This is a genomic window from Spiroplasma phoeniceum P40, from assembly GCF_003339775.1.
Classification (GTDB): domain Bacteria; phylum Bacillota_I; class Bacilli_A; order Mycoplasmatales; family Mycoplasmataceae; genus Spiroplasma; species Spiroplasma phoeniceum.
On record NZ_CP031088.1, the window covers coordinates 1,730,142 to 1,787,812 of the forward strand.

At 24.7% G+C, this 57,671-nt stretch carries 65 protein-coding genes, 12 pseudogenes, 1 riboswitch and 1 other annotated feature (1 of these 79 only partly in view); of the genes and pseudogenes, 24 read left to right on the forward strand and 53 right to left on the reverse strand.

The window, feature by feature from the left end:
• From SDAV_RS10545 to SDAV_RS10580, 13 genes and pseudogenes are all read right to left on the reverse strand, one after another.
• Positions 1 to 874 carry the 5' portion of a hypothetical protein gene (locus SDAV_RS10545; protein WP_245938414.1) on the reverse strand. The gene continues 155 nt to the left of window position 1, outside the view, so only the first 874 of its 1,029 coding nucleotides appear in the window; it begins with the start codon at positions 872 to 874; the stop codon falls past the left edge of the window.
• 1,107 nt (positions 875 to 1,981) lie between these two features.
• Positions 1,982 to 2,326 carry a hypothetical protein gene (locus SDAV_RS13695; RefSeq protein WP_245938415.1) on the reverse strand — a complete coding sequence of 115 codons (345 nt, stop codon included), beginning with the start codon at positions 2,324 to 2,326 and terminating at the stop codon, positions 1,982 to 1,984.
• Positions 2,327 to 2,408: 82 nt separating this feature from the next.
• A complete protein-coding gene (rplL, locus tag SDAV_RS10555; protein ID WP_114565522.1) occupies positions 2,409 to 2,774 on the reverse strand; it encodes a 50S ribosomal protein L7/L12 in 366 nt (121 codons plus the stop codon).
• 55 nt (positions 2,775 to 2,829) lie between these two features.
• Positions 2,830 to 3,321, reverse strand: coding sequence for a 50S ribosomal protein L10 (rplJ, locus tag SDAV_RS10560; RefSeq protein WP_114565523.1), 492 nt, complete (start codon positions 3,319 to 3,321; stop codon positions 2,830 to 2,832).
• A gap of 19 nt (positions 3,322 to 3,340) precedes the next feature.
• Positions 3,341 to 3,501, reverse strand: a sequence feature (ribosomal protein L10 leader region).
• A gap of 83 nt (positions 3,502 to 3,584) precedes the next feature.
• Positions 3,585 to 3,995, reverse strand: coding sequence for a hypothetical protein (locus tag SDAV_RS13700; RefSeq protein ID WP_245938416.1), 411 nt, complete (start codon positions 3,993 to 3,995; stop codon positions 3,585 to 3,587).
• 465 nt (positions 3,996 to 4,460) lie between these two features.
• On the reverse strand, positions 4,461 to 4,712 hold the full coding sequence (locus SDAV_RS13705; RefSeq protein ID WP_245938417.1) for a hypothetical protein: 252 nt from the start codon (positions 4,710 to 4,712) through the stop codon (positions 4,461 to 4,463).
• A gap of 175 nt (positions 4,713 to 4,887) precedes the next feature.
• Complete coding sequence (locus SDAV_RS13710) at positions 4,888 to 6,024, reverse strand: FtsX-like permease family protein (RefSeq protein ID WP_245938418.1); 1,137 nt, start codon at positions 6,022 to 6,024, stop codon at positions 4,888 to 4,890.
• Entirely contained in the window at positions 6,009 to 6,386 is a 378-nt protein-coding gene (locus SDAV_RS13715) for a hypothetical protein (protein WP_245938419.1), read from the reverse strand. Before SDAV_RS13715 ends, SDAV_RS13710 begins: the two co-directional genes overlap by 16 nt.
• 256 nt (positions 6,387 to 6,642) lie before the next feature.
• Complete coding sequence (locus SDAV_RS13720) at positions 6,643 to 7,164, reverse strand: FtsX-like permease family protein (RefSeq protein ID WP_245938420.1); 522 nt, start codon at positions 7,162 to 7,164, stop codon at positions 6,643 to 6,645.
• Between the two features lie 18 nt (positions 7,165 to 7,182).
• On the reverse strand, positions 7,183 to 7,359 hold the full coding sequence (locus tag SDAV_RS13725) for a hypothetical protein (RefSeq protein ID WP_245938421.1): 177 nt from the start codon (positions 7,357 to 7,359) through the stop codon (positions 7,183 to 7,185).
• A 738-nt stretch (positions 7,360 to 8,097) separates the two neighbouring features.
• On the reverse strand, positions 8,098 to 8,313 hold the full coding sequence (locus tag SDAV_RS13730; RefSeq protein ID WP_245938422.1) for a hypothetical protein: 216 nt from the start codon (positions 8,311 to 8,313) through the stop codon (positions 8,098 to 8,100).
• Positions 8,314 to 8,498: 185 nt separating this feature from the next.
• The gene (locus SDAV_RS10575; RefSeq protein ID WP_114565524.1) at positions 8,499 to 11,159 is read right to left on the reverse strand and encodes a cation-translocating P-type ATPase; all 2,661 of its coding nucleotides are present in this window, start codon (positions 11,157 to 11,159) and stop codon (positions 8,499 to 8,501) included.
• 308 nt (positions 11,160 to 11,467) lie between these two features.
• Positions 11,468 to 12,438 (reverse strand): annotated as a pseudogene (locus SDAV_RS10580) (IS30 family transposase).
• A 300-nt stretch (positions 12,439 to 12,738) separates the two neighbouring features.
• Here SDAV_RS10580 and SDAV_RS10585 point away from each other — a divergent pair.
• Complete coding sequence (locus SDAV_RS10585) at positions 12,739 to 12,996, forward strand: DUF3688 family protein (RefSeq protein WP_114565525.1); 258 nt, start codon at positions 12,739 to 12,741, stop codon at positions 12,994 to 12,996.
• Between the two features lie 14 nt (positions 12,997 to 13,010).
• Here the strand turns inward: SDAV_RS10585 and SDAV_RS14680 are convergent.
• The 7 genes and pseudogenes from SDAV_RS14680 to SDAV_RS10610 all read right to left on the reverse strand — a co-directional run bounded on the left by SDAV_RS14680 (position 13,011) and on the right by SDAV_RS10610 (position 17,360).
• Positions 13,011 to 15,230, reverse strand: a pseudogene (locus SDAV_RS14680) (spiroplasma phage ORF1-like family protein).
• Positions 15,231 to 15,241: 11 nt separating this feature from the next.
• Complete coding sequence (locus SDAV_RS10595) at positions 15,242 to 15,439, reverse strand: hypothetical protein (protein WP_245938423.1); 198 nt, start codon at positions 15,437 to 15,439, stop codon at positions 15,242 to 15,244.
• Complete coding sequence (locus SDAV_RS14720) at positions 15,408 to 15,479, reverse strand: hypothetical protein (RefSeq protein ID WP_456300525.1); 72 nt, start codon at positions 15,477 to 15,479, stop codon at positions 15,408 to 15,410. Before SDAV_RS14720 ends, SDAV_RS10595 begins: the two co-directional genes overlap by 32 nt.
• Positions 15,479 to 15,874: a hypothetical protein gene (locus SDAV_RS10600; RefSeq protein ID WP_114565526.1), complete on the reverse strand. Its 396-nt coding sequence runs from the start codon at positions 15,872 to 15,874 to the stop codon at positions 15,479 to 15,481. The genes SDAV_RS14720 and SDAV_RS10600 overlap by 1 nt, the downstream gene beginning before the upstream one ends.
• Positions 15,867 to 16,630: pseudogene (locus tag SDAV_RS14535) on the reverse strand (hypothetical protein); the annotation flags it as partial. The pseudogene SDAV_RS14535 and the gene SDAV_RS10600, both read right to left, overlap by 8 nt.
• Positions 16,607 to 16,753: pseudogene (locus tag SDAV_RS14685) on the reverse strand (DUF2649 family protein); the annotation flags it as partial. The pseudogenes SDAV_RS14535 and SDAV_RS14685, both read right to left, overlap by 24 nt.
• 152 nt (positions 16,754 to 16,905) lie before the next feature.
• A pseudogene (locus SDAV_RS10610) lies at positions 16,906 to 17,360 on the reverse strand (DUF3627 domain-containing protein).
• 380 nt (positions 17,361 to 17,740) lie between these two features.
• Here SDAV_RS10610 and SDAV_RS10615 point away from each other — a divergent pair.
• The 13 genes and pseudogenes from SDAV_RS10615 (at position 17,741) to SDAV_RS10670 (ending at position 23,295) form a co-directional block, all read left to right on the forward strand.
• Positions 17,741 to 18,043, forward strand: coding sequence for a hypothetical protein (locus SDAV_RS10615; protein WP_114565527.1), 303 nt, complete (start codon positions 17,741 to 17,743; stop codon positions 18,041 to 18,043).
• 14 nt (positions 18,044 to 18,057) lie between these two features.
• Complete coding sequence (locus tag SDAV_RS12405) at positions 18,058 to 18,210, forward strand: hypothetical protein (RefSeq protein ID WP_186823397.1); 153 nt, start codon at positions 18,058 to 18,060, stop codon at positions 18,208 to 18,210.
• Positions 18,211 to 18,522: 312 nt separating this feature from the next.
• A complete protein-coding gene (locus SDAV_RS10620) occupies positions 18,523 to 18,735 on the forward strand; it encodes a hypothetical protein (RefSeq protein ID WP_114565528.1) in 213 nt (70 codons plus the stop codon).
• Complete coding sequence (locus tag SDAV_RS10625; protein ID WP_114565529.1) at positions 18,713 to 18,976, forward strand: hypothetical protein; 264 nt, start codon at positions 18,713 to 18,715, stop codon at positions 18,974 to 18,976. The genes SDAV_RS10620 and SDAV_RS10625 overlap by 23 nt, the downstream gene beginning before the upstream one ends.
• Positions 18,967 to 19,305: a hypothetical protein gene (locus SDAV_RS10630; protein ID WP_114565530.1), complete on the forward strand. Its 339-nt coding sequence runs from the start codon at positions 18,967 to 18,969 to the stop codon at positions 19,303 to 19,305. Before SDAV_RS10625 ends, SDAV_RS10630 begins: the two co-directional genes overlap by 10 nt.
• Positions 19,306 to 19,572: 267 nt before the next feature.
• Positions 19,573 to 20,040: a hypothetical protein gene (locus SDAV_RS10635; protein ID WP_114565531.1), complete on the forward strand. Its 468-nt coding sequence runs from the start codon at positions 19,573 to 19,575 to the stop codon at positions 20,038 to 20,040.
• A complete protein-coding gene (locus SDAV_RS10640; protein ID WP_114565532.1) occupies positions 20,024 to 20,557 on the forward strand; it encodes a hypothetical protein in 534 nt (177 codons plus the stop codon). Before SDAV_RS10635 ends, SDAV_RS10640 begins: the two co-directional genes overlap by 17 nt.
• Before the next feature lie 92 nt (positions 20,558 to 20,649).
• Positions 20,650 to 20,853, forward strand: coding sequence for a hypothetical protein (locus tag SDAV_RS10645; protein WP_114565533.1), 204 nt, complete (start codon positions 20,650 to 20,652; stop codon positions 20,851 to 20,853).
• 28 nt (positions 20,854 to 20,881) lie between these two features.
• Entirely contained in the window at positions 20,882 to 21,031 is a 150-nt protein-coding gene (locus SDAV_RS12410; protein WP_186823398.1) for a hypothetical protein, read from the forward strand.
• On the forward strand, positions 21,024 to 21,137 hold the full coding sequence (locus SDAV_RS10650) for a DNA cytosine methyltransferase (RefSeq protein ID WP_114565534.1): 114 nt from the start codon (positions 21,024 to 21,026) through the stop codon (positions 21,135 to 21,137). The genes SDAV_RS12410 and SDAV_RS10650 overlap by 8 nt, the downstream gene beginning before the upstream one ends.
• A gap of 15 nt (positions 21,138 to 21,152) precedes the next feature.
• Positions 21,153 to 22,280 (forward strand): annotated as a pseudogene (locus SDAV_RS10660) (DNA cytosine methyltransferase).
• A gap of 322 nt (positions 22,281 to 22,602) precedes the next feature.
• Positions 22,603 to 22,893 carry an Mbov_0395 family pilin-like conjugal transfer protein gene (locus SDAV_RS10665; protein WP_114565537.1) on the forward strand — a complete coding sequence of 97 codons (291 nt, stop codon included), beginning with the start codon at positions 22,603 to 22,605 and terminating at the stop codon, positions 22,891 to 22,893.
• A 30-nt stretch (positions 22,894 to 22,923) separates the two neighbouring features.
• Positions 22,924 to 23,295, forward strand: coding sequence for an Mbov_0396 family ICE element transmembrane protein (locus SDAV_RS10670; protein WP_114565538.1), 372 nt, complete (start codon positions 22,924 to 22,926; stop codon positions 23,293 to 23,295).
• A 271-nt stretch (positions 23,296 to 23,566) separates the two neighbouring features.
• Here the strand turns inward: SDAV_RS10670 and SDAV_RS14690 are convergent, their stop codons facing one another.
• From SDAV_RS14690 to rnmV, 7 genes are all read right to left on the reverse strand, one after another.
• Positions 23,567 to 23,662: an acetolactate decarboxylase gene (locus SDAV_RS14690; RefSeq protein WP_408641558.1), complete on the reverse strand. Its 96-nt coding sequence runs from the start codon at positions 23,660 to 23,662 to the stop codon at positions 23,567 to 23,569.
• 211 nt (positions 23,663 to 23,873) lie between these two features.
• Positions 23,874 to 24,764, reverse strand: a complete 891-nt coding sequence (gene fba, locus SDAV_RS10680; RefSeq protein WP_114565539.1) for a class II fructose-1,6-bisphosphate aldolase — start codon at positions 24,762 to 24,764, stop codon at positions 23,874 to 23,876.
• 338 nt (positions 24,765 to 25,102) lie between these two features.
• Positions 25,103 to 25,936, reverse strand: a complete 834-nt coding sequence (gene mutM / locus SDAV_RS10685; protein WP_114565540.1) for a DNA-formamidopyrimidine glycosylase — start codon at positions 25,934 to 25,936, stop codon at positions 25,103 to 25,105.
• Positions 25,937 to 26,041: 105 nt separating this feature from the next.
• On the reverse strand, positions 26,042 to 28,651 hold the full coding sequence (gene polA, locus SDAV_RS10690) for a DNA polymerase I (protein WP_114565541.1): 2,610 nt from the start codon (positions 28,649 to 28,651) through the stop codon (positions 26,042 to 26,044).
• A gap of 67 nt (positions 28,652 to 28,718) precedes the next feature.
• The gene (locus SDAV_RS10695; RefSeq protein WP_114565542.1) at positions 28,719 to 29,465 is read right to left on the reverse strand and encodes a GHMP family kinase ATP-binding protein; all 747 of its coding nucleotides are present in this window, start codon (positions 29,463 to 29,465) and stop codon (positions 28,719 to 28,721) included.
• A gap of 2 nt (positions 29,466 to 29,467) precedes the next feature.
• The gene (gene rsmA, locus SDAV_RS10700; protein WP_114565543.1) at positions 29,468 to 30,316 is read right to left on the reverse strand and encodes a 16S rRNA (adenine(1518)-N(6)/adenine(1519)-N(6))-dimethyltransferase RsmA; all 849 of its coding nucleotides are present in this window, start codon (positions 30,314 to 30,316) and stop codon (positions 29,468 to 29,470) included.
• A complete protein-coding gene (rnmV, locus tag SDAV_RS10705; RefSeq protein ID WP_114565603.1) occupies positions 30,316 to 30,834 on the reverse strand; it encodes a ribonuclease M5 in 519 nt (172 codons plus the stop codon). The genes rsmA and rnmV overlap by 1 nt, the downstream gene beginning before the upstream one ends.
• A 128-nt stretch (positions 30,835 to 30,962) precedes the next feature.
• Between rnmV and mreB (SDAV_RS10710) the strand changes: the two genes are divergently transcribed.
• The 5 genes from mreB (SDAV_RS10710) (at position 30,963) to mreB (SDAV_RS10730) (ending at position 36,481) form a co-directional block, all read left to right on the forward strand.
• Entirely contained in the window at positions 30,963 to 32,012 is a 1,050-nt protein-coding gene (mreB, locus tag SDAV_RS10710; RefSeq protein ID WP_114565544.1) for a rod shape-determining protein, read from the forward strand.
• A gap of 271 nt (positions 32,013 to 32,283) precedes the next feature.
• The gene (locus SDAV_RS10715; RefSeq protein WP_114565545.1) at positions 32,284 to 33,342 is read left to right on the forward strand and encodes a rod shape-determining protein; all 1,059 of its coding nucleotides are present in this window, start codon (positions 32,284 to 32,286) and stop codon (positions 33,340 to 33,342) included.
• Between the two features lie 77 nt (positions 33,343 to 33,419).
• Complete coding sequence (locus tag SDAV_RS10720) at positions 33,420 to 34,154, forward strand: hypothetical protein (protein WP_114565546.1); 735 nt, start codon at positions 33,420 to 33,422, stop codon at positions 34,152 to 34,154.
• Between the two features lie 171 nt (positions 34,155 to 34,325).
• Positions 34,326 to 35,369 carry a rod shape-determining protein gene (mreB, locus tag SDAV_RS10725; protein ID WP_114565547.1) on the forward strand — a complete coding sequence of 348 codons (1,044 nt, stop codon included), beginning with the start codon at positions 34,326 to 34,328 and terminating at the stop codon, positions 35,367 to 35,369.
• A gap of 53 nt (positions 35,370 to 35,422) precedes the next feature.
• Positions 35,423 to 36,481 (forward strand): rod shape-determining protein, encoded by a 1,059-nt coding sequence (gene mreB, locus SDAV_RS10730; RefSeq protein WP_114565548.1) that lies wholly within the window; start codon positions 35,423 to 35,425, stop codon positions 36,479 to 36,481.
• A gap of 69 nt (positions 36,482 to 36,550) precedes the next feature.
• Here mreB (SDAV_RS10730) and SDAV_RS10735 read toward each other — a convergent pair whose 3' ends face one another.
• From SDAV_RS10735 to SDAV_RS10745, 3 genes are all read right to left on the reverse strand, one after another.
• Positions 36,551 to 37,321 carry a TatD family hydrolase gene (locus SDAV_RS10735; protein WP_114565549.1) on the reverse strand — a complete coding sequence of 257 codons (771 nt, stop codon included), beginning with the start codon at positions 37,319 to 37,321 and terminating at the stop codon, positions 36,551 to 36,553.
• Positions 37,322 to 37,330: 9 nt separating this feature from the next.
• Positions 37,331 to 38,680, reverse strand: coding sequence for a tRNA uridine-5-carboxymethylaminomethyl(34) synthesis GTPase MnmE (gene mnmE, locus SDAV_RS10740; protein WP_114565550.1), 1,350 nt, complete (start codon positions 38,678 to 38,680; stop codon positions 37,331 to 37,333).
• Positions 38,681 to 38,797: 117 nt separating this feature from the next.
• Entirely contained in the window at positions 38,798 to 39,559 is a 762-nt protein-coding gene (locus SDAV_RS10745; protein ID WP_114565551.1) for a hypothetical protein, read from the reverse strand.
• Positions 39,560 to 40,015: 456 nt separating this feature from the next.
• Here SDAV_RS10745 and SDAV_RS13745 point away from each other — a divergent pair, with 456 nt between their 5' ends.
• The 3 genes and pseudogenes from SDAV_RS13745 (at position 40,016) to SDAV_RS10760 (ending at position 40,743) form a co-directional block, all read left to right on the forward strand.
• A complete protein-coding gene (locus tag SDAV_RS13745; RefSeq protein WP_245938599.1) occupies positions 40,016 to 40,129 on the forward strand; it encodes a hypothetical protein in 114 nt (37 codons plus the stop codon).
• On the forward strand, positions 40,098 to 40,301 hold the full coding sequence (locus SDAV_RS10755; RefSeq protein WP_114565552.1) for a hypothetical protein: 204 nt from the start codon (positions 40,098 to 40,100) through the stop codon (positions 40,299 to 40,301). Before SDAV_RS13745 ends, SDAV_RS10755 begins: the two co-directional genes overlap by 32 nt.
• A pseudogene (locus SDAV_RS10760) lies at positions 40,268 to 40,743 on the forward strand (DUF3627 domain-containing protein). The gene SDAV_RS10755 and the pseudogene SDAV_RS10760 overlap by 34 nt, the downstream one beginning before the upstream one ends.
• Here SDAV_RS10760 and SDAV_RS10765 read toward each other — a convergent pair.
• Positions 40,681 to 41,046 (reverse strand): hypothetical protein, encoded by a 366-nt coding sequence (locus tag SDAV_RS10765; protein WP_114565553.1) that lies wholly within the window; start codon positions 41,044 to 41,046, stop codon positions 40,681 to 40,683. The pseudogene SDAV_RS10760 and the gene SDAV_RS10765 sit on opposite strands and share 63 nt — an antisense overlap.
• A 252-nt stretch (positions 41,047 to 41,298) precedes the next feature.
• Entirely contained in the window at positions 41,299 to 41,466 is a 168-nt protein-coding gene (locus SDAV_RS12415) for a hypothetical protein (protein ID WP_186823399.1), read from the reverse strand.
• A 14-nt stretch (positions 41,467 to 41,480) separates the two neighbouring features.
• On the opposite strand from SDAV_RS12415, the pseudogene SDAV_RS10770 reads away from it, so the two are divergent.
• Positions 41,481 to 41,741 (forward strand): annotated as a pseudogene (locus tag SDAV_RS10770) (transposase); the annotation flags it as partial.
• Positions 41,742 to 41,944: 203 nt separating this feature from the next.
• Here SDAV_RS10770 and SDAV_RS14695 read toward each other — a convergent pair.
• Together SDAV_RS14695 and SDAV_RS10775 are read right to left on the reverse strand one after the other, a co-directional pair.
• A pseudogene (locus tag SDAV_RS14695) lies at positions 41,945 to 42,142 on the reverse strand (hypothetical protein); the annotation flags it as partial.
• A 643-nt stretch (positions 42,143 to 42,785) separates the two neighbouring features.
• Positions 42,786 to 43,676 (reverse strand): UPF0236 family transposase-like protein, encoded by an 891-nt coding sequence (locus tag SDAV_RS10775; RefSeq protein WP_114565554.1) that lies wholly within the window; start codon positions 43,674 to 43,676, stop codon positions 42,786 to 42,788.
• A gap of 115 nt (positions 43,677 to 43,791) precedes the next feature.
• On the opposite strand from SDAV_RS10775, the gene SDAV_RS10780 reads away from it, so the two are divergent.
• A complete protein-coding gene (locus SDAV_RS10780) occupies positions 43,792 to 44,643 on the forward strand; it encodes a hypothetical protein (RefSeq protein WP_114565555.1) in 852 nt (283 codons plus the stop codon).
• Here the strand turns inward: SDAV_RS10780 and SDAV_RS10785 are convergent.
• The 19 genes and pseudogenes from SDAV_RS10785 to SDAV_RS10865 all read right to left on the reverse strand — a co-directional run.
• Positions 44,561 to 44,860, reverse strand: a pseudogene (locus SDAV_RS10785) (DUF3627 domain-containing protein); the annotation flags it as partial. The gene SDAV_RS10780 and the pseudogene SDAV_RS10785 sit on opposite strands and share 83 nt — an antisense overlap.
• A gap of 385 nt (positions 44,861 to 45,245) precedes the next feature.
• Complete coding sequence (locus SDAV_RS10790; RefSeq protein ID WP_071937632.1) at positions 45,246 to 45,497, reverse strand: hypothetical protein; 252 nt, start codon at positions 45,495 to 45,497, stop codon at positions 45,246 to 45,248.
• Positions 45,497 to 45,653, reverse strand: a pseudogene (locus tag SDAV_RS14545) (hypothetical protein). Before SDAV_RS14545 ends, SDAV_RS10790 begins: the two are co-directional and overlap by 1 nt.
• Positions 45,654 to 46,196: 543 nt before the next feature.
• A pseudogene (locus SDAV_RS14700) lies at positions 46,197 to 46,613 on the reverse strand (Mbov_0399 family ICE element protein); the annotation flags it as partial.
• A 171-nt stretch (positions 46,614 to 46,784) separates the two neighbouring features.
• On the reverse strand, positions 46,785 to 47,369 hold the full coding sequence (locus SDAV_RS10805) for a R3H domain-containing nucleic acid-binding protein (protein WP_114565556.1): 585 nt from the start codon (positions 47,367 to 47,369) through the stop codon (positions 46,785 to 46,787).
• Complete coding sequence (yidC, locus tag SDAV_RS10810; RefSeq protein ID WP_114565557.1) at positions 47,369 to 48,646, reverse strand: membrane protein insertase YidC; 1,278 nt, start codon at positions 48,644 to 48,646, stop codon at positions 47,369 to 47,371. The genes SDAV_RS10805 and yidC overlap by 1 nt, the downstream gene beginning before the upstream one ends.
• 15 nt (positions 48,647 to 48,661) lie before the next feature.
• Positions 48,662 to 48,979 (reverse strand): ribonuclease P protein component, encoded by a 318-nt coding sequence (gene rnpA, locus SDAV_RS10815; protein WP_114565605.1) that lies wholly within the window; start codon positions 48,977 to 48,979, stop codon positions 48,662 to 48,664.
• 42 nt (positions 48,980 to 49,021) lie between these two features.
• A complete protein-coding gene (rpmH, locus tag SDAV_RS10820) occupies positions 49,022 to 49,156 on the reverse strand; it encodes a 50S ribosomal protein L34 (RefSeq protein WP_004028019.1) in 135 nt (44 codons plus the stop codon).
• 154 nt (positions 49,157 to 49,310) lie between these two features.
• Positions 49,311 to 50,756 (reverse strand): IMP dehydrogenase, encoded by a 1,446-nt coding sequence (gene guaB / locus SDAV_RS10825; RefSeq protein WP_114565558.1) that lies wholly within the window; start codon positions 50,754 to 50,756, stop codon positions 49,311 to 49,313.
• Positions 50,757 to 50,859: 103 nt separating this feature from the next.
• Positions 50,860 to 50,920, reverse strand: a riboswitch (purine riboswitch).
• Between the two features lie 321 nt (positions 50,921 to 51,241).
• Complete coding sequence (locus SDAV_RS10830) at positions 51,242 to 52,060, reverse strand: hypothetical protein (RefSeq protein ID WP_114565559.1); 819 nt, start codon at positions 52,058 to 52,060, stop codon at positions 51,242 to 51,244.
• 818 nt (positions 52,061 to 52,878) lie between these two features.
• On the reverse strand, positions 52,879 to 53,568 hold the full coding sequence (locus SDAV_RS10835) for a hypothetical protein (RefSeq protein WP_114565560.1): 690 nt from the start codon (positions 53,566 to 53,568) through the stop codon (positions 52,879 to 52,881).
• A 57-nt stretch (positions 53,569 to 53,625) separates the two neighbouring features.
• Positions 53,626 to 53,748, reverse strand: a complete 123-nt coding sequence (locus SDAV_RS14200) for a hypothetical protein (RefSeq protein ID WP_281268805.1) — start codon at positions 53,746 to 53,748, stop codon at positions 53,626 to 53,628.
• Positions 53,749 to 54,249: 501 nt separating this feature from the next.
• Positions 54,250 to 54,846, reverse strand: a complete 597-nt coding sequence (locus tag SDAV_RS12735; protein ID WP_222611553.1) for a spiroplasma phage ORF1-like family protein — start codon at positions 54,844 to 54,846, stop codon at positions 54,250 to 54,252.
• Positions 54,847 to 55,217: 371 nt separating this feature from the next.
• Positions 55,218 to 55,661: a hypothetical protein gene (locus SDAV_RS12740; protein ID WP_114565561.1), complete on the reverse strand. Its 444-nt coding sequence runs from the start codon at positions 55,659 to 55,661 to the stop codon at positions 55,218 to 55,220.
• Positions 55,662 to 55,676: 15 nt separating this feature from the next.
• Complete coding sequence (locus SDAV_RS10850) at positions 55,677 to 55,913, reverse strand: hypothetical protein (RefSeq protein WP_114565562.1); 237 nt, start codon at positions 55,911 to 55,913, stop codon at positions 55,677 to 55,679.
• Positions 55,913 to 56,278: a hypothetical protein gene (locus SDAV_RS10855; RefSeq protein ID WP_245938426.1), complete on the reverse strand. Its 366-nt coding sequence runs from the start codon at positions 56,276 to 56,278 to the stop codon at positions 55,913 to 55,915. The genes SDAV_RS10850 and SDAV_RS10855 overlap by 1 nt, the downstream gene beginning before the upstream one ends.
• Positions 56,271 to 56,447, reverse strand: a complete 177-nt coding sequence (locus SDAV_RS13765) for a hypothetical protein (protein WP_245938427.1) — start codon at positions 56,445 to 56,447, stop codon at positions 56,271 to 56,273. Before SDAV_RS13765 ends, SDAV_RS10855 begins: the two co-directional genes overlap by 8 nt.
• Positions 56,448 to 56,635: 188 nt before the next feature.
• Complete coding sequence (locus tag SDAV_RS13770) at positions 56,636 to 57,079, reverse strand: hypothetical protein (RefSeq protein WP_245938428.1); 444 nt, start codon at positions 57,077 to 57,079, stop codon at positions 56,636 to 56,638.
• A 204-nt stretch (positions 57,080 to 57,283) separates the two neighbouring features.
• Positions 57,284 to 57,493 carry a DUF2649 family protein gene (locus SDAV_RS10865; RefSeq protein WP_114565563.1) on the reverse strand — a complete coding sequence of 70 codons (210 nt, stop codon included), beginning with the start codon at positions 57,491 to 57,493 and terminating at the stop codon, positions 57,284 to 57,286.
• Positions 57,494 to 57,671: the final 178 nt, after the last annotated feature.

A 57,671-nucleotide genomic window follows, 5' to 3' on the forward strand; every position in this document is an offset into this window, starting at 1 on the left:
ACCACAAATCTAAGTCATTCGGCTGTTCACCTTTTTTCAAAACAACATTTACATCATTTGCTTGCATAAAATGTGAATTATGAACATGTGCTGATCACTTAATTAAATAATCAGTTACATCATTAACAACTTCCGCAATAGTTGTTGTTCCAGCATATGTTTTGTTAACAATAGGTTTCCAATCAATATTTCTTCAGTCTTTAGCATTAAAATCATTACTGTCAATAGAAACACTTCAAACTGATAAAAACTCTGGTTTTTTATAAAAACTAAATCCTTTACTTTCTAGGATTACCTTATAATTACTTTCAACAACTGTGGAATTAAATATTAACATTGCTCTTGATGCATCAAATTTAACAAAGTTACTACTATCTTTTTTGACTTTAATTTCCAAGTTAAAGAATCCAAATGGTAACGGATTATTGTCATTTCACATTTTTTTGTTTTTATAATAATATGCTACAATCTCCTCGTATCCTTCTTCCGTTTGAAAAATATTATTAATATTTTGTACAAATCCTGCTATTAATTTAGCATTATCAAATGGAACTGGATTATCAGAATAAAATAAGACACTATTTTTTAAAATATTTAATTCAGTTAAATCAACATTAGTATTAATTGTAATTCATTTTTCATTTTGGTAATGACCATAATTATTTAGTGTAATATGAATTGAAAAATAAGTAATTGGTAATAAGTTTCGTACAGCACTAAAGTCAATTAAATAATTTGAATTAGGTGTCGTATGATATCCATAATAAATATCAACATTAATTTTAAAAAGATCAATTTCTTCAAAATTAATTTGAATAATTTTAAGAATAGTACTCAGCAAAGTTTGAAACTCGCCAAGTTCACTACCTAACATTTGATCAACTGTTCATGAATAATTTTGAAATACTGTTTCATTAATTTGTGCTAAATCAAAATTAAGATTCTCTTATTGTGTATTTTTGCAAGCAATAAGCGGACTAATATTTCCAAATAAGATAGTTCCTACTAAATAATGACTCTAATAACTTCTTCATAATACTACTTTATAATGAATTAACATACATAAATAATTCATAAACTTGTTATCCTATTGTTTTTCCATAATGCATATTGTAATAGCAATTAGGATTTTCCAAGCACTTATTAATAGAATAATAACACTATTTTAAAATAATGCAACGGTTTGAAATTGTTTTTTTAATTTGACTTCATTTTAGAATAATTAGGCAAACTAAAAAGGAATTTATTACTAAATTTTAAAATTTTTATTTTATATATTTGAAAAATAATTCATGAGGTGTTTTTCAATTTAAACAACGCCTTATTTTTAAATTAATAGTATGTATAATCCAATTAATCTTATTTTGATTAAAAAGATAACCTTTATGATCATATAATTGTCAAATTACAGAAGTTTGAAAAGCTTCATTATTAACGTTGAAACAATATAAACCATTATTTTAAAAAATTGGTGCACTTTTATTAAGATCAGTAAAAATAATATTACTTACTTTATTTGCTTTATAATCAAAAGTAAATTTTATTTCAACATTCTAATATAGAAAGTATTTTTTTCATTTCCTTCACTCCTTTTATATTTATTAAATTTTTATAAAAATCATTAATTTAAAAGTCAGCAGATAACATTAAATTATCATTACCTGCTTATAACCATTAATAAAAATTGTTGTATATTTAATTGGCTTATCCATACTCAAACAATTATTTTTAATTGCTAAAACAAAATATTTTAAATCATCATTGTTTTTTATGATTTTGTGTTTTAGCATTATTTTTATTTATTAAAACAACATTTCAAAAATAAATTCAAAGTAAAATAATTATAAAAATATTTTTAAAAATTGTTGATAATTTAATATCATTTATATTTTCAATAAAATATAAATTTAAAATTAAACACAATAATAACAAAATAAAACCAAACGATAATCTCCGAAAAATTTGTTTTACTTCCATTACGCTAATTATTAATTACAATTGTGCTAAGAAAGATAGCAAATAATAAAAAAATAAAATTTAATAAATTAATTGTTGTTCTTTCTATTCATCCAAAAGAAAATTGAATAAAAATATTAAGAACAAGCAAAATTGATAAATTGCTAATAAAAGTAAAAATAAAACTAATAATTGCAAATTTAGTAAAGGTGTTATTAATATTTTTAATAGATTTTGTTTTTAAAAAACTAATGCGGATTAAAATACTAATAATTAAAAAATAAAAATTCAAAAAAATTGATGAAAAGATATTATTTATAAAGTTAATAAATCTATTAAAAGTAATATTAGATAAAAAATTTATTAACATTTTTTTCCACTCCTATATTTTTACATAGTAATATTTTACAAAAAAAGCAAAGTGCTAATTTTGCTTTTTTAAGAAAATTAAATTATTTAAGGTCAACTGAAGCTCCAGCAGTTACTAATTGTCCTTTAATTTCTTCTGCTTCTTCTATCTTTACTTTTTCTTTAATTACTGCTGGTAATTTATCAACAATTGCTTTTGCTGCCATTAATTCTTTTCCAGTAATTTCTTTAACTAATTTAATAATTGCAACTTTACTTGGTCCTGTGTCTGTTAACACAATATTAACCTCTGAAGGACCAGCTGCTGCTCCTGCTTCTGCGGGAACAGCAGCAACTGCTGCTGCAGCTACAACACCAAAATGATCTTCAATTAATTTTACTAATTCATTTAATTCCGATAATTTCATTTCTTCTAATGCTTTAATAATATCATCTTTTGATAATGACATAATATTTTCCTCCTCATTAAGATTTTTCTATAAAATCTTTGAATAACATAACTAATTATTCAGTTTTTGTTTTAGCAATTTCTTTAACTGCTATTGCAAACATACGTAATGGGTATAGTAAACTTGCTCCAAACATTGATAATAATTCATCTTTTGTTGGTAATGCTGCAATTTCAACAATTGCTTTTGTATCTAAAACTTTACCCTCATAAATTCCAGCTTTTAATTTTATTGCTGGATGTATTTTTGAAAATTTTGCTAAAGTTTTTGCGGCAGCCATCTGTTCACCTGTACCAAACACAAAAGCATTAGGACCTGTTAAAAATTGGTCTAATTCAGCAAATCCCGCCTCTTTAGCAGCCAAACTTACTAAGTTATTTTTATATACTTTAATGTTTACATCTTGTTTTGTAAGCATTCTTCTTAGTTCTGTAAATTCAGCAACCGTTAATTTTTGATATTCAACAATAACTGCTGAATTAGCATTTTTAAAGTTATTAACAATTTCATTAACAACTGCTGTTTTAATTTTAATTGCTGGCTTCATTCTTCGCCTCCCTATAATAATTTTAAAAGCAAAAGCAATTAACCAAGTGGATTAATTGCCTAAAACATTATTTAAATAATATAAAAACATGTCATTTTTCTATATCTCAATAATGCCTCGGCAACATAATTAAGATTTAATAAAATCCGTTGCTGTCTATGGTATTTTGATGACTATGTTACAATACCAATTAACATACTATTATAATTTTTGTTAAAAGTCAAATAAAAAAAGTTATTTTAAAAAATTTTATTAATCTTGTTTTACTTTCGACTTATTTTCTTATACCGATATTTATTCCACAGTCATGTACCCAAACAAGATAGCACAACTGCCCCAGAAGAACTTAAAAAAACATATCCTAAAATTTCAACAACCAAAGTTTCTTTTTGCTTTACTGCAGGGGGAACAACAAGTTCTTCGTAAACTTGAAAAATAAAAGGGCCTTCATTATTATTAATAAAAATATTATCATTTTGGTCAATAGTAATTGTATGGACAGAAGTTCCAAAAATATTAGTTTTTCCAACATGTTTTGTTTTATTTTTAAAAAAATACACCCCAGCAAGTACTGTTGAATAATAAACATTATTATTTTTGTCAACAGTAATAGATAACGCTGTTTTATCCAATAAACCAATCTCTCTTAATTCTTTTTCAATACTTGAATACACATAATTACCAAAATAAATGTTATTTTCTTTATCAACAGCAAACGCATAAATTAATTCATTAAGTTTATGTTCGTCAGCTAAACTATACTCATTATTTAATTTTTGAATTGAAAAAAATTATCTTCATCAGTAGTAAAATATAAATTATCGTTGTGGTAAATCACTAAAGCAAAAACTTTTCTATCAACTTTATTATCACTATTGTTATCATAAATAAATTTTTAAACTCTAGTTGACCCTGATAATAAATAATAAATTCCAGCAAAAGTACCTAAATACAAAGTATCATTACTGTCTAATGCAAGAACAATAATATTATTATCAACTAATTCATCATTTAAACCCTCAATTTTAACAATTGTTCCATTATTACCATCATAAATATATACTTGATGATCTTCGTTTACATAATAAATATTATTTTTTTGATCAACTGTTAAAGCAATAACATTATCATCAATTCCATTATTTTTTTTGCTTTTGTTGTATCATTAAGAAAAAATAAATTCCCCGTGAAGTTCCAAAATAAACTATATTATTAGAAATTTTAATTGCATTACAAGAAATATTGTCAATTCCTTCAATTCTTGTTTGAATATATTGTTTTTCATTAAAACCAAATGGAGTATTACGACTATGATTAGGAACTTTATTAAAGGTTAGATTTTGAACAAAAATAGAACTTGCAATAATGCAGAAAGTATATATTTTTTTCATTGTTAATTTTTACCACTTCCCTAGCAATTAATTTTATTTATCATAAATTAGGCTAACACAATATCTATATATTTAGTTTAACAAAAAAATTAATAAGAAATTAATAAATTTAAAAAATGTTATTTAATTAAATAACATTTTTTATTCCATTGTAATATTTATTAATTTATTCTTTTTAATTTTTCAAATCCCTACTCCAATTACTGAAATTAAAATAAAACCAATTGCTAATGTTGCTATTGAAACAACATAAGATGAAAAAAGGAATTAATAACATTTCGGTACTTTTAAAAACAATATGAGCAATGACATTCCATAATAATTGGGCAATAACATAACTTAAAAAATAACCTAAAACAATTGCAATAATTTTTCATGTTGGATATCCAAGGACTTTTAAAGTTAAGATTGTACGGCGATTTTCATCAAGCACCATAGCAATTAAGACTGATAAAATTAAAGCAACAATGACAATTGTTAATCCTTCTAAAACATTAAGAACATCCCGGACAGTTCGAATTCCTTGTGAATAATTTTCTCGTAAAGTATCAAATAGTCATATTTTGTTAAGACCATTTAATAATTTTAAATTTGTTCTTAAGTCTAATGCATTTTTAAGATCCGGTTTTTTATTATTATCAAACATTGTAAAATCATAATTATCGTTTAATGAAAATGACGAAATAATACGATAAGACTGCAAGGTTACTCTCAATGGACTAGCTCGTGATGCAACAACATTATAATAAGAATTTGGTAAAAATTGTTCTCCTTTTTTAGTTAAATTAACTCATTGGTTCATAACCGTAACTAATGAATCTTGATTCATATAAATATTCCCCGAACTAATATCGGCATCATTTGAACCAATCACTTTAAAAGCAACTGGAACATACCCAATAGCATTTGTAATTCGAACATTTAATTTAAAAATATCCCCCGAAACTAAATTCATCGATTGATAAACCCGTTTTGCTAAAAGAACTGGTATTGGTTCATTAATTGAAACATTTGGGTCATTCCCAGTAGGGTCTGAACTAATTTTATAGCCAAAGACTTCTTTTTGGGCAATATCACTTGGTGTCGTCTTAGAACGATAATTCAATAATTGATTACGGTCTGTTTCATCACTTGTTAACCCAACAACATTTAATTGTGAAACTGGATTTTTTGAATTTTTAGTATCATCTGGACTTCAACCTGCTAATAAGAAAACATACGGGAAATCATAATTTTTATCATAAACAATATATGGTCCTAAATAAATATCTGGGTATTGACCATTAGTTGTTGTACTTAAACTATTAACCAAATTAATTCCACTAATAATTTAATTGTTTGAATATCAGCTTCATTTATTCCTTTTTCAATTAAAAATGGTTTCATAAGATTAATAATTTTTACTAAATTATCTCATCCATTAATTCATTCACCAGACTCATTATCCTTAACTTTATAATTAGCAACTGCCTCAACTGTTGTTGCACTTATATATGGATATGTTTTTGTTTCTTCATCATAATTAATCTTACTTATAACAAGAGTTGCACCACTTGGATCACCAATAATATTTAATAAATCACCACAATTTTTTCATATTTTTTGAATCTGAAAAAGATAGACTTGTAAAGCACATCAATGGATTTGGAAAGTTAAATGTTTTATTATCATCAATAATTTTTGCCTCATGGTAATAATTCATACTCTTATCAGCCGTCATTCACTGATAAGGTTTACTATTGCTGGCTTCTTGTGCAATATCTTGTTGATAATAACTAGCAATTAAATATGATTTAATATCATTCTTAAAATAACTTAAAGAATCTTTAACAATTCCTTGTGCCATTACTCCTGCATCTAACTGGAAAAATTAACAAAAAGGACGAAAAAACTAAAACAATTAATACCATAATTCATTTTCCTAAAGATTTTAGTGCAAAGGTAAATGATAAATGAACATTAAATGTTCATCCAAAATGAGCATATTTACGACCTTTTTTCCTTTTTTAGGACGAAAACTTAAATTAGAACCTTTTAAATCATAAATTAAATCCAAAGCTGTCCGATTTAGAAAAATAAATGAGATTAAGAAAGACATCCCAATAAAAATAAGTGGAATAAAAATTGTCGCTGAAACAAAAATTAGTGGATTAAAATAAAATGATGATAATGGTAATACTATTGAATATAAATTTGAAATAGTGAAATACATTTGCAGAGGAATACTTAAAGCTCATCCTAATAAACAACCAATTAAAGTTTTAAAAAAAATGTTAAAAGTAAAAATAAATGATAATTCAAAGCGATGATATCCTAATGATTTTAAGACTCTAATTTGTCGTTTTGCATTAGTAATATCTTTTTTAATGAAAAAATCAATAATAAATAAAATAATAATTGAACAAGCAACAGCAATTGAAGTATTAATAATAAAACCAGTATTTGTTAACATCACAACTTGTCCCGGTAATTATGCTTCAAAAGCGACAATTGCATTATCATGCGCTACAAAATAATTGCTTAAAAATTTTCTTAATAAAGTTATTTTTTGTGGTTCAGTTAAATTACCATTAACATTAATAAAACTAGTAATTTTTTCAGTTCCATTTGAAAAATTTTGCTTGATAGCATTAAAAATTAATATCATTCATAAATAATACTGAACCATTTTTTAAATCAATAATTTTATGACCAGTAGCAAGAGTTGATAGACTTACTAAATCAGGATAAATATTACTTACCTTTGCCCCATATCCAATAATATTAAATTGTAAATTTTGAATATTTCCTAAATTAAAGTGTCCACCAAGTTTTAAATGATTATAATCAGCATATTGTTTATTTAAAATAATTTTATTTTCTGTTAAATCACTAATATGTTCTCATTTTGTTACTTCAAAAAGACGATTAAACGGAGTATAAAAAATATTATTACCTCGTCAACCATCACCGTTATATAATAAATTTTTATTTTTGTTAACAGCAGTAGCATTAAATATTGCTTATCTTTTGCTAAATTATTTGCAGTAAATTGATAACCAACATTAAAACTAAGTTCTAAGCCAGCTTTGTCAACATTAATTAAATCATTTAAACGACTTTCATCTGGATTATGAATAATATAACTTAAAAAAGCAGCAGTAAGATTCTTATTAAAATTTTTAACTAATGCAGCAAAAGAAGCTGTCCTCTTTTCTGGGTTTAAGTATGATGGTTCTTTTGTTCATTTACAAATTTCAGAATTAGTTAAATCACAATTTAACCCTAAAACATCAGCACGAATATTATTAAATGTTAAATGCTCAGCATCAATTTTTGACTCATCATAAAACTGAGATAAAAAAGTGCGATTATTTTCATTTATTTTTCAAGCAGGATTTCTTTTTTACACATTATTATCAATATTTAAACTATCTACTCGAATTTCATATTGATAAGGAAGACTATTTTTCTTAATATCATTTAAGCCATTTTTAACTTGAAAAACAGTTGAAAAAAGAGCTGTAAAGGTTAAAACTGCACCAATAATAAACAAAATTAACCCAATAAATTGATTTATTTTTTTGTAAACCCTCGCGTAGCCTCTTTTGCAAGATTTCACATATTATCCACCCATCCCAAGAATCACTAAGTTAATTATATAAGAAAAATAACTAATTTTAAAAAAATATTGAAAAACTTTAATTGCTTAATAAATTAAAAATTTTTTGCTTTCCTTTAGTAGTTGGACTGACAACATTTTATAATATAATAAGACTTAATAAAACAATTTTTAATGTTATTCTTTTATCGTTTGATTAATTTACGAAATGCATCATATCCCAACAACATTAATAATGGAAGCACCATCATTCCTAATGATACTACAGTCATTTGTCAAGATAACAGTGGTGAGGTGTCAAATTTATGTTCTTTGGTTGTTGTTAAAAAAAATAAGTTTAAACCCGGTGTATAAACCATCAAAAAATTTAATACCAAGGCAATTACTGAAGCACCTAATAAATAATAATTAGTCTGAGGAACATTATATTGTGTTTTAATTCTATAATTTGGTAATTTAATTGCAAAAGCAAAAATTACTGGTGAACAAGCCATTACTAAGATTGTCGCAATTTTAGCATCTTCAATATTATGAAAAATATCTTTACCAATGAAAAATGTACCAATAACAGTAGCAGATGTTACAAAAGCTAAATATAAAATTGTAACTAAACTATTGGTAAAAAAAGTTTCTTTCTTACTTCGTGGTTTTTCTAGCATTAAGCCATCATCATTATTTCCTAAACCAATTGGAATTGACATTAATGTTTCAATGACTAAGTTAAATCATAAAATGTTAACAGAATCAAATGGTTTAATTTTAGTTGTAACTGAAATAATAATAAAAGCTAACACATTTGCTAATTGTGCAATACAAACAAAAGCAATAACCCGTTTAATTTTATGATACACATTCCGCCCTTCTTCAACACCACGAATAATTGTTGAAAAATTATCATCTTGTAAAATAATATTTGCAGCTTCTTTTGAAACATCTGTCCCTGTTATTCCCATTGCAACACCAATATCGGCTTTGCTTAAACTTGGAGCATCATTAACGCCATCACCTGTCATTGAAACAACATAGTTCATTGATTGCAAACACTCAACAATCCTTGTTTTATGATCAGGATTAACTCTTGCAAAAACTGATACATCACGTAGTTTTTCTTGTAACTTATGATTATTCATATTATCAATTTGATGGCCAGATAAAACATTCGCTTCTGAAACTGCTAGACGTAATTCTTTAGCAATAGCTAAAGCAGTTGCTTTATGATCTCCAGTAATCATAATTACTCTAATTCCTGCTTCATGTGCCTTTCTAACTGCTTCAACCGCTTCTGGACGTGGTGGGTCAATCATTCCAACAGCACCTAAAAAAATTAAATTAGTCTCAATGTCTTGTTGATCTTTTTGCTTAAAAGCAAAAGCTAAAACCCGTAATTCTTGACTTGATAAATCTAATGCTTCCTCTTGGATTTCTTCCTTCATTTCTTCAGTTAATGGAACAATTTCATTATTTAAATAAATTCGATTACATTGCAGTAATAATTGGTCAAGAGCACCTTTTGTATAAACAAATTCCTGTTTATTAACATGATTAACAGTTGACATTAATTTTCGATCAGAATCAAAGGGAACTTCTAAAACACGAAGATGTTTTTCACGATATTCTACTTCACTAATTGTAAATATTCTTGTAAAATCAATTAAAGCAATTTCAGTTGGATCACCAATTTGTTCATTTTTTTGGTTAATAGCATTATTACATAAAGTTAGACAATTAATAAAATGAAAAGTTGCCTTATTATTTTGGTTATAATTAAAATCATTTTCTTTAAGAATCTCATTATTGAAAATAATCTCTTTAACTGTCATTTTATTTTGAGTTAAAGTCCCTGTTTTATCTGAACAAATAACATTAACTGAACCTAATGTTTCAACCGCATCTAATTTTTTAACAATAACATTAACTTTTGTCATTCGTTTTACTGATAATGATAAAATAACTGACACAATAACAATTAAGGATTCTGGAATAACAGCAATTGCAATTGTAACTGCTGTCATTAAATTAATTGGTCAACTATTTTCATCAGTTAATAAAAAGAAAACAAAAACAAAGATTGCTAATAAAACCGCAAAAATACTAACAACTTTTGTTAATTTTGTTAAGCGTAACTGTAATGGTGTCTTTTCTTGTTTTGTTTTAACAACCGCAGCAGCAATTTTTCCAATCTCACTATCAACAGCATTTGCAACAACAATCCCAGCTGCTCGACCATTTGTAATAAAAGTTGACATAAAAGCCATATTAGTCTGTTCTGCTAACAATAATTTTTCTTTTAAAATTATTTCACCATTTTTTTCAACAGGAACTGATTCACCAGTTAATGCAGCTTCGTCAATTAACAAATTATTTGCTTCTAAAATGCGAATATCAGCTGGAATATATTTCCCTGCTTCTAAAATAACAATATCACCTACAACTAATTCATCAACCAAAATTTCAAAAATTGCACCATCTCGTTTAACAATCGTTACTGGAATTGTCATTTTTTTTAAAGAATCAAGGGATTTTCTTGCTCTAATTTGTTCAATTGTTTGAATGAAGGCATTTAATAAAACGATACATAAAATTACAATAAAATCTATCACATAAATTCGATTATTAACAACTTTTTCAATAATAACCGAAGTAACTCCTGCAATAATTAAAATAAGAGATAATGGATTTAATAATGAAACTAAAAAAATTAAAATTCAATTTTTGTTTTTAGGTTTTGGTAATTCATTTTTCCCATTTTTAACTAATCTTTCTTTGGCTTGTTTTGAAGATAATCCAACATTAAAATTGCTTTTAAATTCCTGTTCTAATTCTTTATCTGATTTACTAAATCACATTTTTTTATAATGCCCTCGCTTTCTAAAATTTATTATTTATTATTTAAAAATTTAATTTCATAGTTTTTACTTTACATATGAATTATGTAAAATTAAGTGCAACAAATCTTTATTAATTAAATAATATAATAAAAATTACAAAAATCAACCATAAATTTAAAAAAAATAAAAATATTTTAATTTTTATTTTATTTTGTCCATATTTAAACACACTAAAAATAATTTATTAATTTTAATTAATAAATACATATTTTATTATTTTAATAACATATTTTATAATTTAATATACATTTTTAAATATTTATTGTTTATATATTCTGCAAAAACATTTTTTAGCACTTATTCAATTTAAACACGGTCGGAGTTTATCATTTATAACATTAACTACTCAATTTATTCTTTTCTGACTAACATTATTAAAATCAGTTCCCTTAGGAAATCAATATCTTAATTCACTATTCATATATTCAATTAAAGGTTTTTGTTGTGGTGAACCAGCATCACAAAAATACACTTATATTTCAGCAAATATTTCCATTTCTCGTCATTTGCTAAATTCTTTCCCTCTATCTGTTATTATTCCTTTAATTTTTCCAATTAAATTATTATTTATAACAATTTATTTAAACTTTTTAAAAACTTCATTAGCAGTATGATTTTCTAATTTTATTGCAAAATATTTTTTACTTGATTGTTCTACTAAAACTAAACAACTAGATTGATGGTTTTTTCCAACAACAGTATCCATTTCAAATCATCCAACATTAGAAACTTTATTTTCAATATCTCAAATTGACCTAAAATCAGTTAATTTACCACGATTATCAGATTTTCCTTTTGTTTTATATTTTTTACCACGATGTCGCAAATTCTGTTTTAAAAAACCATAAAAACCTAAACGAATTCATTTATACAATGTTTTAACACAAACAGGAAATTTAACACCAAATTTTAAAAAATAACGATAAATAAATTCTCTCGGAGCATCACAATATTTATTAAGTCTAATTTTCATAAAATTAATCTGTTTTTCCGTAAATTTACATCTTTTATTATTCTTTTTTCTTTTCTTATTTTAATACATTTCATCTGACTTATAAGCACTATATTCTTTAATAGTTTTAAATCTCTTAATTTCTCGTAAAATAGTACTACGATGTCTATTCAAAAATTTAGCTATTGCAGAAATATTCTGTTTACCATTCTTTTTTAAAAACATTTTTGATAATAATAATTGTTCTAATTTAACTTTATCCATAAAACTTAAATGACTATACATAACACTTATATACCTTTCATTAAAAAAATAATTTATATATAATTTATATATGATAGTATCAATTATATATAAAACAATAAAAAGGAGCAATTGGATTAACCGCAACAAGCACAACAACATTAATCAGTTGTAATAAAGAAAATAATAATAAAAAAAGAAGAAGATAATAAACCATCACCAAAACCATCATATAATCCACAACAACCACCAGAAGGTAGTAATTGAAAATTAATAAATTATTTAGATAAACCATTTAATGAAGTTGATAATAAATATTATTTTGTTATTTGAAGAGAAACTATGGATAATAATTGAGGTGTTGATAAATTTAAAAATGATAAAGAAGAATTTAATATTAATACAATTGGTCTATTAAGAAAAGAAAAAGATGTTAATAATAGAATTCAATTATGTTTTGGAAGACGTTATTGAAATGAACACACCGATAATTATATTAAAGGAGTTTATCGTTGAGATGGTATTGGTGAACCACAAACACCTACCATTGAAAAAAATACCGGTAAAATTACTGATTGAAAAGAACAAAAAGGAACTTAATAACAGTTCCTTTTTTATATTAATCGCACAAATTTCATAAAAATAATTAATAAAAAGATATTTGTTATTGTACTATACAATGCTGGATTAAATTTTCATACCTCAAATATTTGACTAAAAAAACTATATACTGTTTCAAAAACCTTACCAACACCACTCGCTAATTCATTAACTTGTTTAACTCCCGGAATAGTATTAACAATTCAAATCACAGCATTTTTAATATGAGCACCAAAATCTCATCAACCCTCTGGCGTTACATATTGCACTTGTCATCATTGTTTATCGGGGAACAACCCACCATTATTAATTTCTTGTCAATTATAAATCCCAAAATTAAAATCATAATATCGCTACATATCATTCTGTTTTTGTGCTTGCAATTCAAAAACATTATAACCGATTTTTTGTTCTTCAATTTTTTTATACTTTAAAGCATATTTATTTTGTAAATTACCGCCAAAAACATAACCCGAATTTAACTTAATATCATAATTATTAGCAACCGAAAAATCATAATTAAAAACACTACCATAATTATTAATCGCATAAAACCTATTTTTAAATTCTGAATATAATTTAATATCTAATTGCTTATATTTATCCGAAAAATAAAAATATCGTGGGTAAATTTTAAAACCATTATTTACTAATAAACCATATTTTTTATTATAACCTTGAACATAAGTGTTATTCTCTAAATCAAAAATCGTACGTAAATAATTAGTATAAAATTTCTGTGAAATCTTAAACATACTATTTAATAATTTATCAAATTGTAATTTATCGTTAATATTTTCACTTAATAAAATATTATTAAAATTTTGTAATTTCAACGCAAAAAAGTTAACTAAAACAGTATCATACTGTAAATTATCAATATATCCATTTTTAATAAACGAACTACGATTTTGAAACACTGGCACCAAAGCACTTGCAAAAAACGACTGTAAAAACTTAGATAAATCAAACTGACCGCTAAACTGTTGATAATACTTTAAATCTTCACTATTTAATGATGAATAAATTGAACCATTAAAATTAAAAACTTCACTAGTTCCCGTTCGCATAAAACTAAAATTAAAACTTAAATCATCATTATTAATATTATTTAATTCCAAACTACCGGAAATAATTAAATTTGCTTCATCAACAGTCAAAATCATCCGATAAATTGCTTTTTTAATATTTTTAACATCTAACTTGTCAACCGTTTCAAAATCAAAAATTATCCGCTTTGTTCCAACCTTATTCGGATTTTCATAATCCGCACTACCACCTTGTTGAACTCTAATATTTTCCCGCAAAACAGAATATAAAGATAAACTAATAAATTCTTTTACACGATTTTGTTGATAACTATTTCAATCAGTAATTTTACCGGTATTTTTGTCAATGGTAGGTGTTTGTGGTTCACCAATACCATCTCAACGATAAACTCCTTTAATATAATTATCGGTGTGTTCATTTCAATAACGTCTTCCAAAACATAATTGAATTCTATTATTAACATCTTTTTCTTTTCTTAATAGACCAATTGTATTAATATTAAATTCTTCTTTATCATTTTTAAATTTATCAACACCTTAATTATTATCCATAGTTTCTCTTCAAATAACAAAATAATATTTATTATCAACTTCATTAAATGGTTTATCTAAATAATTTATTAATTTTCAATTATCTTGGTTTAACCCAACTCTTGGATAACGATTTTCTTTATAACGTTCAACATTTTCCACAATTTTTTTTAGATACATCAAACAACTTATATTTAACGGCAAAAGAATAAATAAAATCAGTTAAATCATCCAAAAAATTCTCCTTTTTAACATCATAAAATTTATCAATCATATACTGATTTTTTAAACTATGTCATTGTTGATAATAATTTAAAAATGTTCAACCAGGTTTATCATAAACAACTCCCGTGGAATAACTATCTTGTAAAAAATCCAAATACCATTTATCATTAAACTATAATTTTTTTGATGTTTTTAAAGTTGTATTAATAAAATAATTTGTTTCCGACCAATTTTCAAAAAAACTACTGCGTAAAAACATTGTATTAATAAAATCAGTTTCATTAATACCTTTATCAGTACTACTCTTTCTTGTTTAAGCGTATATTGTTCCTCATTTAACGGTCTAAACGCCGTTAAAGTAATAAATGGAATAACCAAACCTAAAAAAATTAAAATAAATACGGCAAATAAAGATAACGATTTTTTCATAAACTCAACTCCTAACTATAAAATGTTTTTGAAACAATAAACCCAACAATATATGAACTCGATATTGTTAACATTAACGGATGACTAAACAAAACTGCCATTCTGCCAAATAATCAAATCAACCAAGTATCAGAATTATATAAATCCATAATAATATTTTTTGCTGATGTAAATTGATTAATAATAACAGTAATAAAAACCAGTTCCAAATATCGCGATTGCCGCAACCAATAAAACTAATTTAATCATTACTTTTTATCTCCTTTAAATTTAGTACTTCTAATATTTTTTGCTTGTTGTCTAATATTTTGTCGTTTAAGTTCTTTTTTAACTTGTTGCTTATTACTATTCTGATAAACATTTTTACCAATATTAATACCTTTTCGTACAGTTGACGAATATACTTGCGAAACACCATTATTAACTATTGAACCTAAATTGTTATATTGTGTTGATGTCCCGTGAATTGCATAAATCGATAACTTAATAACCATAAAAAAGACTAAAAAATAAGCAATCGATGTATTTGTAATCGGTAATTTTGTATTTCAAATTACATCAAAAATAAACAAAAATATATCAAAAACAAAACTAAAAATTTTGTCTCAATTACTATTATTATTTTCAACTAATAAATTAATCATCTTTACCATTTCCTTTCTCTTTTTTAGGTTTTAAATTCTTTTTCAAAATATCAATATCAAATAATTCCAATCGCTCTTTAACACTTAATTTTGTAATTTCCGACCAATAATATTCTTTTTTATCAATAATTTCATCATTCTTTAAATCACTCACAAATTTTAACCATTGACTATCATATTTATTGGCAAATTCAAGCGGAATAATTATTTTAAAAAACCGAATTCCTAACCCAACATCCGACTTATGTTTTGCTCTTTTACCTTCTGCTGTTCGTTCTACTGATTTTGTTTTTCAAATTTCATAATCCGTTATATCTTGAAAAATACCAATTCGCATAATAAAGAAACGATTAAAAAATTAAACCCTTTCTTAATAACTGGTTTTTTCAATGAAATTGGAATAATAATTCCACTTGCTAACTGGCAAATATTATTTCAAATAATACCCTCACGCTGAGCAGTAAACAACGCACGATTACCAAAATGTCTCGCTAAAACAATTCACGGTATTTTACCACTATGAACTTTTTTCTCATCGTGAGGACTAGTTCCATCAATATACAAATAACTTTCATCAAATAAAATAACACTATCATCGGGTGGGACTAGTTTTGTTCGATCGGTAAAATCTAAATTTTTAAATGTTAAAACTTTAACTTTATCATCTTCTAACGGATAATTACTATAAATTTCATCTGTCAATAATTTCATAGTTTGCGATAAATAAGTTAAAAGCAATGTTTTACCGGTCCCTACCATTAAAGTTAAATATTCATTTTGAGTTAAATTTCAAGTTGTAATAGTTTCAACATTTGTTTTATCTATAAACAAAAAGACATGAATAAAAAACTCTTTTAATTTAATTCAATCATTTTGCATATTTAAAAACTCCACATTTTTTGAATAAGTTTAAAAAACATCCCAAAAAACAAAACGATAAATAACAAAAACGATATAAAATATAAAAACTAAGGGGCATTTGCACCAATAATATAAATAACAAATTGAACTCAATAATCATATAAACTCATTTAATTTAAATCTTTCAAATCATTAATTAATTCTTGTTCTTTTTCAAAACTTAAATTTATTAAATATTATTATTATTATTATTATTTGTTTTTACTTTTTGAGGTTCACTTGAAAATAATGCTTTTTTCATTTTGGTAAAATAATTTTGTTTATATTGATTATATAAATTGATTAAGGCTGTTCCAGTTAAATATTTTCAAATATTTCGCTTTAAATTTTCATCATACTTTATAATAGGATAAGAATTATCATAAATCAAACCGATTGCTACTTGATCCGAATGTTTTTCACTCGGATAAATAAACTTATTATTCAATCAAAAACCAATATGGCGATTATGATTGGGTAAATTAATAAAACTTGCTTTATCTGTTGTAAAAGGGATAAATTCCTTACTAATAAAATAATTTTCTACATTCTGATTTTTCTTAACAAAATTACTCAATTTTATCATCTCCTAACTAAATATTTATGACCGCGTAAAATATTCGGTTGGTATAAAATTTCCAAAAACTAAGAAAAAGATAGATATAAAATTCTATCTTTTTTAATTAGGTTAAAATTGTCGTTAACCTTGCTTAGTTTTAAAAAATAACAGCAAAACCAACCAAATAAAACTCTCCTATTTGGAAAGTCGTAAAACCAAGCAAGCGAGGATAAACAATATAGGGGTGGCCGTACCGCTACGACATAATGGAGGCAATTCTTTTAGGCAATATAAAAGAGTTATTGTGGTTTGGGGATAAATCTTTAACCTGCAATCGTTCGTTAAAGGCTAAGTGTTCCACAATAAAAAAATTTAGAAATCTTACTATTTATAAGGAGGATTTGAAAGTGTCTTTAAAAGAACTCTGTTGAAAAGAGTTAAAAATTAAATTAGCAAATAAGACAGTATTAATTAATAAATGTCAGTGTTATATCAATGAGTACTTTACAAAATTAACCAAAAACAAAAAAGGTGGCTGATATTGTAAAAAGTATGCTCGGCATTGTTTAGCAAGATTAGAATTTATTAACAAACAAAAAATAAGTTATAATCTTTATTTTTTGACTTTACAATGCAAAAATAATCACCAAATTATTAAAAAATTAATTTTTAAGAAAAATAAATGATGAATTATTAATATCAAAAATTAGAAAGGAGAAATTATATGTTTGAAAATAATATCAAAAATATAATTAGCGAGTTAATTAACGAGATTAAAACAACAACAGAAAACAATTTAAGCAATTTAGAACAAATTATGGAAGCTTTAATTGATAAAGTTAATAATATTGAAAATATTTTAAATCAAATACGATAAAAAAAATAAACCAACTATTTATTAAAATTAGTTGGTTTTTTATTTTTGATAAATAAAAAAGAAAGGAGATAAAAATAATGAGGAAAAGTTGTCCTAAATGTAGATCAAGAATAGATGGTGATAATAAACATTTATGATGCACAAATGTTTATTGTATTTTTGCAAAAAACCCATATATTTTTAAAAAGAAAAAATAGATAAATATGTTTGTTTGTGACTCTTATTTTATTTTGTTTTTTATTTAAGTTTTTAGATGATCGCTTAGTTATTTAAAATGTTGTGAAATATTAGAAAATTTGGAGAAAATTTAATATGTTTGATAAAAAGCAATATAAAGAATGAAACATATTATCAAAATATTTAAGTTGATATGAAATATTTAGATATTTTAAAAGAGTTTATGATTATAAAAATGAAGAACAATTAAATCAAAAACTTAATAATTATTTAAACAATTTACCAATTAAGGATATTGAAGAATATGAAAGAGAGATTTTAAATAATGACAATAACAGAATGAATTAAATATGAAAAGTTAGAAAAAGAAAATCAAGTACTTAAAAACCAAATTGCTGAAAAAGATAAGGAAATTGAAAAACTAAAACAAGTACAATTATATAAAGAAGACTTTGTAATTTATAGTTTTGGATGTGAAGAGTGTAATTTAACTTACAGCTGTAAAAATAAATGTAAATTATTTTGAACTTTAAAAGACAATTTAAAATATGACAAATTACCTAGTAAGGAGGATAAAACATGTATTTAGTTATAAAAGATTCAGATAATATAAAAGATCATTATAAAATAACGGATTTAATTTCAAAAAATACTGATCATGAAGAAAAAGAAAACTTTTGATATAAATTTGGTTTAGAACAATATTGAACAGAATATTGTTGTTCAAGTGGAACAATAGATAATATAAAAGATATTGATGAATATTTAGCCAAAAAGTTTAAAGAATTACAAGAAAAACCATGAAATGAAATTATAGAAAATTATGTTGAAGATAAATTTGGTTATACAGTGATAAATAATTTATTTGATATTAATTGACAAAAAGAGTCAGACAAAAATATAGAACCGGTTCGTTAAGAATTGGTTTTTTGGTTTAATTAATTATTTATTTTTAACCTGCTATTAGATAGTAATTTTAGGAAAAATAAAATTAAAAGCAAAAAAAGTGAGGTGATTATCATAAAAAAAGATTATTCAAAACCTAAAGCGAGATTAAATGGAAATATAATTATTGATTGTATTAGATGTGAACAAGAGTTCACCATTTCAAATTTAGAATGATTGACACTTAATAAATTTTATAAATGCCAAAAATGTAAAAAAAATAAAGTGAGGTAATTAAATATGATAAAAAGAATTTATCTAAATCAAAATTTAATTTCGCAAGAAATAAATAATAAAACACATATTTTAATAAACAAACAAAAAGATTGCGTTGTTTGAGATAAAAATGGTTTAGGTTTATCAAGTTATCAAAATTATTTTTGTTTAGAAATTGATGAAAATAAAAAATATGTAGTCCATAGTAGCGTTAATAATAAAAATGGTAGTATTGTGGGAAAAAATTTAATTTTATCTTTTGAAAAATTAAAACAAGAAAACAAAAAACAGTTTAATTTGCAAAACAAAAATGATGCTAACAATGATTTATTAAATAAATATAATAATCATTATGATAACAAAACAACACAACAAAAATTAACATCAGAACAATTAAAACAATTACTAGAAGATTTAGAAAATATTGATAATCCCAATTATTGAGATAATGGTTTTTATTTAGGATACAACAAATATGAAAAAATTACTTAGTTTGTTATCAATATTTTCGTTATCGTGTATAAACATAATGACATTGATTAGTTGTGGTAATATTGCAAATAACAAACCACATTTACCACCAGCAAAACCAAAAGAACCAATAATCAAAGACATTTTTTACTATGAAAAATTAAAACAAGAAATTACAGCAAAAATTAAAGAATATGATGAAGTAATTAAAGAAATTGAAAATAGTAAAAATGATTATGAAAATGAAACAGATTATCAAATAGAATTAAAGCAAACAAAAGCAGAACAATTTATTAAAATATCTAAAATAAATAATTGTGAATATCAAATTTTACTATGTCAAAAAGAAAATGAATTTACAGACGAACAAAAACAACAAACAATTAAGTTGTTAGAAAAACAAATAAATAACTTAAATAGTGCTTTAAATTTACTAAGTGAAATTAAAAATAGTGATTTTAATCAGAAAGATTTAGAAACAATAAATAAAAAAAATAAAAATACAAAAATTATTTTAGATGAAATTAAAAACAATTAAGAAAGGAATGGTTTAATGTAAAAATATTTTTTAAAGAAATTAATTTATTAAAATTATTTATTAGTTTTCTATCAATTATAATGTGTGTTTTAATGACTACATTTTTAATTTTATGTAGAGGAAGAATAAATGATAGTGCAGGTGTTTATGTTTATGTTGTGATTTGTATTTTTAACATTGTCATTGGTGGCGGACTTATATTGTGTATTTGTTTTGAAATTTTACAATTAATTGAAAATAAAAAAAACAAAAATAATGTAAATAATAATAAAAATAACACAGAACAAGATAATTAATATCTTGTTTTTAGAAAGAGGTGCAACAATGATTAATTGCCCATTTTGTAAATATATTCATAATATTTATAATGAAAACAATATCAAGATATTATTTTTTTGTTCTTATAGGTATCCCAATCCATGAATTATTTTAGATAAAAGAAAAATTAGAAGAATGATGGTTTATTATGCTTAAAGTAATTGAATTATTTGCTGGAATTGGAAGTCAAAGAAAAGCATTAGAAAAGATTGGTATTAACCACAAAGTAATTGCTTTTTGTGATAACGATAAATACGCATAAAAATCATATCGAGCAATTTTTAATGATTATGAAACCCCTAATTTAGGTGATATTACTAAATTAGAAACTTTACCGTATGCTGATTTAATAACTTGATCATTTCCATGCCAATATATATCAACTGCCAATAATAATGGCCAAGGATTAAATGGCAAGCGAAGTGGTTTGGCTTACAAAGTTGTTGATTTAATAAGCACAATGGCAATAAAACCGCAATATCTTTTAATGGAAAATGTACCAAATTTATTAAGTAAAAAGTTTTTTGTTGGATTTGAAAATCTATAAAATCAAATTAATAAATTAGGATATCATAACCAATATTTTACAATGAATGCCAAAGATTATGGAATTCCCCAAAATAGAAAACGATTATTTATGATTTCAACATTAAAGCAAGACTTTAAATTTCAATATCCCCAACCTTGTAATTTAAAATTTTTAGTAAAAGATATTTTAGAAAACAATGTAAATGAAAAATATTTTATTAAACAAGAATCAATGAAAAAAGCAATTGAAAACAATAAACTTAAAATCATTCAACAATGCGCTTATACAATTACAACAAAACAAATGCGATGAGGAAACGCAGGAATTATTGCAATTCCAAATGATATAAAAAAACTTAATGATTGAAAATTAATGATTAATCTGAGAAATTATAATCAAGTTAATATTTTTAATGATATAACAAAAAATAATCTTATTCCAACCATTACAACAGCACACGGAAGACCACCACAAATTGCATTGCCAATTAAGGATTATGGTAATTTTATTGTTTTACCACGAGCAAAATATGGTTTACTAGTTAATGGATCATATAATCGGTTTTGAAAAACAGAAAATAATTATATGGGAACAATCGCAGCAAGTAATGTCAATAAAATTATGATTGATAATAAAAAACAACAACAAGATAGTAGTAAAATACTATCTTTTTTAATTGATGAAAAAGAATACTTTTTACGAGTATTAACTCCACGAGAATGTTGATTATTAATGGGATTTAGTAATAAAGATTTTGATAAAGCAAACAAAGTTGTTTCAGAAACCCAACTTTATAAACAAGCTGGTAATAGCATTGTTGTTGATTTGTTAGAAAAAATATTTACAGCAATGTTTCAAATAGAAAGGAAAAATTAAAGATGCAAAATAAGAGAAAAGTTTAGTGAAAATGACTTTTATATCCTTTAACAATTATTATTGGAATTTTGTTGCTAGTAATTTCCCCTATTTTGTTTTTAATTGCCCTTGGAATTGATTGTGATTTTATGCTTGGTGATTTATTATTGCATTTATTTTGTTTACCTTTCGAAAGGAAAGAAAAAATGACTAAGAAAAACAATATTAAAAATTACTTTAATAATCAACAGCAATATTATCGAAAAAAGAAAAATATTTATTATCAAAAAAGAAACAAATTCAGTAAAAGCAAATTTTTAAAATAAAAAAGGAGGACGAAAATATGAAATCAAACAACACAGCAGATTTTAGTGGAATAATGGATGTTGTTATATTATGAAGTAATGTTGTTTTGGGGGTATTTATGGGTTTAGCGGTTGTTTTTGCAATTTGAAAATTAATTATTATTTTAATTTCAATAATGCGAAATGCTGATAATCCTGAAGCAAGAGGAAATGATTTAAGTGCTTTAAAATGGCCGATTATAGCAATTATTATAATTTTAGTTGTGATTGCTGTTATGAATGTTATTTTACAAGTTATCAAAACATATAACCCTAGTATTGGAACATAGTTAATAAAAAATGAAAGGAAGTGAAAAATTATGATAGTTAATGCACTGTATAAACTAATATGATCAATTTTTGTACAAGGGCCATTGCAATTAATCGCATCATTTAACACCGTTTTAAATTATTTAACAGGAGGAGTGGTTGGTGATTTAATGTTTGGATCAAAACAAGAATTTAGTTTTCAAAACATCCCAATGGCATTCTGATATTTTGTCATTACGGCTTTGTGTTTATTTTCTTTAATATTTACAATTACAATAATTAAAATTTTGTTTCAAGATGCCACCGAAACAAAAACAAAATTTATTGTTGCTTTACAAAATGGTAGTAAGGCGTTTGTTTTTATCTTTTTAATCCCAATCTTTTTCTTTTTGGCTAATTTTGCAATTAAATTACGCGGATAATTTATTCATTTTCTTTTACATTATTAATTACTATTTTATTTACAGTATTAATAACAATATCTTTTTCATACTTAATTACTAAGGACCACAAAATAAAATAATGTTTTCTTTCCATTAAAAAATCAACTCCTTTCAAAGTTGATTTGTTACACTCCGATTACACGATGCCTTTGTTGAATTTCTTCATAACTAGTTAGTTGTGAAATATTAATTTTTTGATGTTCTTCAAAAATGCCATAACAGCAAATGGACTTGTCATACTTGCAGTAACTTAATTAACTGTTCCATCTGATTTTAATTGATACCCCACACCATCTAGCACAATTAATTCACCATCTAAATGGTCAAAAGTTCCTAATCCAAAAATTACCCTGCTTTAATAACGTCCCAAGCTTAATCATACCGTCAAAATTACCAGCAGATAAACTTGTTATTGTTGAAAATTGATAAACATTACTAAATTTTTGAATTATAACTAATAAAACTCCTTTTTCTAATAAACTTTTTGTTGAAATTGTTTATTAACATTATTTAAACATAAAGTTAAAGAAAAAAACATTTCATTCTTGAAATGTTTTTTATGTTTTACCTTTGCATCCAAACCATGATGTTAATTCATCAAATGTTGCTTTAATTGCTTCATATCCAGGTTTTAATAATTTTCGTGGGTCAAACCCTTTCCCATTTTCTGGTTTGTCTTTTCCCTCTTCAATATATTTTCTTGTTGCAGCAGCAAATGCAATTTGTAATTCAGTATTAACATTTATTTTACTAATTCCTAATGAAATTGCTTTTTTAACTTGTTCTTGCGGAATTCCACTACCACCATGTAAAACCATTCCAATTTTTGCAGCAGCTTGAATATCTTCTAAAGCTTGAAAATTTAAACCTGGTCATCCAGTTGGATAAGGACCATGAATATTTCCAATTCCTGCAGCAAGAAAATCAATTCCTGTTGCTACCATTTCCGCAGCTTCTTTTGGATCACCAATTTCACCAGCACCAACTACACCATCTTCTTCTCCACCAATTGTACCAATTTCAGCTTCAACTGATACACCATTTGTTTTTGCATATGCTACTACTTCTTTTGTATTTTTTAGATTTTCAGCAAATGGGTGGTGGCTACCATCATACATCACTGAGGAAAAACCAGCATCAATTGCCATTTTACAACTTTCTACTGATTGTCCATGATCTAAATGTAATGCTACTGTAAAAGTAATCTCTAATGAGTCTAATAACGCATTAACCATCACAACAACTAAATTATAACCTCCCATATATTTAATCGCTCCCTCTGAAGCTCCTAAAATAATTGGTGTTTTTGTTGCTTGCGCAGCTTCTAATAAAGCTTTTGTTCACTCTAGGTTATTAATATTAAAATGACCAACAGCATATTTATTTTGATGTGCTTTTTTAATTATTTCACTAGCATTAACTAATCTAGCATGATATTTTTGTCCCATAATTCTTTTCCCTTCTAATATAAAATATTACGATAATATTATAAACTTTTTATTTTAAAAAATAATATAAAACAAAGGAATTTATTAATATTTACCTAATTTACTAAAATTTACCAAAAAAAAGAAAAAAAATATAATTTTTAGAATTCTTATCCTCTTTTTTAAAAATACCGTGTTATAAATAAAGTACTATATGGCAACATATAGTAAACAAACAGAGCTTATAATTACCTGATGGATGGGCCTCCTAAAAGGTAATACCCAAAGATAGGTATTTGTTAGTAAATAGTTTTTTCATAGTTTTTTCTAAAGGGCATTTCTAAACAAGGAATGCCTTTTTATTTTAATTTTTGACAATAATTACAAAAATAAGTTCCTCGTCCATTGACAAAAATTTTATCAATTAATTTATGGCAATTAACACATTCCATTTTATTACGCCCATGTACTTTTAATTGTTGTAAAAATTTACCATCCATTCCTGGTTCAGGATGATAAGTTGCAATGGTTGTTCCTCCTTCATCAATGGCTTTTTGTAAAACTAATTTTGTATTGTCAATAATATTTTGATAATCTTGATCAACTAAATTTTTTGTTCTTTCACCAGGATGAATTTTAGAAGCAAATAAAATTTCATTGGCATAAATATTCCCAATTCCAACAATAACATTTTGTTCCAATAATGTTGTTTTAATCCGCTGTGATTTATTTTGCCAAGCATTTTTTAAATATGAAAATGTAATTTTTTCATCAAATGGTTCATATCCTAACTTATTCAATGGTGCTTGTTGTAAATAATCATTTTTATTATATAAATGCATTGTCCCAAATTTTCTTGTATCATGATAACGTAATTGAAATTGATGATCAAGTTCAAATAAAACCATAATATGCTGTCATTCACCAGGTTCATCTTTTAGTGTAAAATAATATTTGCCTTCCATACGTAAATGACTAATTAAAACATAATCATCCAATATAAATAGTAAATGTTTCCCCATTCGATCAATTCGATTAATTTTTTGTTTAACAATTTTTTTTATAAATTCCTTTGAATCAAGAGGATATTTTATTATTTTATTTCAAAAAATTTGACAATCAGTAATTGTTTTTCCAACAACATGTTTTGTTAAAATACGACGGACCGTTTCAACTTCTGGTAATTCTGGCATATTGTTCCTTCTTTCTTAATTAATAATTTAATTTTATTTTTATATCTAATAAAAATCAAGATGCTAATAAGTAATTAAAATTATAAAAAGTGATATGATTTAATCTTATTTTAAATCATATCAACTTAAACCAGTTTTCATATCAACTATTAACTTTACATCTAATTTAATAGAATCTTCCATAAATGTTTTAACAATTTTTTGCACTTGAATTAATTCAACTTGCGGAATTTCAAAAATTAATTCATCATGAATTTGTGCAATAATTTTTGCTTTTAAATTTAATTTTAAAAATTCTTGGTCAATATTTTTTAAAGCAATTTTAATAATATCCGCTGCACTACCTTGAATTGGCATATTCATTGCAATCCGCTTTCCAAATTCACGTTGCATATAATTACGGTCATTAATTTCTGGAACATAACGTTTCCGATTAAAAATTGTTGTAACATAACCATTTTGTTTACAAAACTCAACTTGTTGATCAATAAAAGCCTTAATTGTTGGAAATTGTTGATAATAATTATTAATTATTGCTTTTGCTTTTGCAACAGAAATATTTAAATCAGTTGCTAAACCAAAATCACTAATTCCATAAATAATCCCAAAATTAACAGCTTTCGCACTACGACGAATATTTGGTGTAATTTCATTTTTTGATAAATTAAAAATTTTCATTGCAGTATTAGTATGAATATCTTCATTCTTATTAAAAGCAGCAATTAAATCTTGGTCTTTTGACATATGTGCTAAAATTCGTAATTCAATTTGTGAATAATCACAAGATAATAAAACATTATTTGGCGATGAAACAACAAAAATTTTTCGTACCTCTTTTTGAACATCATCACGAATACTAATATTTTGCATATTAGGTTCCACAGATGAAAGCCGACCAGTATTTGTTAAGGTTTGTTTATAAATTGTATGAACTTTCCCATCAGCAAAAATATATTTTTCCATCCCTTTTAAATAAGTTGAATATAATTTTTGATACTTTCGATAATCTAATATATTTGGAATAATAACATGGTTATTTTTTATTTCTTCTAATGTTTCTTGTGATGTTGACCCTTTTTTCCGATCAGGTAATGAAAGATCTTGAAATAATAATTCTGAAATTTGTTTTGGTGAATTAGGATTAATTTCTTTTTGTGCAATATCATTAATTTCATTATTTAATTCTTGCACAATTTTTTCAATTCGTAAGGTTTGTGTTGTTAATTCATGTTGGTTAACTTTAACACCATTAATTTCCATTCGTGCTAATGCAAAAGCTGTTGGTAACTCAATCTTATAATATAAATCATATTGCTGATTAGCTTTTAATAACTCAATAATTTTTGGTCTTAATTTATTAATGTACGCTGCTTTTTCACCAATAAAATGACTTAATTTAATTACATCAGCAGGAATTTGTTTTTTAACCCCTTTGCCATAAAATAATTCATCAGTTAAAATTTGTTTTTTTTCAAATAAATTAATATAAGTATCTAAACTATTTTTTGCATTTGAATTATAAACATAACCAGCTAGCATCATATCATACTCAATATTTTGAACAAAAATATTATCACGAGCTAAAGCAACAATTAAACTCTTTGCATGATAAGTTAACTTTTGATATTTAGTATCATTTAAAAATTGATGTCATAGTTTATCATGCTTTGCATGAATATAATCAAAATAAAAAACACCTTTCGAATTAACAATTCCAAACCCAATAATTTCTGCAGTATGATAATTTTCATCTAATAATTCTAAATAAACAGTAGTGTTATTTTCATTAAATTCGGAACATCATTCTTCAATAATTTTTACTTTTATATTTGAGTTTTCGGTACTATTATCTTGATTATTAAACAACTTTGTTACAAATGAATTCATATTATATTTTAAATAAAATTGCATTAATTTTTCTTGATTTGGTGAAAACTGAGTAAAAGTAAAATGTTCTAAATTAATATCACAAAAAATAGTAGCTATCTTTTTGCATAATAATGCACTTTCCTTATGATTTAATAAATTTTGTTGTAATGCACCCTTAATCTGCTCAATATTATCATATAAATTTTCAATTGAATGATATTCCTTAATTAATTTTATTGCTGTTTTTTCACCAACCTTTGGAACACCCTTTAAATTATCGGAAGGATCACCCATTAGCCCTTTTAAATCAGGAACTTGTAATGGTGTAATTCCCCATTTTGCTCTTAAAACTGTTTCATCAATAACATCAGCACTGTCGCCTTGACGTGGCACTAAAATATTTGTTTTATTAGTAATTAATTGATATAAATCTTTATCACTTGAAAAAATATCAACATAAAAATCTTCTTTTTCAGCCATCACTGCTAAACATCCTAATAAATCATCAGCTTCATATCCTTCTTGCTCTAAAAATGGAATTTGATAACTATCTAAAAATTCTTTTACAATTGGAAATTGTAAAATTAATTCATTTGGCGTTTTACTCCGACCATCTTTGTAGTCAACTAATAAATCATGACGAAAATTCTTTTTTCCTTTATCAAAAGCAACAACAACACTATAGTAGTTATTTGTTTTTAATATTTTATTCAACATATTCGCAAATGCATAAACAGCATTTGTTGGTGTTCCATCGAAACTTTTTAACATCTCGCCATTATACACTGTGGCATAAAATGCTCTAAAAAGCAAAGAATTTCCATCAATTAACAATACTTTTTTCATTTTACAATCTCCTCATTTATGTTCAATTATATCCTAATTTAATTTTAAAATATACTTTAAAACTTAATTATCAAGCCAAAAAAGCACCGCCACTACCAGAAAGCATTACATTTGAATATTCTTGCTTTAGTGTAAGATAAAATTTTTTTAACTCTGGATTAATTTTAAAAGCGGGCTGTTGTAACATATTAAAATAAAGATTATTAATTATTTTTTTTGTTTTATAGTATTGATAATTATGGTCAAATTCTTGATAAACCTCTTTTGTGATTGATGATATTTTTGAATCAATAATTTTAAGATTTGGGATTTTATACTTATTAATTTGATGCATTGTTAAATACTTAATTTTATGACCATAACCAGAGATTATTGCTGGTTTTTCTAAATAAAAAAATAAAGCATCGGAACTAAGACTTTGAGTTAACTTTTTAATTTTCCAAGAATAATAATTAATATTAAAAAAATGACAAATAAGTTTAATCATTGCAACAGCATTACTAGCAGAATAACCAAGACCAGAACCAATAGTTGTATTTTTAATTAAATTAATATGAACTGGGGTTGATTTAAACTTAGGGAACATAACAACAAATTTATGATATGCTTCCAAAATAGTATTATTATTTGAATCTAGTTCTTTTTTATTACAAGTAAAAATTGTTTGTTTACCTTGATAAGGCAATAACTCAACAAAATCATATTCTTCATTATAAGGAAAAATAATACTTTTAATATGGTGCATTTTTTTAAATTTATGTTTGTGAAAAACCTCTAAAGTTAAATTAAACTTACCATATGATCTAATTTTCATTTTTATAGTTCTCCCTTAATTTGTTTAATTTTATTATATAAAAGATAAAAATCATTTAAACTTAAATTTTCTGAACGTAAATTTAATGCATAGTTTAATCTTACCAAAATATCTTCGGCTAAAATTTTATTGTTAATAATAATTGCTAAGTTATTTAAAATTGTTTTTCGCTTTGTTGCAAACATCATTCGAATAAATCTAATAAATTCTTCATCATTTATTAATAAAGGATATTTTTTATTCAATTTAAATTTTAAAACAATACTATCAACTTTTGGTACTGGAACAAAATTATTATGACCAACTAAGGAAACTTTTTCAATGTCACTATAAAATTGACAAACAACAGAAAGACTACTATATTTTTTTGAATTTGGTTGAGCCATAATTCGTTCACCCACCTCTTTTTGCATCATTAAAATAATTTCTTTTACTTTTGGATTATTTATTTTTAATAATTTAAAAATAATTGGTGAAGTAATATAATAAGGAATATTGGAAATAATACTAATTGGATTATTATCTAAAAATTCTGTTAAAAATAACTTTTCTAAATCAATGGTTAAAATATCTGCCTGGATAACAGTTAAACCCTGATCTTTAAATTTTAATGTTAAATATTCTACTAAAGTTGAATCAATTTCAACACAAACAAGTTTGTTTGCTTTTAATAAAATAGAACTCGTCAAAGCACCCATTCCTGGACCAATTTCTAAAATATTTGTGTTTGGTAAATCAAATGCACTATCAACAATTAAATTAATAAAATAAGGATTTGTTAAAAAGTTTTGTCCCTTACTCTTTTTAGCTATTATTCCTTCGGCACGCATTTCTTGGTTTTGTTTCTTCATTATTTCTCCTTTAAAATATCAATTAAATCTTGTTTTTTAACATTCATATAATTTAGTCATTTAAATGTTGTTTTATTATTAGTTGGCATTAAGTTATAGTACTTAATAATTTTTTCGCGTTTTACTTTTGAATCAACTAAATTAATATAATCACTTCATTGTAAATTATCAACTGGCTGGTTTGAAAAACTAATTAAATTATTAATACTATTTTTAATTGCATCTTCAGATGCCTCAGCAATTCCAACTTTTTTACCCTTGGTTGCATCATTCTTACTTATAAAAGCATGCAGGCATTTGTTTTTTAAATAATCACTAATAATTTGACGTAATTTTTGTCCAGGATAATCAGGATCAGTAAAAATAATTACTTTATTATTTAAACTAATTTTTTTGATCAATGCTAATTTTTCTTTTGTAATCCCACTACCACTAGTTTCAATTGTTTTAATATTAGGAAAAATACTTTTTAACTTTGTTGAATCTGTCTTACCTTCAACAATCACAAATACTCCCATTTTAGCCTTCACTCCCCGATAAACACCTTTTTCATTTACTTATCCTGATTTTATAGTATAATTATACTAGAATGTTATATTAAAATAATCATAAATTTTAAATATAGGAGTAGGAGGCAAAAAGAAATATGGCTAATTATAAATTTGGAAAAGACTACTCGTTTTTAGCATTAGACTTAGGGACAGCTAACACAGTAGCCTATGTATCAGGTCAGGGAATTGTTTATAACGAACCTTCGATGATGGCATATGACACTTTAAGTAACTCATTAATTGCCTTAGGAAATGAAGCATACAAAATGGTTGGAAAAACGCATGATCATATTAGAATGGTAACACCATTAGTAGACGGAGTTATCTCCGATATGGAAGCGGCTCAAGATTTGTTAAAACACATTTTTAGTAGATTAAAATTATCAGGAATTTGAAAAAATTCACTAGTAATATTGGCGTGCCCAAGTGGAGTTACCGAATTAGAGCGTGGTGCTTTAAAAACTATTGCAAAAGATATGGGAGCAAGTCACGTTTTAGTAGAAGAAGAAGTTAAACTAGCAGCATTAGGAGCTGGCATTAATATTGGTCTAGCACAAGGAAATTTAGTAATTGATATTGGTGGGGGAACAACAGATATTGCAATTATTTCAGCTGGTGATATTGTAATTTCAAAATCAGTTAAAGTTGCAGGAAAACACTTAGATCAAGAAATTCAAAAATATATTCGTGCTGAATACAATGTGCTAGTCGGAATTAGAACGGCTGAACAAATTAAAAAAGAAATTGGTGCATTAGTTAAAATAATTAATGAAAAACCAGTTCGTGCCTTTGGTCGTGATATTATTACGGGATTACCACGAGAAGTATTAATTAAACCTGAAGAAATTAAAAACGTTTTATTAGCCCCTTTTTCAAGAATTACAGACTTATTAGTAGAAGTATTAGAACAAACACCACCAGAATTAGCTGGTGATGTTATTAGAAATGGTATTACCATCTGTGGAGGAGGAGCTTTAATTCGTGGAATTGTAAAATATTTTGAATCAATTTTCCAATTAAAAGTAAAAGCTGCAAATGATCCATTAATGTGTGTAATTGATGGTGCTAAAACTTATGAAAAAAATTTAGGTGCTGTAATTGAAAGAATTCAATTACTTGATGCAAATGAATACAAAATTTCATAAAAAGTATATTTTTAAAATATACTTTTTTTATTTTCCAAAGAACTAATAACATAATAATAATAATAATAAAATAACTAAAATTTTTAAAAAAGAAAAAGAAACTTGAAATTATCATTTTTAATTGAAAATTATACCAGATTTTATATAATAAAGTTATTTGATATTGAATGTTTTATAACAAATAAAGGGTTTAATATTTAAGAAAATTATTATGTTATTGTTATTGCTATGTTTTTTAACGAAGCAATAAACGGAAGGAGACATTTTAAAGATGGCAATATCAGACGTATTGAAAAATACATTTAACATTTCGCCAAAAGCACCCCGGAAATTCATTGCTATCGATTTAGGAACTACTAATTCGATTGCTTATGTTGCTGGGAGAGGCATTATTTTTAATGAAGCATCAGTAATGGCATATGAAATCGGAACTAAGAAACTAATAGCATTAGGTGATGATGCTAAAAAGTTAATTGGCAAAACACACGATAAAATTGAAATTTACTCACCATTACGTAATGGAGCAGTTACGGATTTAACTATTGCAAAAGAATTTATTCAACAAATAGGGAAAAAAGCAAAAGTAACTGATTTATGAAAAAATGCTATTGTTTTAATTGCATGTCCCAAAAATGTTACAGACTTAGAAAAACAAGCAATAATCAAGATGTGTAAAAATATTGGTGCTGACTTTGTAAAAATTGAGGAAGATTCATTAATGGCTGCCTTAGGAGCTGGTGAAAATATTTTTGCACCAAAAGGAACTTTTATTTTAGACATTGGTGGTGGAAAATCAAGTTGTGCTATTATCTCAGCTGGTGGAATTGTTGAAAGTAAATCAATTAAAACTGCTGGGAATTATATTAATGAAGAAATCTTAAAATATATTCGTGCGAAGCATACTATTTCAATTGGTGTTGTTACTGCTGAACAAATTAAAAAACAAATTGGTTCATTATACAAAACAAAAGAAAATAAAAAAATGATTATTTTCGGTCGTGATGTTGTAACAGGAATGCCAAAAGAAGCAGAAATTTTAGATTCAGAAATTAGGAAATTATTAATAAGTATTTTTTCATCAATTACACAATTAATAACCGAAGTTTTAGAAAAAACTCCAGCTGAGTTAGCTGGTGATGCTGTTACTAATGGAATTTTAGTTACTGGAGGATGTGGTCAAATTGCCGGAATTAAAGAATTTCTATCAGATTATTTCCAAATTCCTGTTCGTGTAGCTAAAAACGCCGAAACATCTGTTATTGATGGATGTATTGCTTATGAGAAAAAAATTAGAACCGACTTAATTGAAGAAAACAAAAAAAATAGATAAGTTTAAAACTACTTATCTATTTTTTTATTATAATTTTTAGAAAAATGATAAAATTATAATAATAAGGTGAGGCAATAATGAAAAAAGTATTATCATTTTTAACAGTACTAACTTTTATAACTCCAGCAATTAATTCAGTTGTAAGTTGTTCAACAATTGATGTACGAATTCGCCAAGCTTTGGCAAATTGAACTTATACGTCAAAAACTGATCAACCAATTTTTGGAGCAGTTTTTAATTCTGACAAAACAATTAATGAACCATATTTCTCATATTGATTTATTCAACAAATTTTGACTTCGTCTGGTTACATTAATATTGATAAACCTTGAAATCAATTACTAAATAATAATAGCGGTATTGCCTGGCCTTATCCTAGTTCAACAAATATTGAAGAAATCTATAGTGATTGATTTAATTCAACTATTACCAGCATTGAAGAAGGCAAAATTAATATTTATGATTTAAAAACTTTCTTTATTTATATGACGATTTATAATCCAATTATAATTTTATCTGATACACAAATTTTTGAATATAAATATAAGCGTGAGCAATCAGCAATTGAAATTGAATATCGATATAAAACACCAACTGATATTAATACTTATATTACAACATTAGTTAAAAAATATTTAACTTTTTTAAAAGAAACAGTTGAAGTTAAATATTTAAAATTAACTAAATACTTTTTAACAATTGATGAAGCAAAGCAATGAATTGAAAATTTAGTTAATAGTTTAATTAGAATTTTAACAATTATGTCACCCACTTTTGTAATTCCTTTAAGCATTAATACAAACCGATACTAAACTTAATTATGGAATAATTTTTAGGAAAGATTAGGATTTATGTTATAATGTTTTTGTATTGTATTCTCTATATGAAAATAAATATAGAGACTTGCAATTCATTTTATTCATTAATCACAAATATATTAATCTAACTAATTAATTTAACAAGAAACAGGAGGACAAAATTACATGGCTTTATTTAATAGTGCAAAAAAACCGGCTTTCGTTTCTATGGATTTAGGAACTGCTAATACATTAGTATATGTTTCGGGTTCAGGAATCGTTTACAATGAGCCTTCAATTGTTGCTTACAGAATTAAAGAAAACAGAATTATTGCTGTAGGAGCCGAAGCTTACAAAATGATCGGAAAAGGAAATAAGTCAATTCGTATTGTTAGACCAATGGTTGACGGAGTTATTACAGATATTCGTGCAACAGAAGCACAATTAAGATATATATTTACAAAACTACGTATTACAAAACAATTAAAACATTCAATTATGTTATTGGCTTGTCCATCAGTAATTACTGAATTAGAAAAAGCTGCTTTGAAAAAAATTGCTATGAACTTAGGAGCATCAAAAGTTTTTGTAGAAGAAGAAGTTAAAATGGCTGCATTAGGTGGCGGGGTTGATATTTACAAACCTGCTGGAAACCTAGTGATTGATATGGGAGGAGGAACAACAGATATTGCTGTTATGGCCTCAGGAGATATCGTATTATCAAAATCAGTTAAAGTTGCTGGAAATTACTTAAATGATGAAGCACAAAAATTCATTCGTTCACAATATGGTCTAGAAATTGGATCAAAAACTGCTGAACAAATTAAAATCGAAATTGGGTCATTATCAAAATACCCTGACGAAAGAAGAATGAAAGTTTATGGACGTGATGTTGTTTCAGGATTACCAAGAGAAATTGAAATAACACCTGAAGAAATCAGAGAAGTATTAAAAGTACCAGTGTCAAGAATTATTGACCTAACAGTTCAAGTGTTAGAAGAAACACCACCAGAATTAGCTGGTGATATCTTCAGAAATGGAATTACAATCTGTGGTGGAGGAGCTTTAATCAAAGGGATTGATCGTTACTTTACAGATACATTACAATTACCATCAAAAATTGGAGAACAACCATTATTAGCTGTTATTAATGGAACTAAAAAATTCGAATCAGACATCTTTGATATCTTAAGATTAGAATCAATGCATGTAAAAGAATTAAATTACTAGAATAATCATTAATTGATTATAATAGTTATTAGATTGTTAAGGAGGACAAAAACGTGAGACCAGAAACTAGACCATTTATTTCTCTTGACTTAGGAACTGCTAATGTTTTAGCATATGTTTCAGGACAAGGTGTAGTCTACAATGAACCATCATTAATGGCTTATAACAATAAAACTAATAGTTTAATTGCTTTAGGGAAAGCTGCCTATGATATGGTAGGAAAAACACACGGAGATATTAGAATGGTAACACCATTAGTAGATGGAGTTATCGCAGACATGGAAGCTGCACAAGATTTATTAAAACATATCTTTTCAAGAATGAAAATGATGAACATTTGAAAAAATGCTATTGTATTATTAGCATGTCCAAGTGGAGTTACTGAACTTGAAAGAGAAGCATTAAAAAATGTTGCTAAAGAAATGGGCGCTGAATTAGTTATCATTGAAGAAGAATCTAAAATGGCCGCTTTAGGAGCAGGAATTAATATTGAATTACCTCAAGGTCATTTAATCATTGATATTGGTGGAGGAACAGCTGATTTAGCTATTATTTCATCAGGTGATATAGTTGTTTCAAGATCAATTAAAGTTGCCGGAAATCATTTTGATGATGATATTCGTAAATACATTCGTTCAGAATATAACATTGCAATTGGGCAAAAAACAGCTGAAGATGTTAAAAAATTCATTGGTTCATTAGTTAAATATCATAACGAAAGATCAATGCAAATCTACGGACGTGATGTTGTTTCAGGATTACCAAAAGAAGCAAAAATCTCTTCAGAAGAAATTAGAAATGTTTTATTAAATGCATTTTCTAAAATTACAGATTTAGTAATTGAATTATTAGAAAATACACCACCAGAATTAGCTGGTGATATTATGAGAAATGGAATTACAGTTTGTGGGGGAGGAGCTTTAATTAGAAATATTGATAAATATTTCTTTGATATTTTTCAATTACCAACCAAAATAGCTTCAGATCCATTAAATTGTGTTATCGAAGGAACAAAAATCTTTGAAAAAACAATTAAGAAAAACATCGAAAATGGTTTATATAATTTCCAAGAAAAAGGATTATTATCGTCATTAGGTAAAAAAAGAAAATAAATTGAAGCAAAAAAATATTAGGTTAACCTAATATTTTTTTATTGTAATTTTTAAATTTGAAATTAAAAATTAATCAAGATTAAATAACTTGCGTGCATTCTTATTAGTAATACGAATCATTTCTTCAACCGGCATATTCTTTAATTCTGCTAATTTTTTAACTGTATACATAATAAATTTAGGATAATTCTTTTTCCCTCTATATGGATCAGGAGTTAAATATGGTGCATCAGTTTCCACTAAAATTTTATTTAATGGTACCATTTTAGCAACTTCCCTTAATTCCTGAGCATTTTTAAAAGTAATATTACCAGCAAACGAAAGATAAAATCCTAAATATAAAAATTTTTGAGCCATTTGAATTGTTCCATTATAACAATGCATCAAACCTTGTGTTATTTTTTGTTCTTTTAATATTTCATAACAATCTTCATAAGCATCACGGCAATGAATGGCAAGTGGAAGATTATGTTGTTTTGCTAATTCAATTTGTTTAATAAATCAATGCTTTTGTAAATCTGGAGAAACAGTTTTATGAAAATAATCTAAACCAATTTCGCCAACAGCAATTACTTTATCACTATTTAATAATTGATCTAATTTCTCTAAATCTGAAAACCCATATTTAGCAACATCAGTTGGATGAAACCCAATTGTTGCAAAAACATTATCATACTGCATTGCATGGCGAACTGCTGCTTGGCTAGAATCTAAATCATAACCAACATTATTAAGTCAAAACACGCCACTAATTTTAGCATCAGCTATTATTGCTGATGTTTCTTCGTTCTCATATTCATGTGACATTAAATGACAATGTGTGTCAAAAATTCCTTGCATATTTTCCTCCTATTTTCCTAGGCAATACTTACTAAAAATTGTTGTTAATAAGTCTTCTTCATAGTTTTCACCTAGAATATCACCCAATATTTCTCAAGCCTCATGTAAGTCAACATTAATAATATCAACCGGAAATCCACTCATACTATTATTATATGCATTTTTTATTGAATTTGCTACCTTCTCTAATAAAGAAATTTGTTTTATATTTGACAAAACTAGTTGATCATCTTTTGTAATCTGGGCTGTTTTATATAAATTTAAAATTTTATCAATAAGAGGCTTTATATCTCGGTTTAATGCTGAAATTAAAAGAATATTTTGTTGCAAATTTTCATTTTGTACTTGCATATTAAGTAAATCGCTTTTATTTAAAACTAACAAATATTCTTTATTTTTAATTAGTTTTTTAAGTTCGGGACTTAAATTCATTAAATCAGAATAATTATCAGCAACAATTAAAATTAAATCAGCATTAATAACTTGTTGACGTGCTTTATCAATTCCAATTTGCTCAATTTTATCAACTGTCTCACGTAAGCCAGCTGTATCAATAATATTTAATGTTAATGGTCCTAAATTAATCTTTCCTTCAACAATATCTCTTGTTGTTCCTGGTAAATCAGAAACAATAGCTTTATCTTCGTTCATTAATGCATTTAATAATGATGATTTTCCAACATTTGGCTTTCCTAAAATTAAGACATGAATACCATCATCAATCATTTTTCCAACTTTACTAATTTTAACTAAATCATTAATTTTTTGTTCTAAAATTAGTAGCCGCTGGTTTAATTCTTGTGTAGTTAAATCACCAACACCATCATATTCAGGATAATCAATATTTACTTCAATATTTGCAATGATATCTAATAATTCATCACGATATGTACTAATTAAATAAGTATTTTTATTTTGCAAATTATTCAAAGCTATTTTTGCACTAGTATCATTTGTCGCATTAACTAAGTTATTAATAGCATCTGTCTGAATTAAATTAAGTTTTCTATTTAAAAACGCTCGTTGTGAAAATTCACCTTTATTTGCTAAACGCGCTCCATTTTTTAGTAATAACTTAATAATATTATTTGCAACTAATACGCCACCATGGCAATTAATTTCAATAATATCTTCTCCAGTAAAAGAATTAGGTTTTTGAAAACAAACCAAAATAACTTGGTCAATAATCTCTTTGCCATCTCTTAAATAACCATAGTAAATTTGATTTCCGTGTGGAATAATTTTTTTTGAAAAAACTTTATTAATAATTTTATAACTATCCACTCCAGACATGCGAATAATTGCAATTGCTTGCTTTACCATTGCAGTTGCTGGAGCAATTATTGTATCTTCAATCATTTTATAAAACTCCTCTTTTATTAATTAATTATATTATATAAAACAATAAATTATAAATTCAAGTATAAAATATATAATTTTTGTGGAAACCATATAAATTTAAGACCAGTTCTATCGTTAGATTAAGTATACCGCTTTTTTATTAATTTTTAAATCAACTAAATTAAATATAAAAAATGACAAAGTACATTCAAATGCATTAATAGCATCCAATTTTTTTCAGCCACGACGTTCGTCTCTAATATTCGTTTTTTCGTAATTAAGACATTTATATAATTTATCATATAGGTAACCATATTTTTTTGTAACTATATATTCACCATTAATATTTTTAGTAACAGTTAAATTTTTTGAAAAATATATTCTTCCAGAAGATAACAAGCGTTTTATCGTAAAATGTCGATCAACTATTTTTCATCCTTTTTCACCCGTAACCAAAATCCGACTAATACTATTTTCAAGACTTTTTTCATCTCAATTATTATTAATAATTAATTTTTCTCGAACAAAATCGCCTACTGTTCGTGCATCATGCCCAATTCTATATTTTAAATCTTCTTTTAATTTATGGTATTTTAAAGATCAATCATTAACTTTATTTGCCATACTAGAAACCTTTTTAGTCATATCTTTAAATTCAGTAGTTGAAATTGATTGTTCTTCTAAAATATAAATTTCAGTTGGAACATCATTTTTGTTTATTTCTACCCCAACTAAAATTTGTACAGCATCGTCTTTTCCTTGAATAGTATCTGCATAATCAGACCAAACAGCTATAAAACTAAATCAATATTTATTAATATTTTTTCATCAAAATTCAGTTGGATCAAAAAACTTTGCTCCTTCTATTAGTTCTTTTCGATAACTATATTTTTCCAAAGCAAATTGACGTTCTTTTCCTAAAAATAAATAATCCTATGTTTGTGGATTATTTTCCTTGTAAAAACCACACACATTTTGTATTTTTGGTTTTTACAGTTTTGGAAAGTAAATTTTTTTTAATATTTTTAACTAAGGAATTGAAATTATGCAAACAAAGCAATATATTATTTTGCGGTCGCTAGTGAAAAAGTATGGTAAAGATAATGTTATTAATACTGTTAATAAGATTGCAAAAGATATTTAAATTAAAAAGTAAAAGAATAAATTATTCCGCGTAATTTATTAGCGGATAATTTATTCAATAGTGTTTTTAAAGGATCAAAGCGACAATGAGCGGAGCGAGTTTGCAAATTTCAATTTTTTAGTTTTTAGAGAGGAGATGTAATATGCCAACTTTGATTAACGACAATATTTAGTGTTGTTATTATATTAGGGATTTTTGCTTGAATTTGTTTATCAATTTATCAAAAAATTAAACAAATTCGAGGAAAGAAAAAAGAAAAAAAGAAATTGAAAGAAAGGACAATAAAAAATAATGTTAGGTATGTATTTAACAACGGCGGTTAATTTTTTAACAGCACATACACCTAAAACTATGACTGAGGGTATGACTGGTATTTGAACTGGTTTATCTAGTGCATTATGAAAAGTTAAAGAAGGTATAACAAATATTTTGCCTGAGATAATGGTTTTTTTAGGTGATGATTGAGTAATTTTGTTAAGAAAAATCAGAATATAGAAAATTATTTTATTAGTAAGGAATTTATACTTTTTGCAAAAGATAAAGCAAGTTTTATTAATTTACCTAATGATAATCGTCATATTGGTTTTTGATTGAGTAATAAGTTTATTTATTTCAGTGAAAAAAATTCTAATCAAGTAGCAATCGGTTTGATTTATGATAATTCTTATCCTATTATATTATAAAGTATGATGAAAATTTAAAGCGAAATATTTGAAAGTATTTAACTGGAACAGCCTTAATTAATTTATATAATCATAATATTGGGTGTCATATGGAGGGTGATGTTTCCCATTATGGTAAGGGTATATTTTCTAAAAAAGGAATTTATAGCGAAAAAACTGTTAAAAATAAATTGAATACTAGTATGCTAAAATTAAGAAATAATATTAAGGATTTTAAACAATCCACTATCAATAAATGGAAAAGATGATGCTAAGGTACTTGTTGGCATTTCTCGACCATATTTTTTTATTATAACCTTATTGTTATAGGGTATAAAACCTTTTAAACCATTAAATTGTTGATATCACAATGGATTAGGTTTAATATCCATTTCTTTTAGTGTTTTTGTTAATCGTGTTTGTGCCTGTGATAATGTTTTTTTATTTGTTCCATAATTTAAAAATAAAATATTAACATTTTTTAATAATTCACCACCACCGTTAACTTCATCAATTAAATGATAGTATGTTTCTAATTCATAGTTATTTTCATTTGTATTAACATATGATTTTGTCATTACTTGTCTTGTTTGGGTTGTTTGAATAGCACTGTTGATTGCTTTTTTTGTTTCATCATAATTTAAAGGATTTATATTTCAAATAATAGTTTGCTCATTTGAAAATAAACATGCCCCTCATAAATCATTAATAAATAAAGGGTAGTTATGAATAGTATTAATTTAATAATATAAATCATTTGCTATAAAATAATTTTTTTAATATTTAGGTAGTTAAATTGCAATAATTTTGCTAAATTTTCTTTATTTTTATTAAAAATTGTCTTTATTTTTATTAAAATCTGTTTTATTTAATGGTTTTTCATACGGGTTTCACATTAATTTTAAGATTTTTGCTATTTCGTAATTAGATAAAGTATTGCAATTAATTTTTCCTTTATGTAATTTATCTTCTAAAAATAATATTTTTTCATCGTACATTATCGTACATTATAAAAAAAGAATTTAGTAAATTTGAAGAGATGGAAAAGATTACTGGTTCTAATGTTTATTATTGTGACCCTGGTTCACCAAAACAAAAACCATTAATTGAAAGAATTAACCGTGAATTTAGAAAACGCTTTCCTAAGGGCACAGATTTTAATAAAGTTAGTCAGAAAAGAATTGATTGAGTAGTTAATGTTATAAATGAAAAACTCCGACCGTGTTTAAATTGAATAAGTGCAAAAGAAATGTTTTTACAAAATATTAAATAAATTTATTAATTAAAATTTAATAAATGCTTTTTTAGTGTGTTTAAATATAGTTAAATTAAGTTATATTTATAAAATATTTTATTTTTTTAAAAAAAGAGTTGCATTTGTTAAAAATGATGTTATCATCAAATTAACAAGAGACAGATTTTGCTGCTTGAATTTACATAATACACTCATAATATTTGGGTTTTTGTACCAGTTTATGGATTAACTTCGGGGTCATACTTTGGATTAGGTTTACCATCAATTGATGGTACAATTAAATCATTTTGATTAGGATTTTTAGTTGGATCTCACGCATATCATTTAGGTAATAAAGTTGGTGCTAAATTAGAAATTTTATATTTTATTTGATATTTTGCTTTATTTTTTCTATCATCATGACTAACAACAATATTATAAATATGGTAGTATATGTTATTTTGAGTTTTTTAATAAAATTAATTAATTAATTAGAAACAAATTAAGTTTCGCTTATGAATAAATGATAACAAAATTTATAAAAAATTCAACTTTTTTAAAAATTATATTTTTAATTGAATAAATAATTTTATAAAATTATGAATTTTGACACACTAAAAAGTACTTTTTAAAGTTATTACTAATTTTAAAAAGTTTTTTATTTATAAAGATAAAAATTGATTTTGAGATTGATTTAATTTAAAAATATTAGATTCAATTTTTTCTTTATTTTTATTAATTTTAACTTCATTAATTCTGCTATTAATTCTTAACATTGAAGCAATTAACATATTATTAAATGTTTCTTTACAATATATTTTTGCACCACGCCCCTTAACAGCCTTAATATAATGTGAAACATCACCTTCAACATGACAACCAATATTATATTCTAATGCTTGATTTTCAATACCATCTTTATTATTTTTAATTAATTCAATAGTTTCTAATAAAAATTTCTTTTTGCTGTCAATAACATAGGGTAAATGACAAATTAAAAAATCTAATAATGCTTCATAATTTCTAGTAAAAAAATATATTTTTGCTAATTTATATTTTAATCTATGAATTTTGTTTCTATTTCTATATGAAAAATAAGTCTTTAAATCTTTTTACTAAATGAAATTTATCCAAACTATATGATACAGTGTTATTTTTATAGTTTGTTTTTATGGCTTTGTAAATTTTTTTAATTTGTTTTTCGCCATCACTTAATACTAATATTATAGTATTTTCATTAATATCATAAGTATCCATTAGTTTAAAAATTTTGTCAATAAAATTATTAAAACTAGATTTTTTATTTTTAGTAACATTTTTATCCATTATTTGAAAAACACCTTTTTTCTTTTTAATTACTTTTCTTGTTTTAGTTGATTTTTCTTCATCAATACCAATATGCATAGTTAAAAAAAATATTTTCTTTTCAATTCTTTTTTTATTTTCTCGCATAGGAACAAAAGCACCGTCAATTTGAATATATAAAACATTATTGGGAATTTTAATTTTATTGTTATTTTTGTTGCTAATATAGTTAATTTTTTCTAAATCAGCTTTTTTAAAAATATTAGATATTATTTTTTCACTGATATTAGCATTTTCTGTTGTGTGCATAATATCTTTATATCGTTTTCCATCACCCATAAAAGAAATATATTTATCTTTTAAATTTTTTTCAATTCTTTCATATTTTTTTAATCCTAATTCTTCATCTAAAGGATAACGATTTATATATTTTTTATTTTTTTCATCATATTTAACATATCTTCGTCTTTTTATAGGAATATTTCCATATTCTGTTTTGATTGTTTTTGGTAATTTTGATACTACCTTATATCCTTGTAATATTTGTCCTTGTTGATATAATTTAAATATCTCATTATCTCTATTAATTAATAAATTTTTAACTTCATTTTGTGTCTCGATTGTTTTATTTTTTTTATAATTTCCTAACAAATTTTGTTCTAACTCCATCTTATTATTTCCCTATCTTTAAAAAATATTTTTAATATGATATTAATAATAATTAATTTGATATTTGATAATTTTTATTATTTTATCATAATTTGAAAGCGAGGATATCTAAAAAATGCAAGACTTTACTAAAATTAATAATAAAAAACGAATTACTAGTTATCAACATTTAAATAAAAAATATGATTTAAATTTTAGTGACTATAATTTTGGTTTTGACTGAGAAGTATTTAAAGACTTTGTTGGGGATAGTTATGCACGTTATTTTACTTCACCAAGTTTTTTTAAGTTTGTTTCTGCGGGGCGTGGTACTAATAAAACATGAAATCATATAGCAGAAAAATTATTTTATGCTTGTAATTTTACTGATGCTTCATCTAATATTTTACGAAGATATGATAATACCCACGAAGATACTACTTTTGGAGATACAATTAACGTATGTAATTATTTATATGATAAATATAGCATTGATTTAGGACCTGACAATGAAAATGGCATTGTTTGACCTAAAAATGTTAAAGAAGGTGGAGAAATTGTTTTTCCTAGTGGTGTTCGTATTGCTTTTGCTGGTTATGCCAATGGTAATAAAATTATGGGTAAAGTTGGTAAAGGTAGCGGTATTATAACAGCGTGAACTGATGAAATGATACATGACGAAGAAAAAGAAATCTTAACTAATAAAGAATTAGATAAAAGATATAATAATTTAAGAGTTTCAATGTTTCGTTCTAAAAGTTTAAAAGTATCTTATGAAAAATACACCGATGAAAATAATAATGAACAATATAATTTAGACAATCCTATTCCTATAAAAGAATTATCTTGGACATTTAAAGAATGAGATAATATAACAAAACAATATACAACAATAACAACATATTTTGATTATATAAATTGATTAATTCTGTTCCAGTTAAATATTTTCAAATATTTCGCTTTAAATTTTCATCATATTTTACAATAGGGTAAGAATTATCATAAATCAAACCGATTGCTACTTGTTCCGAATGTTTTTCACTCGAATAAATAAACTTATTACTCAACCAAAAACCAATATGGCGATTATGATTAGGCAAATTTATAAAACTTGCTTTTTCTGTTGTAAAAGGGATAAATTCCTTACTAATAAAATAATTTTCTACATTCTGATTTTTCTTAACAAAATTACTCAATTTTATCATCTCCTAACTAAATATTTGTTTAATAAACAATGTTATAAATAATGTTTATATAATGTTTATTTATTGCAATAAACACTGATTATTAACAATGTTATACATAATGCTAATATATTGTTTATTTAATGTTTAATAAACAATGTTAATAAACATTGTTAATAAACATTGTTAAATATAAAAATAATAAAAATTGGCACACTGAAAATAACTATTAAGAACTTTAATAGTAAATATAATAAGTTCATTTTTCTATTTAATAAATTCATTTTTTACAAATGTGATACCATCTATTTTTTGATTATCATGAATGGTATCACCAATTAAAACAATTATTTCACTAAAACTTCCTAGTGTGCCTTAACTAAGATATAATCGATTATAATAAATATTAAAATCCTTTAACCATAACACGGAAAAAGTTTAAGATTTTAATAATACAAAATATAGCAAATGGAATTAATATAATTCACGCTTCACCTAAGAAAACCATTATCTCAGGTAAAATATTTGTTATACCTTCTTTAACTTTTCATAATGCACTAGTCAAACCCGTTCAAATCCCAGTCATACCCTCAGTCATAGTTTTAGGTGTAGGTGCTGTTAAAAAATTAAACGCTGTTGTTAAATACATACCTAACATTATTTATTACTCTCCTTTCTTTCAATTTCTTTTTTTTCTTTTTTCTTTCCTCGAATTTGTTTAATTTTTTGATAAATTGATAAACCAATTCAAGCAAAAATCCCTAATATAATAACAACACTAAATATTGTATATTGTCGTTAATCAAGTTGGCATAATACATCTCCTTTCTAAAAACTAAAAAATTGAAATTTTCAAACTCGCTCCGCTCGTTGTCGCTTCGCTCCATTAAAAACACTACTGAATAAATTATCCGCTAATAAATTACGCGGGATAATTTATTCTTTTACTTTTTAATTTCAATATCTTTTGCAATCGTAAGGGCATATTTTCTAAAAAAGGAATTTATAGCGAAAAAACTGTTAAAAATAAATTGAATACTAGTATGCTAAAATTAAAAAATAATACTAAGGATTTTAAACAACCAGAAAAACCACCAGAAAATAATAGTATTTTATATAATAATTTTAATAAAACTGAACAACAAAACTTACATCTTTATTAATTTTATTTTTAAATTAAATAATTTTAATAAAAATGCATTTTTTGCTGTGATTAAATTTAAAAAAATATAAAAATTTGTTGACAATAAAATTAAACATGGTATCTTTAAATTAAGTATGTGGATTATTTATTCCATAATTTCTTAAATATAATAAATACCCTTAAATAATTTATACAATCACTTTTCTTACTACCATAAATATTTGTGCCATCTTTGCCTTCCGTAACATGTTGATCTTTCATATTGTAAACAAATTTGTTATTAATAACTTCAACAGGTTGACCATTTACTGTCATTCATTCAGATGAGTCATTAAGTCCATCAAATTGTAAATGCACAGTTGTATGAAATTATAATGTCCCACCATAAGTATCACTTACTTTATCAGGCTCTAATTGGATTGGTTTATCAGAAACCATCCCTTGAGTAGAATCATTTGGATTAACAATTTGTCCCGGAAAAAAAATTAATCTAGCACTTAGTGACTTACCTCAATAATTTTCTGATAATTTTATATTAATCGGTGTTTCAAAAGTTCATATTTCTTGATTACCAGTATTAGAATTTTTAAATTTAAAAACAGTTGTTGCTTTATGTGTACTATAATTATAATAACTTAAGTAATAAGTCAAATTTTTTTATAAACTTGACTAACATTTTAGACTGTGCACCTACCCACATAAGTTCAGTTTTGTAAAGTCTATCTTTTATTCTCATAAACTTTCTACATTTATAGGAAACATTTGATATTTTACAAAAATTTGTTCATTATTAAAAAATAATTATTTTTTATAATTATACTTAATAATAATTTGGCGATTATTTTCCGAACCAATTGACTTTGAAATTACTTCTGGAAATTTTAGAACATTACTATGAACTAATTTTCGTTGTTCTTTATTCATAACAGGCAATAATTGATCTTTTTTTGATGATAAAACTCTCTTAACAACACTTTGTACAGCTTCTAATAACATTAATTTATCATAATTAAAAATAATAATAAATTTAAAATCATTTTGAAATTTACGACTAATATATGTATGTAATAATGTTTCTAGAATAAAAACAAAATCAAAAATATTAATATTTATTTTAAAACCTCTAATATTTAATGTAATTAAAAATTGCTTATTAAAATATGAAAAAGACATCTCATAATCTTTCGTTAATAAGATATCTTTGATAATACTATCTAAATGTTCTTTACAAAAAGAAATAATATCATTAATTTCAAAAAAGGTTACTTCTAGTCTATGAAAAAATCATTTTGTTGATAATTCAGTTTTATAAAAGAAGTTTTTATTTGAATTATTTAAAAATTCTCTAATTTTTTTTTGCGACTTAAATTTTTTTATGAAAATCATTAATCTTTATTTTTTTTCTTACTATGTAAAGAAAATTTAGATTTTTTAGGTTTTGATTTAACCGGATTATAAGAAATTTTATCGGCATTATTTGTTTTTATTTGTTTTGTTTTTGTAATTTCAACATTTTCAATATTATTAGTTGTTTTTAAATGTTGTTTTCTAACAAATAAATGTTTAATTCTTTGTCCAAACGATTCTTTGTTTTTATTTTTTTTACTTCGTTTCTTAACTCGTAAGAAATGAAATCCTAATGTTTGTAAAATTTGAATAAAGGCTGAGAAAATTCAATAAATAGCAACCCCAGATGCAATTGAAATTGTAACTACAAAGAAGACAACAATCATTACTCCTTGCATAATAAATTGCCGTTTACGTGCTTTTTTCTGTTCCTTTGTAATAACTCTTGTTTTACGAAGATTTAAAATAGTTGGTAAAATCATCGAAAGAATTTGAATAGGCAAATATACAAATAATAAAGTTAAATAAACATAATTCCCACTAGTAATCATATCTCATGGCTTTTCAATTAAAGAAATTTGCCCAATTGTCGCCATTTTTAATTCTCGTGTTGCTCTAACAACAGTATACATCGCAATTAAAAACGGAATTGATAAAAAAGACGAACCAATTGTGGATAATGGTGAAACTCCTTCTTTGCGATACAACTGCATCATTTCTATTTGTTGCTTTTGTTTTGCCGCTGGATCTTTTGAAACCTTATATTTGGCCTGAATTTCTGCTTGTTTAATTTGCATTAATTGCATTTTGTCTTGATTTCGTTGTGCTTTTCAACTAAACATTAAAGTAATTAAACGCACAATTAATGAAGTTAAGAATAATGCGCCAATAATTCCTGCACCATTATCTAATCCACCAAAACCATAAATTAAATTAACTAAAATTCAAGCAACAGGAAACACAAAACAACCATAAAATGGTGAAGATGTTTTAACAAAAGCATCAGATCATGTTCTAATTGCTAAATATGGATATTCATATAGTTGTCCATTTTCAAAATAAAAAAAGTGTTCTTTCCCAACATTAGCGTATCCTAAAATAATTTCAAAGAAAACTCCTGGTTTATATACTTTCTGACCAGAAACATCTAAAATTTGGGCAGTCCCATATTTTGGAACCATCATTTGCCCACAACCTCATAACATTGATATAATTAAAAAAAGATACAGGACTAATTTTGTTCATTTCCAGGCAATTGAATATCAAGGTTTTCGTGTTCTTTTCCCATCAGAGAAAATATAATCACGATAGTTCACTATTTCGCCTCCTTTTTACATTTTGATTTGATTTAATAAAATTTCTTTATTAATTAAATAACTATTGTTAAAATATGATTTTCGAACAATAATGATTTGATCATAACCTTCTGTTACTGAAAAATCAAAATTTAACATACTTCGAATTTGTCTTTTTACTTTATTTCTAACAACAGCATTTCCTAATTTTTTACCAACAGATATTCCAAAACGATGATAATTAAGATCATTTCTTTTAAAATAAATAAAATAAGGGTTAGTTTTAATAAAAGAACGATTATTTATTATTTTTTGAAATTCATAATTTTTTTTAACAATAAATTTTTTTTTCACATTTCGACACAAATAGAAAAATAAAGTATTTTACAAGCATTTTTAAGCTGACAATACTTTTCTTCCTTTCGCTCTTCTTTTACTTAAAACTTTACGGCCTGAAGCTGATTCCATTCTTGCTCGAAAACCATGTGTTCTTTTATGTTTAATTTTACTTGGTTGTCACGTTCTTTTCATTACTAGCACCTCCTTATGATATAAATTATTAAGACATCATATAGATGATATCTTAATTAATAAAAAATATCAATTAAAATAATATTTTTTTAAAAATAAAAATGGAGATTGATATACTTTCTCATCTCCATTTATCTTTTTGCTTATAATAATATTATTTTGTGTAATTTGGTGGTTCTTTGGTAATTGCAATATCATGTGGATGTGATTCTTTTAAACCATTATTTGAAATTTCCACAAACTGAGCTGTTTTTTGCAACATTAGAATATTTTTTGCACCACAATAACCAAAACCGCTCCGTACACCACCAATAAATTGAAATAAAATATCACTTAATTTACCCTTTAATAAAACTCGTCCTTCAACTCCTTCTGGAACTAATTTACGATTTTTATCTTGAAAATAACGATCAGCACTACCTTTTTTCATAGCAGCTAATGAGCCCATTCCCATATATGTTTTATATTTTTTACCTTCAACAATCATTTCTTCACCAGGTGCTTCAAATGTTGATGCAAAAACTGAACCCATCATTACTGCATTAGCACCAGCTGCAAGTGCTTTAACAACATCACCAGAATATTTAATTCCACCATCAGCAATGACTGGAATTTCTTTTCCTTTACAAACCTCATAAACATCATTAATGGCTGTCATTTGAGGAACTCCAACTCCAGCAACAACTCTTGTTGTACAAATACTTCCTGGTCCGACACCAACTTTAATTGCATTAGCACCAGCTGCAATTAAATCTAAAGCTCCTTGAGCAGTAACAACATTGCCAGCAATTAAATTAATCGTTGGAAAAGCTTTTTTAATTTTTTTAACCATATTAATAATACCTTGACTATGACCATGCGCTGAGTCAACAACAATTACATCAACCCCAACGGCAACAAGTTTTTCAACACGTAATAATGTATTTTCATCAATTCCAACGGCTACACCTACTCGTAATCGTCCTTGTTCATCTTTACAAGCATTAGGATATTCGTCACGATTATTAATATCTTTAATTGTAATTAACCCAATTAACACATTTTTTTCATTAACAATTGGTAGTTTTTCAATACGATTATTTAACAAAATATCTTTTGCTTGTTCTAAATCAATATTTTCATGAGTTGTAATTAAGTTTTTTACAGTCATAAATTTATCCACAGAAGCAGTTAAATCATGACATGATCTAATATCCCGATTTGTAATTATTCCCAATAATCTGTTTTCTTCATCAACAATTGGTAAACCAGAAATACGATACTGAGCCATAATATTTTCAGCATCCTGAACTGTCATTGTTGGTTTTAATGTTATCGGATTAATAATAAAACCTGACTCGTTACGTTTAACTTTTTCAACTTCTGCTGCTTGTTTATCAATTGATAAATTTTTATGAATAATTCCAATTCCACCCTCGCGAGCAATTGCGATTGCCAATTTTGATTCAGTAACAGTATCCATTGCTGAAGATATAAAAGGAATATTTAATTCAATATTTTTTGTTAGTTTAGTTCTTAAGTCAATCTGATATGGTAAAATATCTGATTTTTGTGGAACTAATAGTAGATCATCAAAGGTATAAGATTTTTTAATTTGCATGTTTGTTCCTCCAAAATATTTAATACAAAAAATTTAATAAAAGAAGCATGACCATTAAAACCAATTAACAAACAGTCTTAACAAATTAAAAATAAATTAAGACCTATAGTATTTAATTTAAGGTTAACTGTAGAGACACTAGACAATATTTCTAGTATATATAATATTATTGTAAGTATTAAATTTTACTAATTATAACAAAAAAAAGTAAAATAGACCAATAAAATTTACATTTAAATTTTAAAAACTATACCTATGTATCTACCCATATAAGTTTACTTTTTTAAAGTTTATCTTATTTTCTCATAAACTTCGTGCATTTATAGGAGACATTTGATATTTTACAAAAATTCGTTCATTATTATATCAATTAATGTACCAATCCACTTTTTCTTTAACAAAATTAAAGCTACTAAAACTATATTTTAAATTATATAAACATTTCCTAAAATCATTTAAATTTATCAATTAGTACTGCATATTAACTACATAAAATTCTTAAACAATATGTTTAAAAGTTCATTATCAAATAAATAATTTGAATTTAAAATATCATCTTCAGTAGCAATGCTATCTTCACTTATTAACGGAGTAGGAATACGGTCAATAGTTCCCAAAGCACTTTGAAAAAATGGCATATTTTCACGCATCATATTTATAAAACTTGAAATAAATATAGATCCAAAAACATAAGTACTTATTAATAAAGCACCAAATATACCTTCTTTATTAAACAAAGAACTATATAAATCATTGCCATTTATAGTTAATTCTTGCACTATTCTTATATTATTTTCTCATATATTGGGGTCTCTAATTATATATTCAGTTTTAAATGGATCTTCATTTGGTCTAATTCCTGAAATTGAAATACAATGTCCCATTCCTTTACTATTAAATGTTCCCATTATAACAGGAGTACTAAAATAAAGCGAAGTTCATACTAACATTTGAAATAATATTATTCTTATTTTTTTATCATTAAATAAATTATGAAAGAAAAAATTATGAAAATCAAAATAAGAATATCTGCCTACTAAACTTTTACTAACTTCAGGATCATCTTTTAAAAATTTATAAATAGCATAAAGGTTTAATCCATTTTTAGTAATATCATTGATTTTATACTTTCCTAAAAAATGATTAAAAAGTTCACTTTGTGATAAAGAAACATTAGGATTTTTTGAAATATTATTAATTAATAGATTCTCTAATACTGCTAAAGTACAAAAACTAGAATGTATTTGAGAATTTATTGGTATAGGCATTGTTGTTTTTTTAAATCAATTTCTTTTGTTTTTCAATTATCTTGATGAACATTTTTATATTGAATAATGAGTTGTTTTTTTTCTATCCTGAAATAAAGAAAAATGAACTACTGTTGGAATTTTCCCCTTTCATAAAGGAGGAACAAATGGTAAAACTACTGCATTATTTTCTTGAATATCAGTTACATAAATTTGATTCAAGTCAAATCTAGGATTTAGTTGTTATATTCTATTAATAATAATTTCGGGAGTATTATCCGATAACTGTCCTAAATAAGTTTTAGTAATAACACTTGAAAAAGGAATCGGTGCTGAAACTTGCTCTGGCTCATCAATATCCATTTTATTTTCCTCTTGATTAGTCTCTCTTGTTAAAACAAAATTATAATGATTATGGTTAATATAGTATATATATGATTAATTTCATTTTGATTTTGATTTTCTAAATAAAAAAGTTCGTTATTCCTCATAATATTAGTGTTTAACATATTAGTTATTGCTTCAATTTCAATAGATCCTGCCCAAGTACCTATTAACCTCATATTATTCAAATAATTTTCAATTAATTGTTCCTCTGATAAACTATCTAATCCTAACACTCTTACTTCAGCTAAAATTGCGCTACTAAATGTTACACGATTTTCACCACGAAATCTATATAAGTTAGAATTTATGTAATCAACAACACGATTACGAAAAACAGTTTCTACTAAATGAATAGTTATCCTATTATTATATAAATTATGCCCACTACCATGATTTGTTAATTTAAATTGACTAAATAGATTTTGAAAATATGATAAATGATTTAAATTTTCTTCACCAAATAATTGGATAAATCTTGTTCGGAATGCTTAATTATCATTTCGTACTTGTAGCAAAAAAGCTATTACAACAGATCAAAATAAACAATTACCATTTGAAGGAACATTATATAAATAGCTTTGATTATTTTGCAATTTATTATTTGTTCTTTTCCTACGTTTAAATTCATCATAATAATATAAGCTTTCTTGCTTGTTTTCAATTTTTTTATTATTAAATGTTTCTCAATCAACAATATCATTATTTTTATTAACAATATAATTATATAAATTTGGATTACTTTCATATCAATATCCCTTAGGAATATTAGTAAAAGAAATAATACGAATTGACTCATCTATTTTTAAATTTCAAAATAAATCATAATAATAACTAAAATGATTTCATATTATATAAGCAAAAGATTTTAACTCTTCTTCATTAAGTTTATAATTATTATCATTATATGAAGGAGAAAATGTAATAAATAAATTTTTTATTTCTTCAATAAAGTTTTCTTTATCTTTTGTTGAAAAGAAAATAATAATTATTCTACTTCAAGTTATTTTATTAATTTTAATTTTTAATTTAGAAAATGTTGATTTTTCAACTATATCATTATTTAATTTATAATATTTTTGTGCATTTTTATTTATTAAATTTGTTATTAATTGATCTTGCTCTATTTGTTCTATGTTTAAATCATTATTTGTACCAATAATTCTTGCTATTTTTTTCATCTTTAATATATTCTCCACCATCAATATATAAAATAATAATAAACAGTTAGTTACTATCTAAATGTAAAAAAAATTATAATAATGACTAAAATTTTTTCAAAATATATGAGCATAAGCATCAATTGCATTTTCATCAAAGGCTTCAGCAGAAAAATTAATACTATGTTTTTTTATTTCCATTATTACTTGTTTAGTTTTTGTTATAAAATCGTTTTGATTGTTTTTAACAAATAATTTAATTATTTCTAATAATTTTTCTTTTGATAAAACTATAGATAAATTTCAATTTGATTTATTATAATCATAAATTTTTTCAACAAAACTTGTTGATTCCTTAACGTTTTCATAATTTATATTATATTCTCTATTATTTTTCTTTTCTATTATTTCTAAATGTTAAAAACTATTAACTGCTATAACTGTTATCATAGAAGTACCTGTAATTGTTACAATAGGCAATAAAATTAATAGTTTTTTCATAACTTAATAACTCCTCTCTTTAAAATATTTTTTTATTTTATTTATAATAATAAGAGTTAATAGTCAATATATTTTTTAAGCAAGGAAAGGGGCTCCGCCCCTAAGTCGCTCCGCGACTTTTACCCCTTTAAGTAAGGTGGTGCGTGGATAAACCACCACACCACCTTACTTTTTTTACCAAAAACATTACATTATTTAGTCCTAAAAATAGCGTAAAAGTCCGTTAACCATTGCTAAAACTAAAATAGAACTTAACATAATCTTAAATGTAATATCAAAAGCAAACAAATTACCAATATTATTAAACAATTCAGACACATTACTAAACACATGTACTATCCCATTAACAAATTTATAAATTTCTTTCATACCAGGCAAATTATTTACAATCCAAATTGCCGCATTTTCAATATGAATATCTAAACGGTATCAAGCACCTTTTTTATAAGGTAATTGTCAAATTTTTCCATCATTAAGTTCACCATTTCAATCAGTAGCATTATAAAGACTAAAATTAAAACCATTAATTGAAATAGATCTATTTTCTATTAATGTAGTAGTACTAAATCTAATTAAATTAAAACCTTGATATTTTGACCTATCTGTCATATCTAATAATTTTATTGATTGAGTATATTTATCATTATTAGAAGGTAAAATATTAGTCTTATAATCTCAATTTGAATAATAAGAAAAATAATCATTAGTACTATTTATCGTATAGGCATTATATAATTGCACTCGTGGTTTTAAATAATAAATATCTGTATCAGGAAATCTTAAAATATTAAAAACCATTGATTTTGGATATAATAAAAAACCATTTTTTACAAAAAACAAAAAACCTAAATTACCATTATTAGATGTAAAATAAATAAATTCTTTAAAATTAGAAATATCAAATATAACTCTTAAAACATTAGAATAAAAAATAATCTAAAACTTGAAATAAATTATCCAACGAATAAAAATTTTGTTTAACATCATTAACAAAATAATTACTGTTATATTTTTTAAGAATATCCATATTAAGCAATTCTTTATAATTAAAATTTAAAATTAAATAATTCATATCAAAATGTTTATAACTCTGATTGGAAATAATTGGCATAAATAAATATTGTATAATTTCTCAATTATTAAAAGTAAATTCATATTTTATATTGTTTTTATAAATAAAAAATATCTAACAATTTATTTGGCGTTTTATAATCTATTATTAATCTACCCAAAGAACCCATCTCAGAAATATCTTTTGGGTTTCAACTTAATAAATAACTTCAACTAGTATTTTTAATTTTATTAAATCAATAATTACTATCATTTTTATCAGCACTTACATTTGGAATAAAAGGAGTTTCAACACCAAAACTAAATGCATAATTACTAGGGTCTAAACCTTGCATAAAATAATCTTGTCGCAACATTAAAGTATACTGAAAATCATATTCATTTGCTTTTGCATAAGTTAAATCACTAAAATTATCATTATTTCTTGTTTCTACTTTACAAACATTACTAATATAATTTATAGTTGTAGCACTACAAAAAAGAAATATTCAACCAAATATTAAATAAAAAATAATAAATATATCTAATAATCGTTTTCGCATTGTTTTAACCCCCCCTTAAACAATAAAAATAATTCTAATACCCATAATAATAATTCCAAACGCCATATATAACTGGAAAATAGGATGTGTCGCAATAATAAATAATTGTGCTACTAATTTATAAAAATCATTAGCAGACTCCAAATAATGTTTAACAGTATAAAAACCTAAATCTGTTGCCACAACAATATTAGCAATAAAACCAAGTCCAACAGTCAAACCAATAACAAAGAAAAATATTAATTTTAACATTATTTAACGCCTCTCTTATCTTTTGCTTGTTGTCTAACATTTTGACGTTTAACTTCTCTTTTAACTTGTTGCTTATTACTATTCTGATATCTTTTTTTAGAAAAAGAAACAACACCTTTCGCACCCTTTGCTACACTAGAACTTGCTTCTAAACTTGCACGAGAAACTGAACTTAAACCACGAGAACTATTAACTAATAAAAAAAAAATAACATTTATAACACCACCAAATACTCAAATTACAAATAAAGGAATATTCGTACCGGGCAATTTTAATGCTCACATTCAATCCATTATTTTCATAAAAATATCAACTACAACATTAATGGCACCATTTCATACATAATTAGCAAGTAAATTAATCATTTTCTAACTCTCCCAAATTCTTTAATAAATGTTCCATCCCCATCTCTCGTAATTCATTAATCGTAATATATTTTTTAACAATACTAGGTCAATTTTGCTTAGTATAACTTGGTACTTTATCATTTTTTAAATCACGCACAAACTTTAAATATTTACTATCATATTGCATTGCAATAGATAAAGGAATTGTTATTTTAACAAAATTAATACCAATATCTTTATTAGATTTTTTACGAACTCTTTTTCCGTTTGCTGTTCGTTTAACCGTTTCAGTTTTTCATACTAAATAATCATCTAAATCATCAAAAAAACTATTTTCATTTTAAAATAAGAAAAAAATATACTAGGTGGAATACATTACATAGGAACAATAATCATATTAGTAATTTCTCTATATTCCACTCAATTCTGATTAATTCGTTGTCCAGCAAAAATAATATTATTATCAAACTGACGACATAACAAAAAAAATGGAATTAATCTGCTAAACTTTTTATTGTTTTCTTCGGGTTTATCACCATTCATATACAAAAATATTTCATCAAATAAAATTAAACTATCATTTGGTGGTATCTTATAATTTTTATTTTTAAAATCTAAATGGTTTAAACCTAAAACCCCAATTTTTTCATCATTAATAAAATAATTAGAATAAACATTATCAAATTTAGCAATTTGTGATAAATAAGTCATCAATAAAGTTTTACCAGTACCCAAAGCACCATTAATAATTGATATTAGACTACTTTTAACAATTTTAATTAATTTCCGTGTTTGAAAAAGATTACTAAAAAAGACCAAAAAAAGATAACATCAAAAATTACTAAAAAAATAAAAAGGATAATATCTATAACTGATGTAGAACTAAAATATATAAACTGTAAATTAAAACAAACAATAAAAAGATAAAACAAAATATTTGCAATAAATCAATTTACATATCAATAAGAAAACTTAATATTTTTTTGTCTTCGAAATAAATTAAAATAATTTTTAAACATATATCTACACCACCAATCTAATTGTTTTATATAAAATAAATATTGATAATCAAATTAAGAAAAATACTACTAATCAAACACCTATCATAATCACTGCATAAGTAATACTATCAATAGAACTACCAACAAAGTTATAAATTTCAGTTTTCGGAATAAAATAAAAAATCTGCAAAAGTTCTTGATATACTCGTTGCAAAAAAATATTTCAGTCCATTATTTTATCCACCTAAAAATACAACTTAAAATTAAAAATAACATACCAAAAACAAGTATTAAAAATACAACAAATATAACAATATCTAAAATAACAGGATGATTAACTCCGAAAATAATTGTCATAAATTCATAATATAAATCTCATACACTTTGCATTTTTCTTATTCCTTTCCTAA